This window comes from Nocardioides albus, assembly GCF_014648255.1.
Taxonomy (GTDB): domain Bacteria; phylum Actinomycetota; class Actinomycetes; order Propionibacteriales; family Nocardioidaceae; genus Nocardioides; species Nocardioides albus.
Genome location: NZ_BMQT01000007.1, coordinates 27,706 through 85,376, shown reverse-complemented (window position 1 = coordinate 85,376; position 57,671 = coordinate 27,706). Strand labels below are relative to the sequence as shown.

At 70.1% G+C, this 57,671-nt stretch carries 52 protein-coding genes and 1 pseudogene (1 of these 53 running past the window's edge); 17 read left to right on the top strand and 36 right to left on the bottom strand.

The window, feature by feature from the left end; all coding sequences use genetic code 11:
- Positions 1-366 carry the 5' portion of a DUF4396 domain-containing protein gene (locus IEY84_RS15700; protein WP_229788731.1) on the bottom strand. The gene continues 345 nt to the left of window position 1, outside the view, so the window shows 366 of its 711 coding nt (coding positions 1-366); it begins with the start codon at positions 364-366; its stop codon lies beyond the left edge, outside the window.
- A 129-nt stretch (positions 367-495) separates the two neighbouring features.
- Between IEY84_RS15700 and IEY84_RS15695 the strand changes: the two genes are divergently transcribed.
- Both IEY84_RS15695 and IEY84_RS15690 read left to right on the top strand, forming a co-directional pair.
- Positions 496-963, top strand: coding sequence for a DUF6153 family protein (locus IEY84_RS15695; RefSeq protein ID WP_183545584.1), 468 nt, complete (start codon positions 496-498; stop codon positions 961-963).
- Between the two features lie 94 nt (positions 964-1,057).
- Positions 1,058-1,699, top strand: coding sequence for a DUF305 domain-containing protein (locus IEY84_RS15690; protein WP_183545586.1), 642 nt, complete (start codon positions 1,058-1,060; stop codon positions 1,697-1,699).
- A 47-nt stretch (positions 1,700-1,746) separates the two neighbouring features.
- Here IEY84_RS15690 and IEY84_RS15685 read toward each other — a convergent pair whose 3' ends face one another.
- The 7 genes from IEY84_RS15685 to IEY84_RS15655 form a co-directional block, all read right to left on the bottom strand.
- Entirely contained in the window at positions 1,747-3,000 is a 1,254-nt protein-coding gene (locus IEY84_RS15685) for an MFS transporter (protein WP_183545588.1), read from the bottom strand.
- A complete protein-coding gene (locus tag IEY84_RS15680; protein WP_160022500.1) occupies positions 2,997-3,191 on the bottom strand; it encodes a DUF3046 domain-containing protein in 195 nt (64 codons plus the stop codon). The genes IEY84_RS15685 and IEY84_RS15680 overlap by 4 nt, the downstream gene beginning before the upstream one ends.
- Positions 3,192-3,206: 15 nt before the next feature.
- Positions 3,207-4,349 (bottom strand): DinB family protein, encoded by a 1,143-nt coding sequence (locus IEY84_RS15675; RefSeq protein ID WP_183545590.1) that lies wholly within the window; start codon positions 4,347-4,349, stop codon positions 3,207-3,209.
- A gap of 72 nt (positions 4,350-4,421) precedes the next feature.
- A complete protein-coding gene (locus IEY84_RS15670) occupies positions 4,422-5,234 on the bottom strand; it encodes an ABC transporter permease (RefSeq protein ID WP_183545592.1) in 813 nt (270 codons plus the stop codon).
- Between the two features lies 1 nt (position 5,235).
- Complete coding sequence (locus IEY84_RS15665; RefSeq protein ID WP_183545594.1) at positions 5,236-6,066, bottom strand: ABC transporter permease; 831 nt, start codon at positions 6,064-6,066, stop codon at positions 5,236-5,238.
- Entirely contained in the window at positions 6,066-6,995 is a 930-nt protein-coding gene (locus IEY84_RS15660; protein ID WP_229788730.1) for an ABC transporter ATP-binding protein, read from the bottom strand. The genes IEY84_RS15665 and IEY84_RS15660 overlap by 1 nt, the downstream gene beginning before the upstream one ends.
- Before the next feature lie 56 nt (positions 6,996-7,051).
- Entirely contained in the window at positions 7,052-7,426 is a 375-nt protein-coding gene (locus tag IEY84_RS15655; RefSeq protein WP_229788728.1) for a hypothetical protein, read from the bottom strand.
- Positions 7,427-7,562: 136 nt separating this feature from the next.
- Between IEY84_RS15655 and IEY84_RS15650 the strand changes: the two genes are divergently transcribed.
- Positions 7,563-9,650, top strand: a complete 2,088-nt coding sequence (locus tag IEY84_RS15650) for a HelD family protein (RefSeq protein WP_183545595.1) — start codon at positions 7,563-7,565, stop codon at positions 9,648-9,650.
- Complete coding sequence (locus tag IEY84_RS15645) at positions 9,647-10,237, top strand: GNAT family N-acetyltransferase (RefSeq protein WP_183545597.1); 591 nt, start codon at positions 9,647-9,649, stop codon at positions 10,235-10,237. The genes IEY84_RS15650 and IEY84_RS15645 overlap by 4 nt, the downstream gene beginning before the upstream one ends.
- 2 nt (positions 10,238-10,239) lie before the next feature.
- Here the strand turns inward: IEY84_RS15645 and IEY84_RS15640 are convergent, their stop codons facing one another.
- The 3 genes from IEY84_RS15640 to IEY84_RS15630 form a co-directional block, all read right to left on the bottom strand.
- Complete coding sequence (locus IEY84_RS15640; RefSeq protein WP_183545599.1) at positions 10,240-10,947, bottom strand: aspartate/glutamate racemase family protein; 708 nt, start codon at positions 10,945-10,947, stop codon at positions 10,240-10,242.
- A 61-nt stretch (positions 10,948-11,008) separates the two neighbouring features.
- Entirely contained in the window at positions 11,009-11,764 is a 756-nt protein-coding gene (locus tag IEY84_RS15635) for a class I SAM-dependent methyltransferase (protein WP_183545601.1), read from the bottom strand.
- A gap of 133 nt (positions 11,765-11,897) precedes the next feature.
- Positions 11,898-13,160 carry an HNH endonuclease signature motif containing protein gene (locus tag IEY84_RS15630; RefSeq protein ID WP_183545603.1) on the bottom strand — a complete coding sequence of 421 codons (1,263 nt, stop codon included), beginning with the start codon at positions 13,158-13,160 and terminating at the stop codon, positions 11,898-11,900.
- A gap of 631 nt (positions 13,161-13,791) precedes the next feature.
- Between IEY84_RS15630 and IEY84_RS15625 the strand changes: the two genes are divergently transcribed.
- Positions 13,792-14,211 (top strand): pyridoxamine 5'-phosphate oxidase family protein, encoded by a 420-nt coding sequence (locus IEY84_RS15625; protein WP_183545605.1) that lies wholly within the window; start codon positions 13,792-13,794, stop codon positions 14,209-14,211.
- Here the strand turns inward: IEY84_RS15625 and IEY84_RS15620 are convergent.
- Entirely contained in the window at positions 14,142-15,290 is a 1,149-nt protein-coding gene (locus IEY84_RS15620; protein WP_183545607.1) for an NAD(P)-binding domain-containing protein, read from the bottom strand. The genes IEY84_RS15625 and IEY84_RS15620 overlap by 70 nt on opposite strands.
- A gap of 118 nt (positions 15,291-15,408) precedes the next feature.
- Between IEY84_RS15620 and IEY84_RS15615 the strand changes: the two genes are divergently transcribed.
- The 5 genes from IEY84_RS15615 (at position 15,409) to IEY84_RS15595 (ending at position 22,156) form a co-directional block, all read left to right on the top strand.
- Positions 15,409-16,755 (top strand): cytochrome P450, encoded by a 1,347-nt coding sequence (locus IEY84_RS15615; RefSeq protein WP_183545609.1) that lies wholly within the window; start codon positions 15,409-15,411, stop codon positions 16,753-16,755.
- Positions 16,752-18,341 (top strand): succinic semialdehyde dehydrogenase, encoded by a 1,590-nt coding sequence (locus tag IEY84_RS15610; RefSeq protein WP_183545611.1) that lies wholly within the window; start codon positions 16,752-16,754, stop codon positions 18,339-18,341. The genes IEY84_RS15615 and IEY84_RS15610 overlap by 4 nt, the downstream gene beginning before the upstream one ends.
- Positions 18,338-19,930 (top strand): class I adenylate-forming enzyme family protein, encoded by a 1,593-nt coding sequence (locus IEY84_RS15605; protein ID WP_183545613.1) that lies wholly within the window; start codon positions 18,338-18,340, stop codon positions 19,928-19,930. Before IEY84_RS15610 ends, IEY84_RS15605 begins: the two co-directional genes overlap by 4 nt.
- Positions 19,927-20,757 carry an SDR family oxidoreductase gene (locus IEY84_RS15600; RefSeq protein ID WP_183545615.1) on the top strand — a complete coding sequence of 277 codons (831 nt, stop codon included), beginning with the start codon at positions 19,927-19,929 and terminating at the stop codon, positions 20,755-20,757. Before IEY84_RS15605 ends, IEY84_RS15600 begins: the two co-directional genes overlap by 4 nt.
- Positions 20,758-20,845: 88 nt before the next feature.
- Positions 20,846-22,156, top strand: a complete 1,311-nt coding sequence (locus IEY84_RS15595; protein ID WP_183545617.1) for an APC family permease — start codon at positions 20,846-20,848, stop codon at positions 22,154-22,156.
- Here IEY84_RS15595 and pdxR read toward each other — a convergent pair.
- Both pdxR and IEY84_RS15585 read right to left on the bottom strand, forming a co-directional pair.
- Positions 22,079-23,470 carry a MocR-like pyridoxine biosynthesis transcription factor PdxR gene (pdxR, locus tag IEY84_RS15590; protein ID WP_229788726.1) on the bottom strand — a complete coding sequence of 464 codons (1,392 nt, stop codon included), beginning with the start codon at positions 23,468-23,470 and terminating at the stop codon, positions 22,079-22,081. The two genes, IEY84_RS15595 and pdxR, sit on opposite strands and share 78 nt — an antisense overlap.
- A 40-nt stretch (positions 23,471-23,510) precedes the next feature.
- The gene (locus tag IEY84_RS15585; protein ID WP_183545621.1) at positions 23,511-24,083 is read right to left on the bottom strand and encodes a hypothetical protein; all 573 of its coding nucleotides are present in this window, start codon (positions 24,081-24,083) and stop codon (positions 23,511-23,513) included.
- Positions 24,084-24,132: 49 nt separating this feature from the next.
- On the opposite strand from IEY84_RS15585, the gene IEY84_RS15580 reads away from it, so the two are divergent.
- Together IEY84_RS15580 and IEY84_RS15575 are read left to right on the top strand one after the other, a co-directional pair.
- Positions 24,133-29,091: an Lhr family helicase gene (locus IEY84_RS15580; protein ID WP_183545623.1), complete on the top strand. Its 4,959-nt coding sequence runs from the start codon at positions 24,133-24,135 to the stop codon at positions 29,089-29,091.
- A gap of 4 nt (positions 29,092-29,095) precedes the next feature.
- The gene (locus tag IEY84_RS15575; protein WP_183545625.1) at positions 29,096-29,848 is read left to right on the top strand and encodes a DNA-formamidopyrimidine glycosylase family protein; all 753 of its coding nucleotides are present in this window, start codon (positions 29,096-29,098) and stop codon (positions 29,846-29,848) included.
- Positions 29,849-29,856: 8 nt separating this feature from the next.
- Here the strand turns inward: IEY84_RS15575 and IEY84_RS15570 are convergent, their stop codons facing one another.
- From IEY84_RS15570 to IEY84_RS15525, 10 genes are all read right to left on the bottom strand, one after another.
- Positions 29,857-30,078, bottom strand: a complete 222-nt coding sequence (locus IEY84_RS15570) for a hypothetical protein (protein ID WP_183545627.1) — start codon at positions 30,076-30,078, stop codon at positions 29,857-29,859.
- A 117-nt stretch (positions 30,079-30,195) separates the two neighbouring features.
- Positions 30,196-30,483 carry a helix-turn-helix domain-containing protein gene (locus IEY84_RS15565; protein WP_179658425.1) on the bottom strand — a complete coding sequence of 96 codons (288 nt, stop codon included), beginning with the start codon at positions 30,481-30,483 and terminating at the stop codon, positions 30,196-30,198.
- 60 nt (positions 30,484-30,543) lie between these two features.
- Positions 30,544-31,029, bottom strand: coding sequence for a CinA family protein (locus tag IEY84_RS15560; protein WP_183545629.1), 486 nt, complete (start codon positions 31,027-31,029; stop codon positions 30,544-30,546).
- Between the two features lie 125 nt (positions 31,030-31,154).
- Positions 31,155-33,125 (bottom strand): ExeM/NucH family extracellular endonuclease, encoded by a 1,971-nt coding sequence (locus IEY84_RS15555; RefSeq protein WP_183545631.1) that lies wholly within the window; start codon positions 33,123-33,125, stop codon positions 31,155-31,157.
- Positions 33,126-33,299: 174 nt separating this feature from the next.
- Positions 33,300-33,923 (bottom strand): CDP-diacylglycerol--glycerol-3-phosphate 3-phosphatidyltransferase, encoded by a 624-nt coding sequence (gene pgsA / locus IEY84_RS15550; protein ID WP_183545633.1) that lies wholly within the window; start codon positions 33,921-33,923, stop codon positions 33,300-33,302.
- Between the two features lie 10 nt (positions 33,924-33,933).
- Complete coding sequence (rimO, locus tag IEY84_RS15545) at positions 33,934-35,337, bottom strand: 30S ribosomal protein S12 methylthiotransferase RimO (RefSeq protein ID WP_229788761.1); 1,404 nt, start codon at positions 35,335-35,337, stop codon at positions 33,934-33,936.
- A 128-nt stretch (positions 35,338-35,465) separates the two neighbouring features.
- Entirely contained in the window at positions 35,466-35,888 is a 423-nt protein-coding gene (locus IEY84_RS15540; RefSeq protein WP_221208838.1) for a universal stress protein, read from the bottom strand.
- Positions 35,885-37,420 carry a tripartite tricarboxylate transporter permease gene (locus tag IEY84_RS15535; protein WP_183545644.1) on the bottom strand — a complete coding sequence of 512 codons (1,536 nt, stop codon included), beginning with the start codon at positions 37,418-37,420 and terminating at the stop codon, positions 35,885-35,887. Before IEY84_RS15535 ends, IEY84_RS15540 begins: the two co-directional genes overlap by 4 nt.
- Before the next feature lie 10 nt (positions 37,421-37,430).
- A complete protein-coding gene (locus IEY84_RS15530) occupies positions 37,431-37,958 on the bottom strand; it encodes a tripartite tricarboxylate transporter TctB family protein (RefSeq protein ID WP_183545646.1) in 528 nt (175 codons plus the stop codon).
- Positions 37,955-39,022, bottom strand: coding sequence for a Bug family tripartite tricarboxylate transporter substrate binding protein (locus IEY84_RS15525; protein ID WP_229788725.1), 1,068 nt, complete (start codon positions 39,020-39,022; stop codon positions 37,955-37,957). The genes IEY84_RS15530 and IEY84_RS15525 overlap by 4 nt, the downstream gene beginning before the upstream one ends.
- 101 nt (positions 39,023-39,123) lie before the next feature.
- Between IEY84_RS15525 and IEY84_RS15520 the strand changes: the two genes are divergently transcribed.
- Together IEY84_RS15520 and IEY84_RS15515 are read left to right on the top strand one after the other, a co-directional pair.
- The gene (locus IEY84_RS15520) at positions 39,124-40,791 is read left to right on the top strand and encodes a sensor histidine kinase (protein ID WP_183545648.1); all 1,668 of its coding nucleotides are present in this window, start codon (positions 39,124-39,126) and stop codon (positions 40,789-40,791) included.
- The gene (locus tag IEY84_RS15515) at positions 40,788-41,513 is read left to right on the top strand and encodes a response regulator (protein ID WP_183545650.1); all 726 of its coding nucleotides are present in this window, start codon (positions 40,788-40,790) and stop codon (positions 41,511-41,513) included. The genes IEY84_RS15520 and IEY84_RS15515 overlap by 4 nt, the downstream gene beginning before the upstream one ends.
- 115 nt (positions 41,514-41,628) lie before the next feature.
- Here the strand turns inward: IEY84_RS15515 and IEY84_RS15510 are convergent, their stop codons facing one another.
- Together IEY84_RS15510 and IEY84_RS15505 are read right to left on the bottom strand one after the other, a co-directional pair.
- Positions 41,629-43,572, bottom strand: coding sequence for a helix-turn-helix domain-containing protein (locus tag IEY84_RS15510; RefSeq protein WP_183545652.1), 1,944 nt, complete (start codon positions 43,570-43,572; stop codon positions 41,629-41,631).
- A 79-nt stretch (positions 43,573-43,651) separates the two neighbouring features.
- Complete coding sequence (locus IEY84_RS15505) at positions 43,652-46,339, bottom strand: DNA translocase FtsK (RefSeq protein WP_183545658.1); 2,688 nt, start codon at positions 46,337-46,339, stop codon at positions 43,652-43,654.
- 76 nt (positions 46,340-46,415) lie between these two features.
- Between IEY84_RS15505 and IEY84_RS15500 the strand changes: the two genes are divergently transcribed.
- Complete coding sequence (locus IEY84_RS15500) at positions 46,416-47,069, top strand: lysoplasmalogenase (protein ID WP_183545660.1); 654 nt, start codon at positions 46,416-46,418, stop codon at positions 47,067-47,069.
- Here IEY84_RS15500 and IEY84_RS15495 read toward each other — a convergent pair.
- The 10 genes and pseudogenes from IEY84_RS15495 to gcvT all read right to left on the bottom strand — a co-directional run bounded on the left by IEY84_RS15495 (position 47,066) and on the right by gcvT (position 55,392).
- Positions 47,066-48,751 carry a ribonuclease J gene (locus IEY84_RS15495; protein WP_260173677.1) on the bottom strand — a complete coding sequence of 562 codons (1,686 nt, stop codon included), beginning with the start codon at positions 48,749-48,751 and terminating at the stop codon, positions 47,066-47,068. The two genes, IEY84_RS15500 and IEY84_RS15495, sit on opposite strands and share 4 nt — an antisense overlap.
- A gap of 11 nt (positions 48,752-48,762) precedes the next feature.
- A complete protein-coding gene (gene dapA / locus IEY84_RS15490) occupies positions 48,763-49,650 on the bottom strand; it encodes a 4-hydroxy-tetrahydrodipicolinate synthase (protein WP_183545664.1) in 888 nt (295 codons plus the stop codon).
- A gap of 16 nt (positions 49,651-49,666) precedes the next feature.
- On the bottom strand, positions 49,667-50,605 hold the full coding sequence (locus IEY84_RS15485) for an LLM class F420-dependent oxidoreductase (RefSeq protein WP_183545667.1): 939 nt from the start codon (positions 50,603-50,605) through the stop codon (positions 49,667-49,669).
- Positions 50,606-50,610: 5 nt separating this feature from the next.
- Entirely contained in the window at positions 50,611-51,252 is a 642-nt protein-coding gene (locus IEY84_RS15480) for a hypothetical protein (RefSeq protein WP_229788723.1), read from the bottom strand.
- A 47-nt stretch (positions 51,253-51,299) separates the two neighbouring features.
- Positions 51,300-51,617 (bottom strand): annotated as a pseudogene (locus IEY84_RS27075) (HAD family hydrolase); the annotation flags it as partial.
- 185 nt (positions 51,618-51,802) lie between these two features.
- Positions 51,803-52,282: a dihydrofolate reductase gene (locus IEY84_RS15470; RefSeq protein ID WP_229788721.1), complete on the bottom strand. Its 480-nt coding sequence runs from the start codon at positions 52,280-52,282 to the stop codon at positions 51,803-51,805.
- A complete protein-coding gene (locus IEY84_RS15465; protein WP_183545673.1) occupies positions 52,272-53,066 on the bottom strand; it encodes a thymidylate synthase in 795 nt (264 codons plus the stop codon). The genes IEY84_RS15470 and IEY84_RS15465 overlap by 11 nt, the downstream gene beginning before the upstream one ends.
- Before the next feature lie 14 nt (positions 53,067-53,080).
- Positions 53,081-53,965, bottom strand: coding sequence for a PhzF family phenazine biosynthesis protein (locus IEY84_RS15460; RefSeq protein WP_189129310.1), 885 nt, complete (start codon positions 53,963-53,965; stop codon positions 53,081-53,083).
- Between the two features lie 27 nt (positions 53,966-53,992).
- Positions 53,993-54,250, bottom strand: a complete 258-nt coding sequence (locus IEY84_RS15455; RefSeq protein ID WP_179658445.1) for a hypothetical protein — start codon at positions 54,248-54,250, stop codon at positions 53,993-53,995.
- Complete coding sequence (gene gcvT / locus IEY84_RS15450) at positions 54,250-55,392, bottom strand: glycine cleavage system aminomethyltransferase GcvT (RefSeq protein WP_229788720.1); 1,143 nt, start codon at positions 55,390-55,392, stop codon at positions 54,250-54,252. Before gcvT ends, IEY84_RS15455 begins: the two co-directional genes overlap by 1 nt.
- A 77-nt stretch (positions 55,393-55,469) precedes the next feature.
- Here gcvT and IEY84_RS15445 point away from each other — a divergent pair, with 77 nt between their 5' ends.
- Both IEY84_RS15445 and IEY84_RS26765 read left to right on the top strand, forming a co-directional pair.
- Positions 55,470-57,011 (top strand): leucyl aminopeptidase, encoded by a 1,542-nt coding sequence (locus IEY84_RS15445; protein ID WP_183545677.1) that lies wholly within the window; start codon positions 55,470-55,472, stop codon positions 57,009-57,011.
- Between the two features lie 215 nt (positions 57,012-57,226).
- Positions 57,227-57,671, top strand: a 445-nt coding sequence (locus IEY84_RS26765) for a biotin/lipoyl-containing protein (RefSeq protein ID WP_308424456.1), incomplete at its 3' end; no start/stop codon positions are given.

Sequence of the window (57,671 nt, the reverse complement as noted above, 5' to 3'; positions counted from 1 at the left end):
CAGCTCCATCGTCGCGATCGAGAGGGTGTCGGCAGCGAGCACCACGCTGAACGCCGCACCGACGGCCAGGCCCGACTTGAGCAGCGGCAGGGTCGAGAGGGCGTACCCGAAGGCGAAGGCCAGCGAGACGGCCAGCACGATCGTCCAGCCCGTGCTGAGCCCGATCGCGGTGCCGATCATCAGCCCGGCGATCTCGCCGATCGCACAGCCGGTGAGGCAGTGCAGCGTGGCGCTCGCCGCCATCGCGTTCACCCCGCCGCCGTGTCCGGCATGTCCCGCGTGCCCTGCGTGGTCGCCATGTCCTTCCTGCATCGAGTGCTGATGCCCGGCGTGGTCGTGCCTGGCGTGCTCGTCATGCGACGTCATGTCGCTCCCTTGCTCGATCGTCGTGTTCCTACACCTCCATTCATACCCCATGGGGGTATGGATCGCAAGGACCGTCCCGCCCATGAGCCCGCTTTGCCCGAGAACGATCGACTCCCTAGGGTGTGCCGTGTGTGGAGGACAGCACGACGGCAGCGGACGACCGGGACGGTCGTACGCGTCGGGCTGCTGGCCGCGGCTGTGGTCACCATTGCCGGCCTGCTGGCCATGCATGCGTTGAGCCTCCACGGCACCCGCGCCGACGGCGAGCACGCGTCGCTGAGCCTGCCGGCCGTCCATGCGGAGCACACCCACGCCCTCGACCACGCCGACCGGGCCGACCGAGCCGGCCACGCCGGCCCCGGGACGCCCAGCCACCTCGGAGGCCCGGGAGGCGAGGGACACTCTGCGATGATGCTGTGCGCTGCGTTCCTGCTCGCCGCGGGCGTGCTGCTCCTGAGCGGGTTGTGGCGGCGTACCCCGGTCTGGTGGTTCGCCCGAGGCCGCAGCTGGTCCCGGACAGCCGGATCCACGCCGCTCGTCGCCTACTCCGCGACCGGCCCGCCCTCCGTGTGGGCCTACTCCGTCATCAGGTGCTGAGCAGGGCCTGACGCAGCCGCGACCCGGGCCACACCCGGTTCGCCGCTGGGTCAGCGATGCCCGGAGAACAGCACCTGACAAGGAGAATCACACGATGCGTACGCAACGCTCACTCGCCCGCACGACCTGGGCCGCGGCCGGCCTGGCCGTGCTGCTGACGCTGTCCGCCTGCGGCGGCAGCGACGAGGCCACCCAGCCGCAGAAGCTCTCGGAGACCGAGCACAACAAGGCGGACGTCGCCTTCGCGACCGACATGATCCAGCACCACGCCCAGGCGATGTCGATGGTCGATCTGACCATGGACCGCAACCTCGAGCCCGAGGTCCAGGAGCTCGCGGACGCGATCCGGGCGGCCCAGAGTCCCGAGATCGAGACCATGTCGGGCTGGCTCCAGGAGTGGGGCGAGGAGGTGCCCTCGACCATGCGCGACCACGTCAACGGCGGCCACGAGGGCCACAGCGACGAGGACAGCAGCGTCTCCGACTCGATGGAGGACATGGACCACGACATGCCCGGCATGATGTCTGCAGAGGACATGGACGCCCTCGAGAACGCCTCCGATGCCGAGTTCCGGGACATGTGGCTGGAGATGATGATCGAGCACCACGAGGGTGCGATCGAGATGTCCGAGACCGAGCAGGACAAGGGCGAGTTCAAGCCGGCCGTCGACCTGGCCGGGACGATCATCGAGTCCCAGTCGAAGGAGATCGACACGATGGAGACGCTCCTCGGCTGAGATCGCCGACGGGGCAGGGTCGCGGCCCCGCCCCGTCGCAGGCCTTGTCAGGCCGACCGACGGCCCACGTACGCAGCTCCGAACAGCACCACGACGAGCACGATCGCGCAGAGCGCGAGCGCCGGATACCCGGCCACGTCGACGACGACCCCCGACAGCGCTCCCGCGGCGGCAGCGGCCACACCCATGATCAGGTCGGCGGTGCCCTGGACGTCGGCGCGCACCTCGATCGGAGTGTGGTCCGCGACCGAGGTGGCCGCCGCGATCGTCGCCAGCGACCAGCCGAGGCCGAGCAGGAAGAGCCCGACGAAGATCCGCCCCGAGCTGCCCTGCGGTGCCGCGGCGCACAGGACCAGGGCCATCAGCAGCACCCCACCGCCGAGTGCCATCACGTCCGCTCGGCCGACGCGGTCGGCGAGCCAGCCGGCGATCGGTGCGAAGGCGAACATGCCCAGGACGTGGCCGCTGATCACCAGTCCGATGACCTCGAGCCCGGCGCCGCCGTGCTCCATGTGGAGCGGGGTCATCACCATCACCGCGACCATCGTGGCGTGCGCCGCGGCCTGTCCGACCACTGCCGCGGCGAGTGCGGGACGCGCCCGGATCACCGTGATCGCCCGGCGCCAGCTCGTGGTCTCGACAGGCTCGACCGCCGAGGGGCTCGCGGGCGGAGCACCCTCGCGTGCGACCAGCAGCGGGTCCGGCCGCAGGAAGACCCCGACCACCAGCGCTGCCGCCAGCATCGCGACCGCGCCGAGGGCGAACGGTCCGGTGAGCACCGGGATCCCGACGGCATCGGTGAAGAGCTCCGCGACCCCGGTCAGGTTGGGCCCGATGACCGCTCCGAACGTGGTCGCCCAGACCACGACCGACAGCGCTCGCGCGCGACTCGACGCCGGAGCCAGGTCGGTGGCCGCATAGCGGGCGCCGTTGTTCGCCGCGGTGGTCGCGCCCAGCAGCACCGCACCGACCAGCAGCAGCGTCATCGAGCCGACCACGCCCGCGACCACGGCCAGCAGGCCGCCGGCCGCGCCGAGCAGGTAGCCCGCCAGCAGCCCGTACCGCCGTCCGCGGGCGTCCATGACCCGCCCCAGGACGTACGCAGCCACGGCGGCACCCAGCACCTGGGTCGTCTGCGAGAGCCCCGCCATCGACTCCGAGCCGGACAGGTCACGCGCGAGCAGCGAGGCCGTCGCGATGCCGATCGTGATCCCCATCGCCCCGACCGCCTGGGTGGCGACCAGGGTGAGGATGGTGCGCTTCTGGACCGCGGCCACCGAGCCCGGTGCGACCAGCGTCACCGCTCACGCGCCGGCAGCTCCAGGGCCTTCCAGACCGCGGCCCAGACCTCCTTGGGAGGGACGCCGTCGTCGAGCGCCTCCTGGGCGGTGCGCCCGCCCAGGTCGCCCATGACGAACTGGCGTGCCCACGCTCGCGCGTAGCCCGCGCCGAGCGCCTCGTCCATCCGGGACCAGAACTCCGTGTGTCTCATCGCCCCGAATGCTACTCAGGGGCGCCGACGGGCGAGGACGTCGAGCCAGACGTCACCGAGGCGCCCGTCGGCGTGCCCGACCTCGAGCACCTCCCACCCGGCCTCGTCGAGCGCCGCCCGCAGCTCGGGCTCGCGCCAGTAGACGAAGAGCCGGGGCGCCTCGACGTGGCCGCGGTTGGTCCACTCCTCGCCGTCGCCCTCCTTCATCGACACATGGAGTGCGCCGCCGGGACGGGTCACCTCGGCGAGCCGGCCGAGCACCGTCCCGAAATCGTCGCGGGCCACGTGCAGCAGCGTCGCCGAGGCCCAGACCGCGGCATAGGGGACGTCGGGGTGGACCGGGTCGCGCAGGTCGTCGGTGAGCGGGTCGAGGCAGGCCGCGGCGTACCCCTGCTGTCGCAGGTGCGCCACGAACCCCTCGCTGATGTCCGTACGCCGCACCCGCACTCCCCCGGCTTCGAGGGCCTTCGCATCGTGCCCCGGCCCGGTGCCGATCTCGAGGACGTGGTCCCCGGGCTCGAGGCCGGCCAGGAACCGGTCCAGCACCGAGCGGGTCTCCTCGGCGAACGAGGTGCCCTGGACGTACGTCGCGACGCTCGCGTCATAGGCCGCGATCGTCGCCCGCTTGGCGGCGGAGCGTACGTCCCACAGGTGGTGGACGACATCGTGGAGGTGGTAGCGGCCCAGCGACTCGACGCTGAACACGTCGCCGTTGGACCGGGTCCCACGACGGCCCCACGCGTCCGGCGGGACCTTCTCGTAGATCGTGGCGATCTCGTCGGCGGCGTCCATCAGCTCCTCGGCGACGACCGCCGGGTCCTGGGCCGCGTAGTCGCCCTCGCGGGCGGCCACGTCCTGGTCCCAGTTGGCGAAGCGCGGCTCGTCCTCGGTCAGCATCTGCTGCAGACGCTCGCCGAAGATACGGTGGACGTCGCGTACGTGCGCGCCGTACTCCAGCGCGGACCACACCCCCGGGTGGGGGCGGTCACGGGCGCTGTCGGCCGCGAGGTAGATCTCCCAGTAGGTCGCGTTGTCCCGAACGATCTCGGGGAGCTGGTCCGCGGTCACGGCCCCGGCGACGAAGCCGCACTCCGGGCAGGGCCGGTCGAGCACCCACGTCCAGTCCTTGGTGTCAGGCTTGATCGCGTCATAGGTCATGTCGTCAATCTTGACGGCACGCCAAGGCGCACACGAGAGAGATCCTGCCTTTGAGACGCCGGTTGCTGCCGCTCAGGTGAGCAGTAGGGAGTCCAGCCGGCGCCGCACGACCACGAGTCCGACCGCCCCGAAGGCAAGCAGATAGACCACCGAGATCAGCGAGCCCCACGACGGGACCCCGAGCGTCAGCTCACGACACAGCACCACCCCGCGGTAGAGGGGCGTGACCTCCACGACCCAGCGCAACCACTCCGGATAGGCAGTGATCGGGAAGAACGTCGCGCTGAACAGGAACATCGGCATCATCGCGAGGGTGACCTTCTCGAAGTCCTGCCAGGAGCTCATGTAGGTCGTCAGGGCCATGCCCACGGCGCCGAAGGCCGACCCGATCAGCAGCGCCGCCGGCACCACCAGGATCGCCCACCAGGAGTGGACCAGGTCCATCGCCACCATGATCAGCAGGAAGGCGGTCACGTAGATCCCGCTGCGCAGCTGGTTCCAGAGGATCTCACCGACCGCGATGTCGGCGGTGCGCAGCGGCGTGGCCAGCATCTGGTCGTAGAGCTTGTTGTATTTCAGCTTGAAGAAGAAGTTGAAGGTCGCGTCCAGCAACGACCCGTTCATCGCAGAGGCCGCGATCATCCCAGGAGCGACGAACTCGCGGTAGTCGACCGGCTTGCCGGCGTACTCGAAGCCGACCACCATCGCGCCCACGCCGATGCCGATCGAGAACAGGTAGAAGACCGGCTCCAGGAAGCCGGTGATGAACACCAACCAGGCACGGCGGTAGACCAGGATGTTGCGCCACAGCAGCATCCGGGCCGCCTCGCCGCCTCGCAGCGGACGGGCGACGGTTGCCCCCAGAGCAGCGTTGAAGAGCGCCATCTCAGGACACCAGCCTCTCGCCCAGCCGGCGCACCGCGAGCCACCAGCACACGCCCGCGAGCACGCCGAGGTAGCCGACGTGGATCGCGGCCAGGCCCCAGTCGATCTCACCGAGCGCGAGCATCCGGGTCAGGTTGACCCCCTGCCACAGCGGCGAGGCCATCGCGACCTTCTCCAGCACCGGACCGAGGTTGGCGACGGGGAAGAACGTGCCGGAGAACAGGGTCAGCGGGATCATCCCGAGCCGGAAGATCAGCGCGAAGGACTCCTCGCCCTTGATCGAGAGCGAGAACAGCAGCACAGGCGTCGCAAAGGCCAGGACGACAAGTCCCTGCACCAGCCACGCCAGCAGTAGGCCCCACCACGTCTCGAAGACCCCGAACGGGGCCAGGACCAGCAGGAAGACGCCGCAGGCGAACAGCGTACGCAGCATCAGGAAGCCCAGCTGGGCCAACACGATGTGGGAGGCGGTCAGCGGCGAGGCGATCATCGAGAAGTAGATCCGCTGCCACTTGACCATCCCGTAGACGGGATAGGTCATCTCGGAGAAGGCGATCGTCATCGCATGGGCCGCGACCATGCCCGGCGCGACGAACGCCAGGTAGGAGTCGGCGCCTTCCAGCGTGGTCGGGTCGGCCTCCACGAAGCCGCCCAGCAGCACACCCAGCGCCAGCACGTAGAAGAACGGCGTCACGAAGGTCGTGATCACCCCGCCCTTCCAGGTGCGCGCCAGAACGGTGAGCCAGTAGTCGCCCATCCGCAGCGCGCCGGAGACCAGCCCCGAGGGCGCCGTCGGCGGAGTGGCCGGTCCCGAACCGGCGTAATCGACCATCAGTCCACCAGCGTCCGGCCGGTGAGGTGCAGGAAGACGTCCTCCAGCGACGCGCGCCGCACCAAGGTGGCCACCGGAGCCAGGCCGCGGCTGTGGACGGCCTCGATGACCGCCTCGCCGTCGTCGCTGTAGAGCAGCAGCCGGTCGGGCAGCACCTCGATCCGCTCGGCGAGGTCATCGACCTTGGCGGCCAGCGCCTCGTGCTCGCCCACCCCGAAGCGCAGCTCGGCGACCTCGCGGGTCGAGTGCTCCTGGATCAGCCCCAACGGCGTCCCGTGGGCCACGATCCGGCCCTGGTCCATGACCACGAGCTCGTCGCACAGCTGCTCGGCCTCATCCATGTAGTGCGTGGTCAGCAGCAGGGTCACACCCGCCTGCTTGAGCCGGAACAGGCGGTCCCAGATGACGTGGCGGGCCTGTGGGTCCAGCCCCGTGGTCGGCTCGTCGAGGACCAGGATCTCGGGCCGGTTGATCAGGCTCCGGGCGATGGTCAGACGCCGCTTCATCCCGCCGGAGAGATCGTCGACCTTCGCCTTGGCCTTGTCGGTGAGCTGGACGAAGTCGAGCAGCTCCTCGATGCGGCCCTTCACCTCGGCTCTCGGCAGCCCGAAGTAGCGACCGTAGACGAACAGGTTGTCGTAGACGTTGAGCTCGACGTCGAGGGTGTCTTCCTGCGGACAGACCCCGAGGCGCGCCTTGATCTTCGGCCCGTCCTTGGCCGGATCCATCCCGAAGACCCGCAGCTCGCCCTCGCTCGGTGGCGAGACGCAGCAGATCATCCGCATCGTCGAGGACTTGCCGGCGCCGTTCGGCCCCAGGAAGCCGAAGGCCACACCGGGCCGTACGGTCACGTCGATGCCGCGCACCGCCTCGAAGTCGCCGAAGGACTTGCGCAGCCCGTGCGCCGAGATCATCAGGTCTTCACCCACGTCGGCAAAGACTAGATGGGGTCGCCGCCAGTTTCGACCGAGTTCGGGCTCGGTGCCTACTGGCCCTGCTGCTTCTGGCCCTGCTGCTTCTGGCGCCGGTTGTAGTCGCGCATCCGCTGCGGTACGCCGACGACCGCCGCGTCGTAGGACGGGACCTGGTGCTGGTTGGCGAACTTGTGCGCCCACTGCGCCGACGGCACGCGCCGCCGGGTCCACTCGCCATCGTGCGCGACCAGCAGGAGGGTCACCTCACTGACGACGGTGCGCGGCTCGACGAACCCCTCGACACCGCGTCGGGTCGTCACGAACTGCTCGAGGTGCTTCTGGTCGGTGGAGTCCGCGGCGCGCACCCGGGTTGAGCCGGTGTAGCTCTCACCTGTCGGACGGCTCATGCGGGTCTTGCGGCGTCGGAAGCGATCGAACAGGCTCACGCTCCAATTGTTGCATCCCTGTGGCCGCCGGGGCCGGATAAACCTGTTGGGCAGGGGCTGCGCGGTCGCCTATGTTGGAGCCTTTGACCCGCGCCCCATCGAACCCTGCCGCTGACGGAGAAGCGATGAGCCAGCCATGCCCATAGACACCTACGTCCATGACGAGCTCGACGCGGAGCGGGCCCACCTGGCCGCCTCCCGCCAGGACCTGGCGAGGATGCGCCAGAAGGTGGAGTCGCTGGACTCCTCAGACGCCGGCAACTGGGTCAGTGCCGAGATCCTGGACGCCACTCTCGCGCAGCGGTTGGAGCAGCTGGCCGACGATCCGGACGTTCCGCTCTTCTTCGGTCGCATCGACCGAGCTGCCGGGGAGCCCGGGGCGGAGCCCCGAATCGAACACTTCCACATCGGCCGTCGCCACGTCTCCGACAGCGCCGGAGACCCGATGGTGGTCGACTGGCGGGCACCGGTCAGCGTCCCGTTCTACCGGGCGTCGCGGACCGAGCCGATGGGGCTGGCGCGGAGACGACGCTACGGGTTCTCGCACGGCGAGCTGACCGCCTTCGAGGACGAGTCGCTGACCGACACCGGGGCCGGCGCCGCGGAGGAGCACTCGGCGATCCTCGAGGCCGAGATCGAGCGGCCGCGCGTGGGACCGATGCGCGACATCGTCGCCACCATCCAGCCCGAGCAGGACGTCCTGGTGCGCGCCGACCTCTCGCAGACGATCGTCGTGCAGGGTGCGCCGGGGACCGGGAAGACCGCGGTGGGGCTGCATCGCGCGGCGTACCTCCTCTATGCCCACCGCGACCAGCTGACCCGGCGCGGGGTCCTGATCGTCGGCCCCAACGCCTCGTTCCTGCGCTACATCCGCGACGTGCTCCCGGCGCTCGGCGAGATCGAGGCCAAGCAGGCGACGATCGCGGAGCTGGTCGCCAGCCATGGTGCTCTCCGGGCCGACGAGCCCGCGCCGGCGGCGACGCTGAAGGGCGACGTACGCATGGCCGAGGTGCTCCGTCGGGCGGTCTGGTCCCACGTCGGTGAGCCCACCGAGACCCTGGTGGTCCCGCGCGGCTCGCGGCGGTGGCGGGTGCCGGCATACGAGGCGCGCGAGGCGCTGGAGGGTCTGCGCGGCAACGATCTGCGGTACGCAGCGGGTAGGGCGCTCCTCCCGCGCACCCTGGCCCACCGGGTGCTGGTGCAGATGGAACGGTCGGGCGACTCGCCCGACGACCGGGTGCATGACGCGGTCGCGCGGGCCAAGCCGGTCAAGGACTACGCGGCGGCGCTGTGGCCGGACCTCAAGCCGGCGAAGGTGCTCGTCCGGCTCCTCAGCGACGCGGCCTGGCTGGCGGAGGTCGCCGACGGGGTGCTCACGGAGGCGGAGCAGGCGCTGCTGCTGTGGGAGAAGCCACCTCGCTCGGCCGGTGCGGCGCGCTGGTCGCTGGCCGACCTCGTGCTTCTCGACGAGATCGCCGACCTGCTCGACCGGACCCCGTCGGTCGCTCACATCGTGGCCGACGAAGCCCAGGATCTCTCCGCGATGATGCTGCGCGCTCTCGGACGCCGCTCGACCACCGGGTCGCTGACGATCCTCGGTGACCTCGCCCAGGCGACCACGCCGTGGGCCTCGTCGTCGTGGGCAGACGCGCTGGCACATCTGGGCAAGCCGGACGGGCATGTCGAGCAGCTGACCCGCGGCTTCCGGGTGCCGGCCGACGTGATCGCGTACGCGGCCCGGCTCCTCCCGCACATCGCTCCCGATCTGGAGCCGCCGGTCGCAGTGCGCCGGGCGCGGGGCGACCTCACCTTCACCGCGTCATCCGTGGTGGAGGCGCTCGCCGACGTCTTGGAACGTCCCGGTTCGGTGGGTCTGATCGTGCCGGACGCCGCGCTGGCGGCGGTGCGTGCCGAGCTCACTGCAGCCGGGCTCGCCTACGCCGAGATCGGGATGGAGGCTGACGAAGAGACCGAGTTCGACGCTCACCTCGACCTGGTCCCGGCGTCCCTGGCGAAGGGACTCGAGTTCGACCATGTGGTCGTCTCCGACCCGACGGCGATCGTCGCCGGCGAGTCGGACCGCAGCACCGGCCTGCGCCGCCTCTACGTCTGCCTCACCCGCGCGGTCACCTCCCTGGTCGTACGCGCAGAGCTCACCGAGGGCGGCCTCCCCGAAGAACTCGGTGGCGTCCCCGAGCGGGTTGATGCCAAGGTGAGCGCATGATCGACACCCGTCCTGATCCACTGGTGAAGGCCGATTGGCCGCTGCGTACCGAACGTCTCGTGATCCGTCGGATGGGGCTCGCCGACATCGAGCCGACCTGGGCCTTCCGCAGTCTCCCCGAGGTGGCCGAGTGGGTGACGACCGCGTTCTCGGACCTCGACGCCTACCGCAAGATCTTCGAGCGCCCCGACATCCTCGAGTCCTCCCTGGTGATCGAGCACAATGGCTTCATCGTCGGCGACCTCATGCTGCGGATCACCGACCCGTGGTCACAGACCGAGGTGCGCGACCAGGCCAACGGCACCCAGGCCGAGCTCGGCTGGACCATCGCGCCCGCTCACCAGGGCAACGGCTACGCCACCGAGGCCGTACGCGCCGTGCTGGACGCCTGTTTCGGCCCCCTGGGTCTGCGTCGCGTCGTCGCGGAGTGCTTCGCCGAGAACGAGGCCTCCTGGCGGCTGATGGAGCGCCTCGGGATGCGCCGCGAGTCGCACACCGTCAAGGACTCCCTGCACCGCACCCGCGGCTGGCTCGACGGCCTCTCCTACGCGATCCTCGCCGAGGAGTGGGCCGCCGCGACGCGCTGATCCTAGGGACTGATCCCGGGGCTGAGCGAGGACTCGATCGCGGCCTCGCAGTGCAGCCGGGTCGTCGGGAACAGCGGCACCCCCGCGTACGTCTCCACCGGTAGCAGCAGCTCGATCTCGGTGCACCCGAGGATCACGCCCTCGCAGCCGTCGGCGACGAGCCGGTCGATGACGTCGAGGTACGCCTGCCGGGAGCTGTCCAGGAACGTCCCCAGGCACAGCTCCTCGTAGATGATCCGATGCACCGTCGCCTGGTCCTGCTCGACGGGGACGACGACCTCGAGCCCGTGGCCACGGAGCCGGTCGGCGTAGAACGGCTGCGCCATCGTGAACCCCGTCCCGAGCAGCCCAACCCGCCCGACCCCTGCCGCGGTCACAGCCGCCGCCGTCGTGTCGCCGAGGTGCAGGAACCGATCCCCGTACGTCGCCTCCAGCGCCCCCGCCACCTTGTGCATCGTGTTGGTCGCCAGCACGATCACCTCCGCACCGGCGTCGCTGAGGGTGGCCGCCTCGTCGGCGAGCCGCTCCCCCGCCCGCTCCCACTCGCCGGCCGCCTGCATGGCCTCGACCTCCGCGAAGTCCACCGACCGCACGAGCAGGTCCGCCGAGTGCAGCCCACCGAGCCGCTTCGCGGCGATCTCGTTGAGCAGGCGGTAGTACTCCGCCGTCGACTCCCAGCTCATTCCGCCCAGCACGCCGATCCGTCGCATGTCACTCAGTCTCCCTGTGCCACCAACTCTTGTAAGTGACGCTTTCCCCAGCGCCCATTGCCTATATCTTGCTCGCCACCACCATGTAGTTCTCGGCATCAGGGTTGAACGTGTTCGTTTCCGTCCGGAGCCCGACCCGGTGCAACTCGGCTTCGAGCTCGTCGTATCGGTAAGGCCAGCACGACAGCACTTCCGAGCGGGCAAGGACCGGCCCAGCCGCATCCACTTGCGCGATCGCGATCTCGATGTGGTGCTCGTCCTCCCAGTTCGGCGCGATCTCCCAGCGGTAGACCACGACGGCATCGCGGCCGTTCCGGCGGACGAGTCGGTCGCTGATGTCCAGCCGGGAGCCTCTTGCCCTCACGAGCTCCCATGTCCGGGAAGTGAGGACCAAGCGTCCGCCAGGGCGCAGAAGGCGTGACATCGCTTCCAGAGCAGCAAGCCTGCCTCGCGCCCCCTCGGCATGGTGCAGCGAGTTGCCGACGCAGAACACCATGTCGAAGCTGTCGTCAGCGAAATGGTCGGGCAGCTCTTCCCAGTCCGCCCGCACCGTCCGGACAGATGCCCTGAACTCCTCCGACAGCTCCGCAGTCCGACGAACCATCGCTTCGCTGGCGTCAGTCGCGGCCACCTGCAGGCCACGACCGGCGAGGCCAACCGCCAACTGTCCGGTTCCACACGAACAATCGAGCACCTGAGCGTTCGGCGGCAGGAGACTGAGGACGTCATCGAACGTGGCAGCGAATTCGGCCGGCGCCAGCTTTGCATCCGAAATGAGCCACTCGTACACCTCGGCAAGCGCGTTGTAACCCGGCACAGCTACTACCTCCGTCGCGCGGCAGACTCACGGTCGCACATCAGTACATCAGCGGCGCAAGTCGGTTCACCAATGGTTTTCAGAAGACGCCGACCACTCCCTGCAAGCGGTGGGTCGGTCTCGCTCTGCCGGTTTAGGGGCGGCGAGTGAATCGGACGGTGCCATCCGGCAACCGTTCATGAACATAGGCAGGGTTGTGCGCCAGGCGGTGATGGTGCGGGCAGAGCAAGACCCCGTCCTTCAGGTCGGTTCGTCCGCCTGCGGCCCATGGTTCTAGATGATGGGCATCGCACCACTCCGGCGGCATGTCACACCCCTCGGCCTGACAGCACTTCTGCTGCAACCGCATCGCTTTGCGCTGAATCGGCACGAAGACCCTGCTCGCCCGGCCCATGTCCAGGACCTCGCTGTCACCACCCAACACCCACGGGATGATCGTGGCGTTGCACGCCATCCGACGGGCCTCTGCTGCGGTGATGGTGGTGCCGTTGGTCTCGTCGAAACCCAAGATCGCGGTCCCGAGCTCTTTGCGGAGCTCCTCCAGGGAGATGACCACGTTCACGACCGTGGCGTCACCGCCGTGGCGGGGCAGCGCATTCGGGTCGATGGTCTCGATCATCCGCGCGAACCCCTGGCCCATCATCCGCTCCCACGGCGGCAGCGGTGATCCTTTGGCGACGAGCTGCTGCTTGCGGGGTTGGGCCCAGGCCTCGACCTGCTTCTTGAACCTCATCCCGATCGATGTCGGCAGCACACCGTCGAACCCGACGGTTCCATCGCCGTTGTCCCACACCCGAAGCGCGGTCTTCTGCAGGGCACGTTCTTCCTCAGCCAACAGGGCTTTGGCTTCGGCTTCGTCGAACCGGTCGGGGTCGATCGCAGTCAGAACCCGTTTGCCGGCGTTGCGGAGTTCTTTGGCGGTGGCCTGGGTGGCGTAGTCGATCAACAGCTTCTCAGCGAGAACCAGGTCCTCGCCGGTGGTGACCGGGTCGGCCTCGATATTGTCGAGTGACTCGGTGATCACCCGGGCCTTGTCCTGAGTGACGACACCTTCAGCGAGGCCGGCGGCGACCAACTCATACTTCGCCACAGCACGGGCGAGCTTGATCTGCGAACGAGCCGCACCCTTGTCGACCAGCAGCTCGGCGCGCATCCACGCGGAGGCGTCCTTGTCACCGGTCTCTGCGGCAATGTCACCCGAGGCAGCGAGCACCCGCAGCGTCAACGCCGCTTGTTGGGCCTGGAGCTTCTCCACCCCGACCAGGAAGTCCTTCTTCTGGCTGGTCCGCCAGTAGGTCGGGTCCATCGCGAGGAGCTGTTCGAGGGAGGTCTCGATGGCAGCAAGAGCAGACAAGACGACGTCTCCAGGGCTGGTGCCCCAGTGGTCGACGCTCATCGCTTGCCACCTCCCTTCAAAGGCGTGTCGTAGTGCCTCTGATTCTACCCTGATCGAGCCTTGTTGAACACCTATTTGTGCAGGTCAAACGATGTTTTCGCGGCGAGCGAACGGCGTTAGACCTGTGGATGGTAAGTGGCCCGGAGGGCCACCCCTGCCACCCCACGAGCTCCACCGTTTCGAAACAAGAACCCCTCCGCGCCACACCCGGGCCGCCGTCCCGATAGCCAGCCAAATATTTTCTCGACGGGCCCCGGCGTCAAGGACCGCGTAAGCGGCCGGCGAAGCCGGCGGCCGAAGGCCGTCCTTTACTCCGGGGCCCGTCGAGAAGACCGTAGAACTCGGGTCGGCGGCCCACGCCGGCCTCAGAAGAACCCTTCCGGCAGGGAGGGGTTTCGACAAGCTCGACCACCGAGGGCGGGTGGTCTCGACCAGCTCGACCACGAAAGTGACCGTGTTGGTCTCGACACGCCTCCGCCTAGCGGCTCCGGCGGCTCGACCAGCGGGGGGACGGAACAGGCTCGACCAGCGGGGGGACGGAACAAGCTCGACCAGCGGGGCAGAAGGTCTCGACCAGCGGGGCAGGAGGTCTCGACCAGCTCGACCACCGGGAGCGACGTACCGTCGAAGCATGGGAATCCCACTCGCAGACCGCCAAGAACTCCTGTCCCAGCCCCTGATCGCAGCCCTCTCGGTAAGCAGAGAAGACGGACGAGGCCCCCTGACGGTGCCGATCTGGTACGACTACACCCCCGGCGGCGAAGCGTGGTTCGTCACCGGAAAGGACTCGCTGAAGGCCAAGCTGATCAAAGCCGCAGGACGATGCACGCTGATGGTGGAGCGCCTGGACCCGACGGTCCGATACGTATCGGTCGAGGGGCCGGTACGGATAGCGGACGCCGCGGAGGGCGACATGGAGGCGATGGCACGGCGATACCTGCCGCCCGAGGCGGTCGGGCCATACCTGGCAGAGGCGGCGAACTACCCGCCCGAGGTGACGATCCGGCTGACCCCGGAGAACTGGCTCTCCGCCGACCTCGGCGCGCTCTGAGGCTCAACCGTCTGTGGATGGCCGAGCTGACGCCTGACCGCGAGCGCCGCAGCACGCCCGGCACGGCTGGCGCCGATGGTGCTCGCGGAGGGGCCGTAGCCGACGAGCTGGACCCGGGAGTCGTACGCAGCGGTGACCGCGGTCTGCACGTCGGCCGACCCGCGCAGCAGCGGGATGCCGCCGTGCGAGCTGCGCAGATGCAGCGGCGCGAGGTGGGTGATGGCGGGCCGGAACCCGGTGGCCCACAAGATCGCGTCGACCCGCTCGAAGGCCCCCGAGTCCCACCGCAGCCCGTCCGGCTCGATCCGGGTGAACATCGGCAGCCGGCGCTCGTAGACCCCGAGCCGCGCGGCCTCCTGCTCCTGGGGGCGCAGCGCGAGTCCGGTGACGCTGACGACGCTCGCCGGCGGCAGTCCGGCCTCGACCCGCTCGGCCACCAGCGCCACCGCTTCGCGGCCGCGCTCGACGTCGAAGTCGGTGCGCCACACCGGCTCCCGCCGCGTCACCCAGAGCACGTCGGTCAGCGGCGCGAGCTCGCCGAGGAACTGAACCGCGGAGGCTCCCCCACCGACGACCGCGACCCGCGCACCCCGGAAGTGTGACGCACCGGGGTAGTCATGGGTGTGCACCTGTTCGCCTAGGAACGTCTCCGCGCCCGGGTAGTGCGGGATGAACGGCCTCGTCCACGTCCCGGTCGCATTGATCAGCGTCCGGGTGAACCAGGTCCGCCCGTCGGCCGAGTGCACCGCGAGCAGGTCGCCGACCGAGGTCACCGAGGTGACCTTCACCGGGCGTTCCACGGGTAGACGATGCTGAGATTCGTAGAGGCCGAACCATCCCGGCACCGCGACGTTGGCCCGCTCCCCGGACTCCCCCGGCGCCCGCCCGTCCGGCAGGTCGGCCACGCCGTGCACGTCGTGCATGGTCAGCGAGTCCCAGCGGTGCTGCCAGGCGCCACCGGGGCGCCGCTCGGAGTCGAGCACGACGTGGCGTACGCCCAGACGGCTGAGGTGGTAGGACGCCGACAAACCGGCCTGACCAGCACCGATCACCACTGATTCGTAGCTCTCCACAGACATCACAACAACCCGACGGCCGCATCCATGCCCGTCGAACCGCTGCGAGAACACGTTCCATTTGACTACCCTCGGCAGAGTCACTCGGACCGGGAGGTCGGACACGATGGATCAGGGCACCATGCCAGCGACGCTTCGCGAGATCCCCGCGCTCGCGCCCGGCGACCACGGCCTTCCCTGGGTCGGCCGCCTGCTCGACTACTCCCGCGACCCGGTCGGCTTCTACCGGCACCAGTGGGAGACGTACGGACCGGTCTCTCCCTTCTTCCGTGCCGGCGAGACCGGTGTGGTGGCGCTCGGGCCCGACGCCTGCGAGGCGGTGCTGCGCAACAAGGACAAGGCCTTCGCCAACGGGCCGGCCTGGGGGCAGATCGTCGGTCCGTTCTTCGACCGCGGCCTGATGCTGCTCGACTTCGAGGAGCACCACGCCCATCGCCGCATCCTGCAGGAGGCCTTCACCCGCCCTCGGCTCGCTGCCTACACGACCGCGATGCACCCGGCGATCGCGCAGGGCATGCGCGGCTGGGACTCCGACGCGCGGTTCCGGGCCTACCCGCGACTCAAGCAGCTCACTCTCGACATCGCGGCCGACATCTTCATGGGCGGCGCCGACGACACCAGCCGCGCGGAGATGGACCGGGTCAACCAGGCGTTCATCGCGTGCGTCCAGGCCGCCGCCGGCGTCGTACGCGCGGATGTTCCGTTCACCCGTTGGGGCCGGGCTTTCCGGGGGCGCAAGGTGCTGGAGGGCTTCCTGCGCAACTATCTCCCCGCGAAGCGGGCCACCGCGACCGACGACATCTTCTCGGTGCTGTGCCACATCGAGACCGACGACGGCGAACGGTTCAGCGACGAGGACGTCGTCAACCACATGATCTTCCTGATGATGGCCGCGCACGACACCTCGACCATCACCACCTCGACGATGCTGCAGTACCTCGGCCAGCATCCGCAGTGGCAGCAGCGCTGTCGCGAGGAGTCCCTCGCCCTCGGCGAGGCGCCGACGATGCCAGAGCTCGAGAGCCTCACCAGCCTGGATCTGGTGATGAAGGAGGCGCTACGGCTGCGCGCCCCGGTGCCGGCGCTGATCCGGCGTACGGTCAAGGAGACCAGCCTCCTCGGCGTCCGGATCCCGGAGGACACGGGCGTGATGGTCGGGGTCCAGTTCAGCCACATGATGGAGGACTACTGGACCAACCCGAGTGTCTTCGACCCCGAGCGCTTCGCGCCGCACCGGCGTGAGGACAAGAGCCACCGGATGGCGTGGGAGCCGTTCGGCGGCGGGGTGCACAAGTGCATCGGGCTCTACTTCGCCGGCCTGGAGGTCAAGTCCATCCTGCACCGGCTCCTGCGCGACTACCGGTGGAGCGTCTCCCCCGGCTATCGCGCACCCCTGGACAACAGCTCGCTGCCGTTCCCCAAGGACGGCAGTCCCATCCATCTGACCCGGATCCGAGGAGATCGATGACCACGAAGACGACCGAGGTCCAAGACGTACGTCCCGGGTGGATCGACGACGTACGGCTCGCGTCCTGGACCCGCTGGGTGGCCTGCGCGGTCTCCGGAGGTGACGGCACGCTGACCGCGACCGCGCCGTACGACGCCCAGCCGACGCTCCCGGTGCCATCGGTGACCCCCGCCGATGTCGCCGACGCCGCCGCCACGGCGCGCGCGGCACAGCCCGACTGGGCCACGCTCGCCTTCTCGGACCGCGCCGAGGTCATGCTCCGTTTCCACGACCTGCTGGTCGAGCGCCAGGACGAGGTGCTCGACCTGATCCAGTGGGAGATGGGCAAGGCCCGCTTCCACGCCTGGCAGGAGGTCCTGCAGGTCGGGACGATCGCCCGCCACTACGCTCGCCGCGGTCCGACCTACCTGGCCGACAAGCGGGTCCGCGGCGCGATTCCCGGCGTCACCTCCGTGAAGGAGGTGCGGGTGCCGAAGCAGGTCGTCGGGATCATCTCACCGTGGAACTACCCGCTCTATCTCGGCGTCGGGGACGTCATCCCGGCCCTGCTCGCCGGTGCAACCGTGATCAGCAAGGCCGACCCGCAGACGCCGCTGACGCTGCTGTGGGCCCGGGCGCTGATGGCCGAGGCCGGCCTGCCCGAGCACGTCTGGCAGGTCGTCACCGGACCGGGTGCGGCCACTGGTGAGGCGGTCATCGACAACGTCGACTACATCGCCTTCACCGGCTCGACGCCGACCGGGCGGATCGTGGCCCAGCGGGCAGCGGGCCGGCTGATCGGCGCCTCCCTCGAGCTCGGCGGGAAGAACCCGCTCATCGTCCGTCGCGACGCCGACCTCGCCCAGGCTGCTCGCGGCACGGTGATGGCAGCCTTCGCCAACACCGGCCAGATGTGCGTCCACATCGAGCGCGTGGTCGCGCACGAGGACGTCTACGACGCCTTCCGCCAGGCGCTGGTCGCCGAGACGGAGGGCCAGGTCGTCGGACAGACCTTCGACTACTCGGCAGACGTCGGGTCGCTGGCCTCCCGGGCTCAGCTCGACAAGGTCACCGCCCACGTCGCCGACGCGGTCGCGAAGGGCGCGACCGTGCTGGCCGGTGGCGACCCGCTCCCCGAGGTGGGTCCGTACGCGTTCGCCCCGACGGTCCTGGAGGGCGTCACCGACGAGATGGACCTGTGCCTCGGTGAGACCTTCGGCCCGGTCGTCGCGCTCTACCGAGCCGACAGCGACGAGGAGGCGGTCCGGATCGCCAACCAGGGCGAGGCCGGGCTGTCGGCGAGCGTGTTCAGCAAGAACGTACGCGAGGCCGACATGATCGCTCGCCGGATCCGCGCGGGCGCGGTGAACATCAACGACGGCGCCGCGCTGGCGGCAGGAAGCATCGAGGCAGGGATGGGCGGCATGGGATCGAGCGGACTGGGCAGACGACACGGCGCGGACGGGATCCGGAGGTTCACCGACGCCCAGACCCTAGCGGCCTCCCGGATGGGTCCGATCGGGCCGTTCAAGGGCCAGACGGTCGAGAAGTTCGTGCAGCTCGGCAACGGTCAGCTCAAGGCGCTGCGGAAGCTGGGCGCGCGATGAGCGGGCAGGCGGCCCGCCCGGGCGAGCACAACCTGGCGGTCCTGGCCGAGGAGTCGTACGCCCGGCACGGCGACCACCCAGCGGTCTTCTTCGAGGGCTCCTGGCACTCCTCGACCGAGATCGCCGAGCGGTCAGCACGGGTCGCCGGTGGCCTCCGCGAGCTCGGGATCGAGCCGGGCGACCGGGTCGTGGTGCTCACCATGAACACCCCGGAGGTCTTCGTCAGCTACCGCGCCCTGTGGCGCGCCGGCGCGGTGGTGACGCCGGTGATCTTCCTGCAGACTCCGCCCGAGCTGCGCCACATCCTGGAGGACTCCGGCGCCAAGGCGGCGATCGTGACGCCCGAGCTGCTCCCGTTGGTCCAGGCTGCCGGAGAGGGCCTCGACCTCACCGTCATCGTCGCTGGCGGGGACCGTGTTGGTCTCGACACGCCTCCGCCTAGCGGCTCCGGCGGCTCGACCAGCGGGGCGAGGCTGGTGGCGTACGAGAGCTTGGAGAGCGCCGACCCGATCGACATCGTGCCTCGCGGCGACGACGACCTGGCGGCGCTGCTCTACACCGGTGGCACCACCGGGCGGGCCAAGGGCGTGATGCTCAGCCACCGCGGGCTGTGGGAGTCCGGGCACGCGCTCCACCGGGTCGGGGAGAGCCAGGGCACGACACGGTGGCTGCTGCCGCTGCCGCTCTCGCATGCGTACGGCCTGATCGTGGTCATCAGCGGCATGCACTCCTCGCGGCCGCAGAGCTCCATCCTGCAGCGGTGGTTCGACGCCAAGGGATGGCTCGAGCTCGCCCAGGAGCACCAGGTGGAGTCGAGCACGGTGGTGCCCTCGATGCTGCAGATGCTGCTCGACCAGCCCTATCAGGACTACGACCTGAGCGCGCTGCGCTCCTTCGGCAGCGGCGGCGCACCGTTGCTACCGGCGCTGCGGGAGAAGGCCGAGGAAGCCTTCGGCGTGACCATCCTGGAGGGCTACGGCTGCACCGAGTCGAGCGCCGTGATCGCCGCCTCGACCATCGAGGAGTCCCGGCCCGGCAGCGTCGGCAAGCCGCTCTCGCACGCCGAGGTGATCGTCGCCGGGCCGTCTGGTGAGCCGGTCCCGACGGGCGAGGAGGGCGAGATCTGGGTGCGTGGCCCCGGGGTGATGCAGGGCTACTGGAACGACGCCGAGCAGACCGCCGCCACCCTCGTCGACGGCTGGCTGCACACCGGCGACATCGGCCACTTCGACGCGGACGGCTACCTCTACGTCGACGACCGGATCAAGGACCTGATCATCCGCGGCGGGTTCAACGTCTTCCCGCGTGACGTCGAGGACGCCCTCCTCGCTCACGAGGCCGTCACCGCCGCCGCGGTCGTCGGTCGCCCCGACGAGCAGCGTGGCGAGGAGGTGGTCGCGGCGGTCGCACTCCATCCCGGCGCACGTGCCACCCCCGAGGAGCTGATCGCGTTCGCCAAGACCCGCCTCGCGCCGCACAAGTACCCCCGCGAGGTGCTCATCCTCGACGCCGTCCCCGTCACCAGCGTCGGCAAGACCGACAGAAAAGCCGTACGCAGCCTGGTCCGCACCATCGAAGGAGAGTCATGACACGCCAGATCGAGGGAACCGCAGTCATCGTCACCGGAGGCGCCCGCGGCATCGGTCGCGCCACGGTCGAGCGGCTGGCCCGGGCCGGCGCTTCGGTGGCCGTGGGCGACCTGGACCCGGACCTGGCCGCCGAGTTCACGGCCGGGCTCGGGCCGCGGGTGATGGCCGCACATCTCGACGTCACCGACCCTGCGTCCTGGCGGGCTTTCCTCGAGTCGGTAGCGGAACTGGGACCGTGGGACGTCCTGGTCAACAACGCCGGGATCATGCCGCTCGGTTCGGTGCTGAAGGAGGACGACGCGCTCACCCGGGCGATCTTCGAGGTCAACGTGCACGGCCCGATCAACGGGATCAAGGCGGTCGCGCCGGCCATGGTCGACCGCGGTCAGGGACACATCGTCAACGTCGCCTCGGCCGTCGGCCGGGTGCCGGTCCCGGACGCGGCCACCTACTCGGCGTCAAAGTTCGCTGTAGTCGGCTTCTCCGAGGCGCTGCGGATGGAGCTGGCACCGTCCGGGGTCGACGTGTCCCTCATCCTGCCGGCGGTGGTGCAGACCGAGCTCTCCGACGGTGTGCCGGCTGCGAAGGGGATGAAGCCGGTCACCGCCGAGGATGTCGCGGAGGCGATCGAATCGGTCATCCGCGAGCCGCGCCCCGAGGTCTGGGTGCCCAACTGGGCCCAGGCCCTGACCAAGATCACCCAGGCGATGCCACGCAGCGTCCAGGACTTCGTCGACCGAGCCACCAACGCCTCCCAGCTGCTCGCAGGCGTCGACCCGGCGGCCCGGGCGGCCTATGAGGAGCGGGTGCGGCGCAACGTACGTTAGGCGCGTGGCCCGCTGACGGGATTGGCCCAGGAGACGAGGGCCTGATTGGCCGGGCGCGGAGGGCTCTGCGCTCACTAGCGTCACGCTCGTGAACAACGACGGACTCTCCGTGCCCCAGGGCGCGGCCCTCACTCTCGGTGCGGTGCTCGGCACCGGTGTCATCTCCCTGCCCGCCCTCGCGGCGAGCGAGGCCGGACCGGCCTCGCTCGTGGCCTGGCTCGCGCTGATCGTGCTCTCCGTGCCGCTGGCAGCGACCTTCGCCGCGCTGGGGGCGCGGCATCCCGACGGCGGTGGGGTGGCGACGTACGCGCGGCTCGCGTTCAACAAGCACATCGCGACGATGGTCGGCTGGGCGTTCTACCTGACGATCGGCGTGGGGGCGCCGGTCGCGGCGGGATTCGGTGGAGCGTACGTCGCCGACGCCTTCGGCGGGGGCCGGGGCATGTCGCTGGCAGCGACCGCGGGGATCATCGTGCTGGTCACCGTGATGAACTGGTTCGGGATCAAGGTCTCCGGGGGTGTGCAGCTGGGGATCGCCGGAGCGATCGCGGTGCTGCTCGCGGTGGCGGTCGTGGTGGCGCTGCCGCACGTCGAGCTGGCGCGGCTGACGCCGTTCGCGCCGCACGGGTGGGGTTCGGTCGGCACCGCGGCGGCGATGCTGGTGTGGGCGTTCGCTGGGTGGGAGATCCTCTCCTCGATCTCGGCCGACTATCGCGACCCGGCGCGCGACATCCGTCGGGCGACGTTCCTGGCGCTCGGAGTCGTGACGGTGCTCTACCTCGGGATCGCGTTCGCCACCGTCGCCTCGCTCGGATCCACCTCCGGTGCCGCGCCGCTCGCGGACCTGCTGGTGCTCGGTTTCGGCGGGCCCGCGCGGCCGGCCACGGCCGTGGTCGCCGTGCTGCTGACCGTCGGCGCGATCAACGCCTACTTCGCCGGCGGCTCGCGGCTCGGGGCATCGCTGGCCCGTGAGGGCGGGCTTCCGCGCGTCCTCGCCGCGCCGGCGTCCGAGATCCCCCGTCGCTCCCTGCTCGCGATCTGTGCCGTCGCGCTCGGCACTCTCGCGGTGACCTGGGTCGCGGGTTCCTCGACGGACGCGGCGCTGCTGATGGCGTCGGGGACGTTCTCGCTGCTCTACGTGGTGGGCGCGGCGGCCGCGCTGCGGCTGCTGCCGCGGAGTACGCGGTCGTGGTGGGCCGCGGTCTGCTCGCTGGTCGCGGCGCTGCTCCTGCTGGGTCTCACCGGTGCGCACCTGCTCGGCCCGCTGATCTGTGGCGGCGCCGGCCTGGCCTGGTCGCTGGCCACGTCACGTCGAGTCCGGTCACGCCCAGCCCGCGAGGTCGGCCAGGAGGTCGAGCCCGCGCGGGAGGCTCTCTGTGCGGACGGCTCCGTAGCCTAGGAAGAGTCCGTCGCGGCCAGGGAGCAGCCGATGCGCGGCGATCGTATCCAGCGCCAGCCCCTCGGCCGCGGCACGCTCGGGCAGGTCTGCGGGGAGCTCCGCGTAGGCGGACAGATGCAGTCCGGCAGCAGACGGGAGCACCTCGACCGGCCACGTGGAGAGGGTCTCGAGGAGGAGCGAGCGGCGCTCGGCGTACGTCTTGGAGGCTTTGCGCACGTGACGGGCGTGGAGGCCCTCCTCCAGGAAGCGGGCCAGGGCGGCCTGGGGCTGGACGGGGCCGAAGCCGTCGGTGAGCTGCTTGGCTGCCAGGACGCTGTCGACGAGGGATCCCGGGGCGACGAGATAGCCGGTACGCAGGCTCGGCAGCAGCGACTTGGAGAAGGTGCCGACATAGATCACTCGACCCTGGTCGTCGAGGGCGTGCAGCGGTTCGAGGGGGCGTTCGGTGAAGCGGAACTCGCTGTCGTAGTCGTCCTCCACGATCCCCGCGTCGTGCGTGTTCGCGAAGGCGAGCAGGGCTCGGCGGCGTGGGAGGGAGAGGCGTACGCCGAGCGGGAACTGGTGGCTCGGGGTCGTGTAGACGAGCCGGGCCTGCTCCGGGATCTCCTCGACGACCAGCCCTTCCTCGTCGACCGGGACCGGCACGACCCGGGCGCCGTGGGAGGCGAAGAGGTCGAGCGCGGACGGGTAGCCGGGGTCCTCGACGGCGACGACGTCACCCGGCTCCAGCAGCACCCGGGCGACGAGGTCGAGCGCCTGCTGGGTGCCGCTGGTGACCACGATCTGCCCCGGGTCGGCTCGCACCCCACGGTGGTAGGCGACCGTGTGCGCCAGCGCCTCGCGCAGCCTGGGCAGACCGGCCGGCGAGGCGTACGTGCCGGGGTTGTGGCCGCGCAGCCTCGACTCGGCCGCAAGGATCCGTCGCCAGGTCTCGAACGGGAAGAGCTCGGCGTCGGGGATCCCCACCCGCAGGTCGTACGCCGGCACCGCCGCCTCCGCGCTCGTCGGCCGCGGCGCCCAGCGCCAGCCCGGACGCGGGGTCAGCGACCCGGGGGCGCTGTCTCTTCGGTGGCGCGTGGTCTCGGCGACGTACGTCCCCGCGCCGACGCGCGACTCCAGGAACCCCTCTGCGACCAGCCGCTCGTAGACCGTGGCGACCGTGTTCCGGGAGATGCCGAGGTCCTTGGCCAGCGCCCGGCTCGGGGGCAACCGATCACCCGCCTTCAGCCTGCCGTCGCCGAGCGCGTCACGCAGGGCCTGGTGGAGCGATGCTGATCTGACCGATCGGTCCGTCAGGTCGAGCGCGAGGTCCACAGCGGGATTGGACCACATCCCGGTCGACGGTGGGGGACATTCAGCCCGGCAGCCCCAGGCGCGCGATGATCTTCTCGGCCACCTCGGCAGCGGACAGCTCGGTGTTGTCGATGACGACGTGCGGGAAGTCGAGCGGGAACGGCACCTCGGGGCCTGTCGAGAGCTCCCAGCGCTCGTTCGAGCTGATGACGTCCCTGCGTGCCCATTCGGCGTCGCGCTTTGACGGCTTCGCGGCCAGCCGTTCGGGCGTGCCCTCGCGGGCGAGCCGGATCGCCACGTCGGCGTACAGCTCGACGAAGTCGATCCGCACGCCCGCCTCGACGGCGGGCGCGATCATCCACTCGACCTCCGCCGTATCTGCGGGAATGTCCAGCGCCCAGGCGTAGGTCAGGATCAGCCCCGGAAGGTCGTACGCCACCGCCTCCTCGATCACTCGCCTGCGGAACTCCCTCTTCAGCGTTGCGAACGGCGTGGTGCCCCAGTCGAAGACCTCCAGCAGCGGCTCGATCGTGGCGTGGTTGTGCAGGAGCCGGTACGTCGTCCGGGATGCGATCTCCCGGCCGACGCTCATCTTGCCGACCGCCTGCGGGCCGAAGAGGACGACGAGGTGCATGAGGCCAGTGTGCCGCTGAGTGTCGGTGGTCGCGACTAGGTTTGTCCCCATGAGGGACACGTCCCAGGCGCTGGCGCGGTTCAGCGACCCGACACGTACGTGGTTCGCGGCTGCCTTCGCGGCGCCGACCGCGGCTCAGGCCGGTGCCTGGGAGGCGATCGGGGCGGGGCGCAACGCGCTGGTGGTCGCACCCACCGGGTCGGGCAAGACGCTGAGCGCGTTCCTGTGGTCGATCGACAAGCTGCTGAGCGAGCCCGTGCCGGAGAAGAAGCAGCGGTGCCGGGTGCTCTACATCTCCCCGCTCAAGGCGCTCGGCGTGGACGTGGAGCGCAACCTGCGCAGCCCGCTGGTCGGGATCCGGCAGACCGCCGAGCGACTCGGCGTGGACGCGCCCGAGGTGCGGGTCGGGGTGCGGTCCGGCGACACGACCGCGGCCGACCGGCGCAAGCTGACCACCGCTCCCCCGGACATCCTGATCACCACGCCCGAGTCGCTGTTCCTGATGCTCACCAGCCAGGCCCGGGAGACGCTGCGCAGCGTCGAGACCGTGATCGTCGACGAGGTCCACGCCGTGGCGGCGACCAAGCGTGGCGCCCACCTGGCGCTGACCCTGGAGCGTCTCGACGCGCTCCTGGAGAAGCCTGCCCAGCGGATCGGGCTCTCCGCGACCGTGCGGCCTTTGGAGGAAGTCGCTCGTTATCTCGGCGGCGCCCAGCCCGTGGAGATCGTCGCGCCACCGGCGGAGAAACGATGGGATCTGAGCGTCGTGGTTCCTGTCGAGGACATGACCGCGCCGAGCGCCTACGGCGAGGAGGAGGACGAGGACCCCCAGCGGGCCTCCTCGATCTGGCCTCACGTCGAGGAGCACGTCGCCGACCTGGTCACCGCCCATCGCTCCACCATCGTCTTCGCCAACTCCCGCCGGATCGCGGAGCGGCTGACCGCGCGACTCAACGAGATCGCAACGGACCGCCTCTGGCAGACACCCGCTCCATCCGCTGGTCGAGCCGTGAGCGCCAGCGAGCGTGTCGAGACCAACACGGAAGGCGACCGTGTTGGTCTCGACACGCCTCCGCCTAGCGGCTCCGGCGGCTCGACCAGCGGCGGGCCACCCGCCCAGGTGATGGCGCAGTCGGGGCAGTCGCACGGCGCGGCTCAGGTGATCGCCAAGGCTCACCACGGCAGCGTGTCCAAGGAGCAGCGCGCCCTGATCGAGGACGACCTCAAGTCCGGCCGGCTGCCGGCGGTGGTCGCAACTTCAAGCCTCGAGCTCGGCATCGACATGGGTGCGGTCGACCTCGTCGTCCAGATCGAGTCACCGCCCAGCGTCGCCTCCGCTCTCCAGCGCGTCGGGCGTGCCGGCCACCAGGTCGGCGAGGTGTCCCGCGGGGTGCTGTTCCCGAAGCATCGCGGAGACCTGGCCCAGACTGCGGTCAGCGTGCAGCGGATGCGGCAGGGCCTGATCGAGTCGATGAGTCTCCCGGCCAACCCGCTCGACGTGCTCGCCCAACAGGTCGTCGCCGCGACCGCGCTGGACACCTGGGACGTCGACGAGCTGTTCACGCTGGCCAGGAGGACGGCGTCGTACGCGACCCTCCCCCGCTCCGCCTACGACGCCACCCTCGACCTGCTGGCCGGGCGCTATCCGAGCGAGGAGTTCGCCGAGCTGCGCCCGCGCATCGTGTGGGACCGGGTTGCCGGGACCGTGACCGGGCGGCCGGGAGCGCAGCGGCTGGCCGTCACCAGCGGCGGCACCATCCCCGACCGCGGTCTCTTCGGGGTCTACCTCGTCGGCGAAGGCGTCGGCAGACGGGTCGGCGAGCTCGACGAGGAGATGGTCTACGAGTCCCGGGTCGGCGATGTCTTCGCGCTCGGCGCGACGAGCTGGCGGATCGAGGACATCACCCACGACCGGGTGCTGGTGACCCCGGCTCCCGGGATTCCCGGGCGACTGCCGTTCTGGAAGGGCGACTCGCTCGGCCGGCCGGCCGAGCTGGGTGAGGCCGTGGGTGCATACACCCGCGAGCTCGGCGCGCTGCCGGCGAAGAAGGCGGAGGCGCGAGCCCAGGAGGACGGCCTGGACGCCTACGCGGCCGCCAACCTGGTCACCTACCTGCACGAACAGGCCGAGGCCACCAACATCCTCCCCTCCGACACCAACATCGTCGTCGAGCGCTTCCGCGACGAGCTGGGCGACTGGCGACTGGTGGTCCACTCCCCCTACGGCCGCCCCGTCCACGCCCCGTGGGCGCTGGCGATCAACGCCCGGATCCGGGAGCGCTACGGCGTCGACGGGCAGGCGATCGACAGCGACGACGGCATCGTGATCCGGCTCCCCGACACCGACGCGGAGGCTCCGACCGGCGAGCTCATCGTCTTCGAGCCCGACGAGATCGAGGACCTGGTCACCACCGAGGTCGGCGGATCGGCGCTGTTCGCCAGCCGGTTCCGGGAGTGCGCCGCGCGAGCCCTGCTCCTCCCTCGCCGCGACCCCGGCCGCCGCTCGCCGCTGTGGCAGCAGCGCCAGCGCTCGGCCGCGCTGCTCGAGGTCGCCTCCCAGTACCCGAGCTTCCCGATCATCCTCGAGGCCGTACGCGAGTGCCTCCGCGACGTCTACGACCTCCCCTCCCTGGCCGGTCTCCTCCGGCGCATCGAGCGCCGCGAGATCTCGATCGTCGACGTCGCCACCCCGAGCCCCTCTCCCTACGCCCAGTCACTCCTCTTCGGCTACGTCGCCCAGTTCCTCTACGAGGGCGACTCACCGCTGGCCGAACGCCGCGCCGCCGCCCTCACCCTCGACCAGGGCCTCCTCGCCGAGCTGCTCGGCCGCGCCGAGCTCCGCGAGCTCCTCGACCCCGAGATCCTCGCCGAGGTCGAGTCCGAGCTCCAGCGCCTCGCCCCCGGCCGTCGCGCCCGCGGCGCTGAAGGCATCACCGACCTCATCCGCACCATCGGCCCCCTGGCCCTCGAGGAGATCACCGCCCGCACCACCCCTGCCGAAGCGTCACCTACGTCGGCCGAGACGTCACGCGCGTCGGCCGAAGCGTCACGCGCGTCGGCCGAGACGTCACGCGCGTCGGCCGAAGCGTCACGTACGTCGGCCGAAGCGTCACGTACGTCGGCCGAAGCGTCACGTACGTCGGCCGAAGCGTCACCGAATGACCTCTCCGCCAGCGCCAGTGACGCTTCGACCGACCGCAGCGACGTCTCGATCGACCGGAGTGACGTCTCGGCCGACCGCAGCGACGTCTCGCCCGACCGCAGTGACGTCTCGGCCGACGTACGTGACGTCTCGGCGATGTTGGAGGGTCTGGCCACCGCTCGGCGGGTCGTCGAGGTGCGGTTTGTCGGGGAGGCTCGGTGGGCGGTGGTCGAGGATGTGGCTCGGCTGAGGGACGGGCTGGGGGTGGCGGTTCCTCCGGGCGTACCGTCGGCGTTCACCGAGCCGGTCGAGGATCCGGTCGGCGACCTGGTCTCGCGGTACGCACGATCGCACGGGCCGTTCACGGCCGCCGACGTGGCGGCGCGGCTGGGGCTGGGTGAGGCGGTCGTCCGGCACGCCCTGGCACGGCTCTCGGCCCGCGGGCGGGTGCTCGACGGGGAGTTCCGGCCCGGCGGGAGCGGGCTGGAGTGGTGTGACGCCGATGTGCTCCGGATGCTGCGCCGACGCTCGCTCGCGCGGCTGCGTAAGGAGGTCGAGCCCGTCGAGCCGGCGGCGCTGGGCAGGTTCCTCCCGGCGTGGCAGAAGGCGTCCGTACGCAAGGGCGCGCTGCGCGGGGTCGACGGAGTGCTGAGCGTGGTCGACCAGCTGGCCGGCTGCCCGGTCCCGGCCAGTGCGCTGGAGAGCCTGATCCTGCCGGCCCGGGTGATCGACTACGAGCCGGCCCTCCTCGACGAGCTGACCTCCGGCGGCGAGGTGCTCTGGGCCGGCCACGGCACCCTGCCCGGCACCGACGGCTGGGTCTCGCTGCACCCGGCCGACACCGCCGAGCTGACCCTGCCGCCGCCCACTGAGATGTCGCCGGGACCGCTCGCCGAGCGACTCCTCGAGGCCCTGGAGCCAGGCGGCGCCTGGTTCTTCCACCAGCTCGCCCGGACCCTGGCGGCCGACAGCGAGGAGACCACGAGCGACGCCGACCTGAGCGCTGCTCTCTGGGAGCTGGTCTGGGCAGGGCGGGTCAGCAACGACACCCTACTGCCGTTGCGGGCGCTGACCCGTTCGGGCACGCCGTCGCACCGCTCCCGGCGGCCACCGCCGCGCGCTCGCGGCGGTCGCTACACCGGCAACGCCCGGATGCCTGCGCGGGCCGGACTCCCGGAGACGGCGGGGCGCTGGACGATCCTGCCCGAGCCCGACCCCGACCCGACCAAGCGCGCCCACGCCGCGGCCGAACGACTGCTGGACCGCCACGGTGTAGTCACCCGCGGCGCGGTGCAGTCCGAGCGCACGCCGGGAGGTTTTGCTGCCGTCTACAAGGTGCTCAGCGCCTTCGAGGAGTCAGGAAGAGCCAGGCGCGGCTACTTCGTCGAGGGCCTGGGCGCGGCCCAGTTCGGCACCGCGGGATCGGTCGACCGGCTGCGTACGTTCTCCCGGGTGGAGTCCAGCGACAAGCCGGTCGCCCTTGCACTCGCCGCGACCGACCCGGCGAACCCCTATGGCGCGGCGCTCCCGTGGCCGGTCTCGACAGGTTCCACCGACACCGCAGGCCACCGGCCCGGCCGCAAGGCCGGTGCGATCGTGGTGCTGGTCGACGGCGAGCTGGCGATGTACGTCGAACGCGGCGGCCGCACCCTGCTGACGTGGTCCGATGACCCCAACCTCCTCGAGCCCGGTGCCGAGGCGCTCGCCGGCGCCGTGCGGCGAGGGGCGCTGGGACGGCTCACGGTCGAGAAGGCCGACGGCGCCCCGCTGCTCGGCTCCGGCGACACCCCGCTGCGGCAGGCACTTCAGTACGCCGGCTTCATCGCCACCCCGCGCGGCCTCCGCCTGACCTCACCGAGCAGGTGAGACCGTGCCCGAAGGTGACGCGGTGCTCCGGACCGCCCGACGGCTCGACAAGGGGCTGACCGGGCAGGTGCTCACGCGTACGGACTTCCGGGTCCCGCAGCTGGCCACGGTCGACCTGGCCGGCGGAACCGTCCGCGGGACGGTGTCGCGTGGCAAGCACCTGCTCACCCGGATCGGCCATCCCACCGGGGAGTGGACGCTGCACACCCACCTGAAGATGGAGGGATCCTGGCGGATCCTCGAGGCCGGCCGACGCTGGCCGAAGCCCGCCTTCCAGGCGCGGGTGGCGCTCCGCACCGAGAAGACCGAGGCGGTCGGCTTCCTGCTCGGCATCGTCGAGCTCGTCCCGCGCGACCAGGAGGAGCGACTGGTCGCCCACCTCGGACCGGACATCCTCGCCGACGACTGGGACCCCGACACAGCTATCGAACGCCTCGCCCGGCAGCCCGAGCGGCCCCTCTTCGACGCGCTGCGCGACCAGACCAACCTGGCCGGGATCGGCACGATCTACGCCGCCGAGACCTGCTTCATCGCCGGGATCAACCCGCTGCGTACGGTCGCGGAGACCGGCGACCGACTCCCCCGCATCCTCCAGCGCACCCGCGACCTGATGCAGGCCGAGTGGTCTCGCTCCCGGCAGATGTGGGTCTACGGTCGCCGGGCGTGCCGGCGCTGCGGTGGCGCCGTGACCGTCGCCAAGGTCGGCCCGCCCGGCAAGGAGCGACCGGCTTACCACTGCACGAGGTGCCAGTCCTAGCGTACGGCCTAGTAGCCGTGCAGCAGCTGCATCCGGATCCGTGCGATCCGCACCCGCGTGTCTCGCATGTGACGAACGACGTGCACACGCTCGCTGGGAGCGACCGAGGTGAACTCGTCGCGGAGGATGTTCAGGGTCTCCTCCAGCCCGAAGAGCTCGGCCTCGAGCAGCGCGGGGTCTTTCCGCGGCACCGGAACCGCCATGTCTGGAAGCTCGTTCTCGACAGCCATGTGCATGACACCATCTCCCCATGAACCTGCGGCCCGTCGTGGGCTCACATCAGGCAAGGAGACGGAAACGTCCGTCTTGAGACAGGTGAGAAACAATCTCCCCCAGATTGGGGAGGATCAGGCTGCGGCAGCGTCGGCTGCGGCGCGGACCGGCATCCGCAGGATGGTGGCCTCTTCGATCGCGACCGCGTCGGAGACGTCGCGCAGCACATCGGAGAGAGCCACGTCCAGGGCGCTGCAGAGCGAGGCGAGGAGCTCGGAGGAGGCTTCCTTCTGGCCACGCTCGACCTCGGAGATGTAGCCGAGGCTCACTCGGGCCTCCGCGGAGACCTCACGCAGGGTCATCCCGCGCTCGAGCCGCTGGGCACGAAGCACCTCGCCGAGCAGTCGACGGAAGAGCACCATTGCGGTCAGCCTCCTACAGTTCACAAGTCACCGACATCTGGGTGACGTCCTTGTCCAACGCTACCTGACCCCTCGATGTTCCCGCCGAAGTAGTCGGAGTAGTTCATCAACAGCGAACAAACACGTATCACGCTGGATCTCCATGCGCGAGCCCGACAGCCCAAGTAGCTTCGTTGTTTCACCGTGCGGACCGGAAACGCCGAGATAGACCGTCCCGACGGGCTTCCCCTCCTGCTCCTCAGGCCCGGCCACACCCGTGGTCGCGAGACCGTACGTCGCCCCCGCCTGCTCGCGCGCCCCGACGGCCATCGCCGCGGCGCACTCGGCCGAGACCACCCCGACTGTCTCGACCACCGAGACGGGGACACCCAGCAGGGTCTGCTTGAGCTCGGTCGCGTACGTCACGAACCCGCCGCGATACGTCTTGGACGCTCCCGGTGGGTCGGTGAGCATCGCGGCCAGGCGGCCGGCGGTCAACGACTCAGCGGTCGCCAGCGTCGCGGAAGCATCCCGCAGAGCGGCATGGAGATCATCGACATTTGCCATAGAAGGAACGTAGCCGACCAGCCTGGCCAAGTCGGCTCGTCCTGACCCCAAATCCGTCGAGTCGGCTCGTCATGACGAGCCGACTCGACGGACTTCTTGGTCAGTTTGCGCCGACTCGGCGGGGGTCAGCGTCCCCCGTTGCGCTTCAGCCCGACGACAACCGGGTCGTGGTCGGAGGAGCGGAACGGCGAGTCGGTGTGCAGGTCTACGCCGGTGTAGTTGTAGCGGCTGTACTCGAACAGCAAGGACTCACCCGAGTTGATCTTCCAGATGTCGGAGCCGGTGAAGCGGCGCTGGGCGTGCCGGTTGAGCAGCACGTGGTCGAGCGAGCCGGCCAGGCCGGAGAAGGAGTAGCTGTACTCCTCGTTGCCGCTGAGCGTCTCGGAGTCGGCGTAGCCGGCCTCGTAGAGGACCTGCATCGGGTCCTCCTGGGTGTAGGCGTTGAAGTCGCCGGCGAGCGCGACGTCGGCGACGCCGGTCTGGGAGCGGATCGAGGAGACCCAGGAGACCAGCGCGGTCGCCTGGCGGATCCGCGACTCGTTGGAGGCGCCCTGGCCGTCACCGGTGTCACCGTCGCCGGGCCACGGGCCGGGCGACCCCTTGGACTTGAAGTGGTTGACCACGAAGAAGAAGGGAGCCCCGCCGACGACAGGCTTGAAGACCTGACCGATCGGCTCGCGAGCGTTGCCGAAGGCCTGGTCGTCGCCGCTCTGGTCACCGAGCGCGCGAGCATCACCGATGCGGCGTACGGCTGAGCGCTTGTAGATGATCGCGTTGGTGATCACATCCGAGCCGGACGCGTCGGGCAGCTCGGCCGAGGACGGGTTGGCCGTCCAGACCTCGCGGCCGGCTGCGGCGTTGAGCGCTGCGACCAGCGAGCCGGTCGCCTCGTCGGGAGCCTCGCCCAGGCGAGCGGAGTTCTCGATCTCCATCAGGCCGACGACGTCGGCGTCGAGCGCGTTGATCGCGGAGACGATCTTCGACTGCTGGCGGTCGAAGTCGGCCGGGTCCCAGGCGCCCCGCTGATCACAGCCGCCGCTGACGTTGTTGCCGTCGCTGGAACGGTCCTTGTAGGCGGTGCAGCCACCGTCGCCGACGTTGTCGTCGTCGGCGTCACCCAGGGTGGTGAAGTAGTTGAGGACGTTGAACGAGGCGATCTTCACGTCGGCGCGGCCGATCTTGTCCTCGTCCGGAGCCTCGCTGCGTACGTCGCCGAAGTCGGCCGGCCACGACGCCGGGTCGGCGGTGGCCACCTGGGTGGGCTGGAACCGATAGGTCGGCGCCGAGGGCGAACCGCCCTCGGCGAGGATCACCGGCCCGCGGAAGTCGACGGAGGCGCCGACCACGACGGGTGCAGTGTTGGAGACGTACGGGATCGTACGGCTCGTCGGCGGCCGCAGCGTGGTCGAGGAGCCGTCGTCGAGCACGATCCCGCGAGCGGCGTTGTCGGCCTCGACGGCCGCGGCCTCGGCCGACCCGGGACGGGCGACCTCGGTCGGCTGGAGCAGCGGGCGGTCGCCCTGGGCGAGGCCCAGCTCACCGAAGTTCTCCACACCGTAGGTGTTGCTCACGGTGATCTCGCCCTGCGGGGCGAAGAGCATCCCCTCCAGCGACTCCCGCTGCGCGTCGGTCGCCGGCCACTGCGAGACGACCGGCTCGATCGAGCCGGTCCCGTCGGTGACGATTCCGGCGGCGGTGGGCACCGACACCTGAGTCATGCCGGCGTACTCGGTCACCTGACCGGTCACCGTGACCGCATCACCCGGAGCGACGGTGACGGGACCCGCCGAGCGGGGCTGGTAGACGAAGACCGCGTCGGAGGCGCCGTGGGAGCCGAGGTCGAGCGCTCCGCCGGTGCCGGGCGTCTGGAGGTAGAAGCCGAAGAACCCGCCCGAGGGGTAGGCGGCGGTGACGATGCCCTTGGTGGTGACGGTCTTGCCGGCGAGCGGGCTGGTGGTGCCGCTGCCCTGGATGTCGGCGATGGCGACGGCCTCGGCGGTGGCGGCTCGGGCGGTCGGGATGGCGACCGCGCCGATGCCTGCCACGGCGGCCGTCAGGCCGACCACCGAACCGAGCACCTGACGTGCTGAGAACATGGATGACTCCCCGCGTGGAAGGTAGAAGACGATGGGCGGTCTGCCCGAATCAGCACCGACCGAACCACGTGACCATAACGCGGCGTACGGGCCCTTTGCGGGGATCTTCGATGAACGTTCGGTAACGGAGTTACAGCTACCCGAAATCGGCGATCTGTGCGGCCGCGGAGGCGATCAGGAGCGGAGCGAGGCGCGCTGCTTCCACACCCCGTGGAAGAACTGGGCGCCGGACCACATGGTCAGCGCGACCGCGACCGCGAGGCAGACCTGGAAGGCGTAGAAGAGGATCTCCCAGACCAGGGCGTCGCCGAACGCGCCGCCGTGCGCCGAGCCGTGCGGGAGCGGCAGCAGCAGGCCGCCGAGGGCGACCGCCTGCACGGTGGTCTTGATCTTGCCGAGCTCGTCGGCCGGGATCACGATCTTCTTCAGGACCGAGAGCCGCAGCAGCGTGACGCTCCACTCGCGCAGCAGCACGATGATCGTCACCCACCACCACACGTCGCCGACGATCGAGAGCCCGATAAGGGCCATCCCGGTGACCGCCTTGTCGGCGATCGGGTCGGCGATCTTGCCGAAGTCGGTGATCAGGTTGTGCTTGCGCGCCAGGTCGCCGTCGATCTTGTCGGTGATCATCGCGAGCACGAAGATGACGAACGCGACCCAGCGCAGGGTCGGGTTGTCGCCGCCGTCGGCGAGCAGCGCCCACGCGAAGAACGGCACCGCGAGGATCCGCAGCGTGGTCAGCGCGTTGGGTACGTTCCAGTTGCTCGTCTTCACGGCAGTGGCGTCATCGTTCACGGGCTGCACCCTAACCGTTCACCGACGCGACGAGGTCAACGCCTTCGGAGGCGATGACGGTCGCGGACACGAGATCGCCCGGACGTACGTTCTCGACTGCGCCTTCGAGCGAGGTCATCCCGTCGACCTCGGGGCCCTGATGAAGGGCCCGGCCGAGGATCTCGCCGTCTTCGACCTCCTCGACGAGCACGACGACTTGCTCGCCGATCCGCTCCTCGGCGCGCTGGGCGGTGAGCTCCTCGACGAGCTCGTTGACGTGCTCGACGCGGGCCCGGATCTCGTCGGCGTCCAGCTTGAGCGAGTCGTCGAAGCCGGCGGCCTCGGTGCCCTCCTCGTCGGAGTAGCCGAAGACGCCGGTGACGTCCATCCGCGCAGCGACCAGGAAGTCGGTGAGGATCTCGAGGTCCTCCTCGGTCTCGCCGGGGAAGCCGACGATCACGTTGGACCGCACCCCGGCCTCGGGGGCGTAGCCGCGGATCTGCTCGAGCAGGCCCAGGAAGCTCTCCGGGTCGCCGAACCGCTTCATCCGCCGCAGGACGGCGTTGGAGGCGTGCTGGAAGCTCAGGTCGAAGTAGGGCGCCACGCCCGGCGTGGTGGCGATGACCTTCAGCAGGTCGGGACGGGTCTCGGCGGGCTGCAGGTAGGAGACGCGGACGCGCTCGATGCCATCGATGGCCCCGAGCTCGGGCAGGAGGGTCTCGAGCAGCCGGAGGTCGCCGAGGTCCTTGCCGTAGGAGGTGGAGTTCTCCGAGACCAGGAAGAGCTCCTTGACGCCCTGCTGGGCCAGCCACTGGCCCTCGTGGAGCACGTCGGAGGGGCGGCGCGACACGAACGAGCCGCGGAACTGCGGGATCGCGCAGAAGGTGCACCGACGGTCACAGCCCGACGCCAGCTTCAGCGGCGCCCACGGGGCGTCGTCGAGCCGGGTGCGTCCCGCGAAACCCGGCACCTGGTCGACCGCGGCCATGCCGGGGACCGAGATGGCCGAGGCGTCGCGCTCGACCGGGGAGATCGGGAGCAGCAGACGCCGGTCCTGAGGCGTGTGCGGGTGGTGGGTCTCGCCGCTGAGGATGGAGCGCAGCTTGGCAGCGATGTCGGGGTAGTCGTCGAACCCGAGCACCGCGTCGGCCTCGGGGAGCTCGGCAGCCAGGTCCTTGCCGTAGCGCTCGGCCATGCAGCCGACCGCGACGACGGCCTGCGCCTTGCCCGTCTCCTTGAGGTCGGCGGCCTCGAGCAGCGTGTCGACCGAGTCCTTCTTCGCCTGCTCGACGAAGCCGCAGGTGTTGACCACCACGGTGTCGGCCTCGTCGGGGTCGGCGACCAGCCGGAAGCCTCCGGCGGTCAGCCGGCCGGCGAGCTCCTCGGAGTCCACCTCGTTGCGGGTGCACCCGAGGGTCACCATCGCGACCGACACCAGCGGCAGGTCGGTCGGAGCGGTCTCGGCGGAGGGTTCGGTGGCAGTGCTCATCACCGTGAAGTATGACGCGCACACGCCCCGGACACCGAACCCTCGCGCCGGACCCTCGTCCCGGACCGTCTCGGTCAGTCGGGAACCGATCCCGGCTTGACCGCCAGGACCGGACAGGAAGCGCCGAGCAGGATCCGCTGCGCGACGCTGCCCATCAGCAGCTTGCCGACCGGCGTACGCCGCCGCAGTCCGACCACGACGAGCCTGGCGTCGACCTGCTCGGCCGCCTCGAGGACAGCACCGGCGACGTCCGGGTCGATCGACTGCCGCACCTCGTGCGGCCGGCCGGACTCGACGAGCCTGCGCTCGAGCTCGCCGAGCTGGTCGTCGAGGGCGTAGCGGTCGTCGACCAGCGCGTCGCCCCGGGAGGCGTTCACGATCACCACGCCCCGGTCACGGCGCTCGGCGTCGGCGAGCGCCCAGTCCAGCGCGACCGCACCGAAGACGTCAGGCGCCCACGCCACCACGATCCAACCACCTGCAGGTGTCTCACTCATGACTTCGACAGCTCCTTCTCGTCCTCGAACTCGTCGGGGTCGGCCGACTGCTCGGCCCGTGCCCGGAGCCGGGCGATGAACGGCCGGCCCAGGATGAACAACGCGATCAGGACGTAGATGACCACCGCGAGCGGCTCGCTCAGCAGCGTCATGTAGTCACCGCCCGAGATGGTCAGCGCCTCACGCAGCTTGGTCTCCATCAGCGGACCCAGGATGACGCCCAGGATCAGCGGCAGCACCGGCAGACCGAAGCGGCGCATCATCAGCCCGAGCAGACCGAAAGCGAGCAGCAGGCCGATGTCGAACGGATCCAGGTTGGTGGCGTACGCCCCGAGGCAGGCGAAGAACAGGATGCCCGCGTAGAGCTGCGGCCGCGGGATGCGCAGCAGCCGGGCCCACAGCGGCGCCAGCGGCAGGTTGAGCACCAGCAGCAGGGTGTTGCCGATGAGGAGGCTGGCCAGCAGGGTCCACACCAGGTCGGCGTGGTCCGTCATCAGCTGCGGACCGGGCGTGATCCCGTACCCCTGCAGCGCCGAGAGCATCACGGCGGCCGTGGCCGTCACCGGCAGGCCGAGGGCGAGCATCGGCACGAACATCCCGGCGGCCGAGGCGTTGTTGGCCGCCTCTGGTCCGGCCACACCCTCGATCGCGCCGCGACCGAAATCGCCCCGCTTGGAGAGCTTCCGCTCGGTCAGATAGGAGAGGAAGGTCGGGATCTCGGCGCCGCCGGCCGGCAGCGCACCGAACGGGAAACCGAATGCCGTGCCGCGCAGCCACGGCTTCCAGGAGCGGCCCCAGTCGTCGCGAGACAGCCACGGGCGGCCGACGGGGATCACGTGCGCGGGTTTCCGGCGCAGGTGAGCGGCGACCCACAGCGCCTCGCCGAGGGCGAAGATGCCGACGGCGACGACCACGATGTCGAGCCGGTCGACGAGCTGGGTCACCCCGAAGGTGAGCCGCGGCTGGCCGGTGTTGAGGTCGAGACCGACCAGACCGATCGTGAGGCCGAGGAACAGCGCGGCGAACCCGCGCAGGGCCGAAGTGCCGAGCACCGTCGTGGTCATGACCAGCGCCAGGACCATCAGCGCGAAGTACGACGGTGCGCCCAGCTCGACGGCCACATCAGCCAGTGCCGGCGAGAAGAAGGCCACCAGGATGGTGCCGATGGTGCCGGCGACGAACGAGCCGACCGCGGCGGTGGCCAGCGCCTGTGCGCCGCGCCCCGCTCTGGCCATCCGGTTGCCCTCCAGCGCCGTCATCACCGAGGCGGACTCCCCCGGCGTGTTCAGCAGGATCGAGGTGGTCGAACCGCCGTACATGCCGCCGTAGTAGAGGCCGGCGAACATGATGAACGCGCTGGTCGGCTCGAGCCGGTACGTCACGGGCAGCAGCAGCGCGATGGCCATCGCCGGTCCGATGCCGGGCAGCACGCCGACGAAGGTGCCCAGCAGCACGCCGATGGCGGCGTACAGCAGGTTCATCGGGGTCAGGGCGGACTCGAGGCCGCCCAGGAGCAGTTGGAAGTTCTCCATCAGTCAGTCCTCACAGGATCCCGTCGAGTACGCCAGGGGTGAGCGGGATGCCCAGACCGACGTAGAAGGCGTACCAGCTGGCGATCGCCAGGACGAGCCCGACGAGCACGTCCCGCACGAGCGTGCGGCTGCCGAGGGACCAGGCGGCACCGGCGAACAGCACCGCGCCGGAGATCGCCCAGCCGAGCAGGTTCACGGTCGCGACCGTGAACAGCAGGACGGCGACCAGCTTGAGGACCGTCAGCCAGTCGGCCGACTGGCTCAGGTCCACGTCCTCGCCATCCTCGGGCTCCGGCTGGGAGCCACGGGCGGTGGCGACCGCCAGCAGCACGCCGACGAGGACGAGGCCGGTGCCGATGACGTACGGGAAGACGCGGGGCCCCACCGGGTCGGCGAAGCCGACCTCGAGACCGGAGGCGTCGATGATCGTGTAGATCCCGATGACCACCAGGAACCCAGCCAGTCCGTACTGGCCGTAGTCGACGCGGCGCCGGGGGCTCTTCTCCTCCGCCGGCAACGCGGTTTCGTGGACGCTCACAGCAGATCCAGCTCCTTCAGGGTCGAGGCGACGCGCTGGTCCTGCTCGACCAGGAAGTCGTCGAAGTCGTCGCCGGTGACGAAGGCGTCGGTCCAGCCGTTGTCCTTCAGCGCCTGCTGCCACTGCTTCGAGTCGTGCATCCGGGTGAGCACGTCGATCAGCTCCTGGCGGCGCTCGTCGCTGATCCCCGGCGGGGCGAGCACGCCGCGCCAGTTCAGGAAGACCAGGTCGATGCCGCTCTCGGTCAGGGTGGGCGCGTCGGCGAAGACGCCGGTGCCGCGCTCGTCGCCGGAGACGGCCAGGACCCGCAGCTCACCGGCCTCCACCTGCCCCTCGAACTCGGCGAGGCCGGAGAAGCCGACGTCGATCTTGTTGCCGAGCAGCGCGCTGGTCAGCGGGCCGCCGCCGTCGTAGGTGACGTACTTGACCTTCTTCGGCTCGATGCCGGCGGCCTCGGCCAGCTGCATCGGGAAGAGGTGGTCGGGACCGCCCGGCGACGATCCGCCGCCCACGACGACCGACTCGGGGTACGCACGCCAGGCCTTGACGAGGTCGTCGATGGTCTTGAACGGCGAGTCCGCCGGGACCAGCACACCCTCCTGCTCCTCGATGAGCTGGGCGATCGGGGTGGCGTCCTGGGGGCGGGCGTCGACGCCGAAGGAGTAGGTCGAGCCGACCACACCCAGGCCGATGGTCATGAGCAGGTTGCCGTTGCCCTCCTCGCTCATCAGCCGGGACATCGCGACGGAGCCGCCGGCACCGAGGATGTTGGTCACCTGGATGTCGCCGCCGGTGAGGTTGTCGCGGTCGAGCACGCCCACGGCCGCCCGACCGGTCTGGTCGTAACCGCCGCCGGGGCTGTTCGGGATCCACATGTCGAGGTCACGCGACTCCTCGCCACGGGTGACTCCGCAGGCCGAGGCGGCGGCCAGCAGGCAGGTGACGAGGACGACGGCGAGGACTCGGGTGCGGCGTATGCTCGCTGCCCGACGCGATTGCCTCTGCTGCGTGAGCAGCGTCGGCCGGCTCGGATCAGGCGGGGACGGCGATGTCGGCGTCGACAACGGCTGGCCTCCAGACTCAGGGGGATGAAACGGTCAGTGGCGATGGTCACAGTCTTCGGTGACCGCCGTCACCATTGGGCAACCAAAGGAGGTTGTGGAACTTGTGGTCGCAGGGCGCACGCCGCCATCTGACGTTGGCGGGCCAGGTGCTGGTGCTGCAGCTGTCGGTGCTGTTGCTCGTCGTCGTGGCGACCAGCATCGTCTCGCTGCGGCAGAGCGACGCCGACTTCCGTGACTCCCGTGAGGACCGGCTGCGCGCGGCCGCCGAGAGCCTGGCCGGGATCGCCGCCGTGCAGGACGGGCTGACCGGCACGCCCGACCGGCAGGCGCTGACCTTCTACCTGCAGACGCGCGCGGCGGACGCCGGCGCGGACACCGCCTATCTCACCGACCTCGACGGCAAGGTCCTCGTCGCGACCGACCCCACCCGGCTGGGCGAGACGCTCGACCTCGGTCGGCGCGAGACGAGCCGGGCCTGGTCCGGCGACATCGACGACGCCGGGCGGCGGGCGATAGCCGCCCAGGTGCCGGTCTACGGCGGTGGGTCGACCGGCGCGGATCCCGAGGCACCTGAGCCCGTCGGGGTGGTCGTGGTGACCGAGGACTATCCGCCGCTGACCGAGCGTCTTGCCCGAACCTGGGCCGACGCCCTCACCGTGCTCCTGGTCGGCCTCGCCCTCGGCGTGCTGGGGTCATGGCTGCTCGCCCGGCTGATCAAGCGGCGTACGCGTGGGCTGGAGCCGCGCGACATCGCTGCCCTGGCCGACCACCGCGAGGGCCTGCTGCGCTCGATCCGCGAGGGGGTGCTGGCCGTCGGCGCCGACGGCCGGGTCAGCCTGATGAGCGACAGCGCCCGCGAGCTGCTCGGGCTGACCTCGGACCCGACAGGTCACCGGCTCGACGAGCTCGACCTGCCTGCCGAGACGCTCGCCCTGCTCAGCGGGCCGGAGGAGGTGCACGACGCGCCGCTGGTCGCCGGCGAGCGGGTCCTGGTGCTCAACCGCAACAGGGTCCACCACGACGGCCGCCCTGCCGGCACCGTCACCACGCTGCGCGATCGCACCGAGCTGGTGGCGCTGCAGAGCGAGCTCAACGCCCGCGAGAGCGTCACCGAGACGCTACGGGCGCAGACCCACGAGTTCTCGAACCAGCTGCACACGATCACCGGGTTGCTGGAGCTGGAGGAGTACGCCGAGGTGGGCCGGTTCGTCACCGGCCTGACCGCACGCCGGGCGGCGCTGAGCGACCACATCACCTCGCGGATCGACGACCCGGCGGTGGCCGCACTGCTCATCGCCAAGGCCAGCCTGGCAGCCGAGCGGCGGGTGAGCATCGAGCTGGAGACGTCGAGCGCCCTGCCTCGGCTCACCCCCGACGGGTCCGCCGACGTGGTGACCGTCCTCGGCAACCTGGTCGACAACGCCGTCGACGCGGCGGCGCTGGCCGGACCGCTCGACGGTCGGGTCGGCGTACGCCTGACGGCCGCGGGCGAGACCGTGACCGTCCGGGTCTCCGACACCGGCGGCGGGGTGCCGTCGGCGCGGCTGCCCGACATCTTCCGGCGCGGATTCAGCACCAAACCGCGTGACGCCAGCGGCCGCGGCGTGGGGCTCGCCCTGGTGCAGCTGGTGTGCCGCACGCGCGGCGGCGAGGTCGAGGTGGAGAATAGCGCGTCGGCGGAGCGGCCCGGAGCAGTCTTCGTCGCGACCCTGCCGGGCGCCGCCCCGATCGCACCACCCACCGCCACCGCCACCGAGGAGCCCCGATGACGTCCACCCCTGAGCTCACGGTGCTCGTGGTCGAGGACGACTTCATGGTGGCCTCGATCCACACCCGGTTTGTCGAGCGGGTCGAGGGGTTCCGGGTCGTCGGCGTGGCCGCCACCGGCTCCCAGGCGCTGGACGAGGTCGCCCGGCTTTCCCCCGACGTGCTGCTCCTCGACGTGCACCTTCCCGACTTCAGCGGCATCGAGCTGCTGCGCCGGCTGCGCGCCCGCGGCGACGACGCCGACGTCATCGTCATCACCGCCGCCCGCGAGGCCGACACGGTGCGCGCGGCGGCCGCCGGCGGGGCTGCCCACTACGTGGTCAAGCCGTTCCCGTTCGAGGACCTGGCCGCCCGGCTCGACGACGTACGCCGCTCCCGCGAGGCGCTCGCCCGGATCGGGCAGCGGGCCGAGGGAGCCCGGGGTGCCGAGCACCGCGACGAGGTCCAGGCCGGGATCGACGAGGTCTTCAGCCACCAGGGCGCACGCGAGACGCGTGAGCGGCTGCCGAAAGGCCTCAGCGCCGAGACCGCCCGGGCGGTCCTGGCCGCGCTGCAGACCGCCGGCGAGCTCAGCGCCACCGAGTGCGCCGACGCCATCGGAGTCTCTCGGGTGAGCGCCCGCCGCTACCTCGAGCACTTCGCGAGCACGGGCCGGATCGGCGTACGTCTCAACTACGGCACGGCCGGGCGCCCCGAGCGCCGCTACCGCGCGGCCCCCTCGTAGCCAAGAATCGCCGAGTCGGCTGGTTCTGACCGGATTCGGTGCCGAGTCGGCGCGTCATGACGAGCCGACTCGGCGGTGGACTTGGTCAGGATGAGCCGAGTCGGCGGGCTTGACGCTAGCCGGCGGTGTAGGTCCGCTGGGCGGCCTCGCCGGTCTTGCCGAGCGCGTTGGCCTTCCCGTCCCCGACGGCGACCTTGAGGGAGCCGTCGGAGGTCTGGACCCGCAGCGGCGGGGTGACTCGGAGCTGCTTGGACTCCCCGAAGGCGAGGTCGCCGCTGAAGACCACCTTGCCGCGCGAGTCGCGCACGACCACGTGAGCACCGCCGCCGGCGGCGGAGATGGTCACCGGAACGGGCGAGGTCTTGCCATAGGGGTTGTCGGTGCCGGCCGAGCCGTCGAGCTGGATCGCTCCGGCCTCCGGCTCCCCCTGGGTGCCGTCGACGACCAGGCGGGCGACGGACCAGACCAGGATGACCGCCATCACGGCAGCGACGAGCACCGACCAGGACGGGCCGCCCCGCATCCGCCGGGCCGGGCGGATCGCGGCGCTGTGGGCGAGCTCAGCCTCGAAGACGGCGCGTGGGCTCACCGGGCCGGAGGCGTACTTCTCGTCGTAGGTCCGCAGCAGCGGCGCGACCTCGATCCCGAGGACACGCGCGAGCGTGCGCAGGTGGCCACGGGCGTAGAAGTCGCCACCGCAGGGGCCGAAGTCGTCGACCTCGATTGCCTCGATGACGTGCGGCCGGATCCGGGTCCACTCGGCCAGGCCGTCGATGTCCAGCGCGAGCCGGCGACGGGCGGACGCGATCTCCGCCCCGATCTGCGGAACCTGGTTCGACATCTGCTCGGTCGGCTGGTCGTCGGCGGCCTGCTCCTCGGGCTCGGTGAGCGGACGTACGCTCTCGAGCTCGAGGTCCTCGACGTCGGGCTCGATCGCGAAGGACTGACTTCCCTCGTCCTCCCACGCGTCCTCGGCATCCGCATCGACATCGGCGTGGGGCCGGAGCTGCTCCGGGTCCAGCTGGAGCGCGTTCGCGCCGCGAACGGCGACCGCCTCCTGCGGCTCCGGGGGCACGTAGCGTACGTCGACCCGGACCGCGGTCGAAGGCTCACGCAGCGGCGCGACCGCCTCGGACTTCACCTCGGGCTCGGGGTCGGGGTCGGTCTTCGGTGTCGTCTCGTCCTGCTCTGTGTCCCGGTCCACCTGGTCCTGCCCCGCCTCGTCCACCACGTCCGCGGCATTGATATCAGGCTCGTCCAAGACCCGGAGCATCCGGGGGTTGGTGTCGCCTGCCTGCGCCGGCAGGGGCGGGCGGACCGCGGTGTCACCGTCGTCCACGGTGACGCCACCGACGATGCCGTCTCCATGCTCACCATGCTCGCCATCGGGCTCGTCGGTTTCCGTCTCCGGCTCCGTCGCATCGAGCGCAGGGTCGATCTCGACGACCTCGACGCCATCGGCGGCAACGACCGCGATGGCCTCGGTGACGTCGTCTCCGGCGCCCAGGACACGGGTGGAGAGGCCGAGCGGGAGCGAGAACGGCAGGCCGTAGAGACGCTGGGTCAGCATCGCCTGGCGGCGTGCGGTCGGGGAGAGCTCCTCGAGCACCTCGTCCTCGTTGTGCAGCAGCACGCCGATGCGCCCGTCCTTCCAGAACCGCTCGATCCCGTCAGGACGCGGGGTGTGCTCGACGGACTCGATCTTCGACCACGGGATGCCCTGCCAGGTCTGACCGAAGCGGAGGCGTACGCCCTGCTCGTCCACGAGCAGCAGCGGCATCCGGGAGTCCCACACCGTCCAGCCCTGCACCGCAGCGACCGCGAGCAGGATCAGGCCGACCAGATAGCCCTCGATGCCGCCGCGCAGCACGAAGGCGAGGCCGACCATGAGCGACGCGAGCGCCACCACCAGCGCGAGCCGGCCGTTGCGGCGCACCTCGACGACGTCGACGTCAGGAGTCTCGCCGGACGCCGCGGTCTCGGCCGCTACGGGTGCGTCGGCTGGTTCGTCTGTTTCAGCAGGATCGACGGTCTCGACCGCCGGTGAATTCTCGCTCACATCGCCACCCCCGTAGCGCAAGCGCCAATATACGAGGGCGGCGCTGTGTTGAATCGATGGTTCACTCGCTGACGCTCGCTCACTTCTCCCCCTGGATCGTTGCGACCACGCTGTCGATCTCGTCCGGCTTGACGAGTACGTCGCGTGCTTTGGAGCCCTCGGAGGGACCGACCACACCGCGCGACTCGAGGATGTCCATGAGGCGGCCGGCCTTGGCGAACCCGACGCGGAGCTTGCGCTGCAGCATCGAGGTCGACCCGAACTGGGTCGAGACGATCAGCTCGATCGCCTGGATGACCAGGTCCATGTCGTCGCCGATGTCGTCGTCCAGCACCCGCTTGGACTCCGCCGGGGCGGTCACGTCCTCGCGGTAGGACGGCTCCAGCTGACCCTTGACGCTCTTGACGACCGCGTTGACCTCTGCCTCGGAGACCCAGGAGCCCTGCACACGGATCGGCTTGGAGGAGCCCATCGGCAGGAACAGCCCGTCACCCTGGCCGACCAGCTTCTCCGCACCAGGCTGGTCGAGGATGACGCGCGAGTCGGCGAGCGACGAGGTCGCGAAGGCGAGCCGCGAGGGCACGTTGGCCTTGATCAGACCGGTCACGACGTCCACCGAGGGCCGCTGCGTGGCCAGCACCAGGTGGATGCCGGCGGCACGGGCGAGCTGGGTGATGCGTACGACCGCGTCCTCGACGTCGCGTGGAGCGACCATCATCAGGTCGGCGAGCTCGTCGACGATGACCAGCAGGTAGGGGTAGGGCGACAGGACCCGCTCGGAGTCGGGCGGGAGCTGCACCTTCCCGGCGCGGACGGCCTTGTTGAAGTCGTCGACGTGACGGAAGCCGAAGTTGGCCAGGTCGTCGTAGCGCATGTCCATCTCGCGTACGACCCAGGCCAGCGCCTCGGCGGCCTTCTTCGGGTTGGTGATGATCGGCGTGATCAGGTGCGGCACGCCCTCGTAGGAGTTGAGCTCGACCCGCTTGGGGTCGACCATGATCATCCGGACCTCGTCGGGCGTGGCCCGCATCAGCACCGAGGTGATCATCGAGTTGATGAAGGACGACTTACCCGAACCGGTCGCGCCCGCGACCAGCAGGTGGGGCATCTTGGCGAGGTTGGCGACCACGAAGCCGCCCTCGACGTCCTTGCCGACACCGGTGATCATCGGGTGGTGGTCGCCGCGCGCGGCGTTGGAGCGGAGCACGTCGCCGAGGGTGACGATCTCCTTGTCGATGTTCGGGATCTCCACACCGACGGCCGACTTGCCGGGAATCGGCGAGAGGATGCGTACGTCCGCAGAGGCCACCGCGTAGGCGATGTTCTTCTGGATCCCGGTGATCTTCTCGACCTTCACACCGGCACCGAGCTCCACGATGTAGCGGGTGACCGTCGGGCCACGGGTGTAGCCGGTGACCGCGGCGTCGATGTTGAACTCCTCCAGCACCGCCTGGAGCCGGCTGACGATGTCGTCGGAGGCCTTGGAGCGGGCCTTGTGCGGCGAGCCGGGCTTGAGCAGATCGCTGGCCGGGAGCGTGTAGGTCACGTCACCGGCGAGCATCAGCTGCTCGACCCGCTGCGGCAGCTCGGTGTGGGGCGGCGGCTCCAGCTCTCGCTTCTTGCCGGCCCTCGGGGCGGTGTCTGCGACCGCCGGCAGCAGACCCGCGGCGTCGCTCGGTGCCGCCTCGTTCGGCTCGGTGTCGTCGTCGGAGTCCTCGTCGAGGGCGAGCGCGATGTCGAGCCCGTCCTTCTTGCGCTTCTTCTTCGGCTTCTCCTCCTCGAGGAGCGGCGTCTCGTACGGCTCGAAGCCCTCGGGATCGAAGGTGTCGTCGTCGGCGAAGAGCTTCCCGCCCTTGCGCACCCGTCGGATGTTGGTGCCGCTCTCGCTCATCTCGTCGACCGGCGTCAGGCCGAGCGCACGGTTGCGCAGGTCCACCAGCCGACTCGGCACCTGGTAGAGCGGCGTCCCGGTGATGACCAGGATGCCGAAGACGACGAGCAGGGAGAGGAGTACGACGACCACAGCCGTCGAGCGCAGGACGTCGAGAAGCAGGCTGGCCACGACGTAGCCGATCGCACCCCCGGCCCACTGCAGCTCGCTGCTGTCGCCCGAGGTCGGCTGCGGGTTGCCGTTGGCGATCTGGATGATGCCGAGCGTGGCCATCAGGAACGCGGACCAGCCGATCACGATCCGGCCCACCGGGGCGGCGTCGACCGGGTCGCGCATCAGCCGTACGCCGGCGACGACGAGCCCGACCGGCACAAGCCAGCCGACCTTGCCGACGACGCCGGCAACCGCGATACGGACGACGTCGAAGAACTGCCCGCCGAGCTGGAACCAGACGCCGGCGGCGACGAGGACGGAGAGGCCGATCAGGAACAGGCCGGCGCCGTCACGCCGGTGCTCCGGCTCGAGGTCGCTGGCGGCTTGGCCACCGACTCGGAAGACGGCCGCGACTCCCCCGGCGATCGCCAGCCACAGGCTCGCGATGGTCGAGAAGATGGCGTCGAAGAGCACCGCGATCGGGCTCGGTCCGTTGCGGACGGCACGCGGTGGCGTACGGTTCGACGTCTTCCGGTTGGCTGGCCTCTTGTTGGCTGTCTTTGCGGCGGGACGGCGCTTGTTCTGTCCTTGGTGAGGCGCTGCCTTTGAGCGGGCCCGGCTCGTGGCCGTTGCTCGCTTTGTCGTGGTCGTACTCCGGGCACGGGTGCTCTTGGGTGTGGTCGAGCTCCGCGAACCCGGCGGGGAAGACGTACGGGTCGCCATACAAGCAGGGTATTTGACCAGGTGGCCTGCCTACGGGACCCCGCGGGGGTGTGTTGCAGCGGTGTAGTTTGCCGCCATGCAGAGCATCGCCGTCCTGGTCGCCCTCCTGACCGCCGCGGATGCCGTGACGGACTGGACCTGCGTGTGGACCGGACGGCGCCGGATCCATTACGTCACCAAACCTCTGGTGATGGTGGGGCTGATGTTGTTGGTGGGGCTGGTCAGCGAGGGTGAGCCGGCAGCGTGGTGGCTGGTCGTCGCGCTCTTCTTCGGGATGCTCGGCGACATCTCGATGATCGGATCCTCGGCCAGGCGATTCCTCGGCGGCGTGGGGCTCTTCTTCGTCGGCCACCTGGCGTACGCCGCGGCCTTCCTCGCCCTCGGGCTGGACACACCCGCGTGGTCATGGCTCGGCTTCGCCGTCGCGGTCGTGCTGGCGATCCCGATGGGACGGGTGCTCCGCGGTGCGCGGGAGATGGGCGGTGTGCCGATGGCGGCGGCCCTTGCTGCGTACTCGTTGGTGATCGCCACCATGCTCGTGCTCGGCTGGCTGACCGGGAGCGTGTGGATCGCGGTGGGTGCGCTGATCTTCGTCGTCAGCGACACCCTGATCGGGCTCAACCTGGCCGAGCACGGCAACGAGCCGCCGCGCCTGGCCAACCTGCAGATCATGGTGACCTATCACGTCGGCCAGGCGCTGATCACGGCTGGCGTCCTGCTGGCGCTCTAGGCCTCAATCACGACCGGGACGATCATCGGGCGCCGCCGGTGGGTGCTGGAGACCCAGCGCCCGAACGTACGCCGGATGGCCTGCTGCAGCTGGTAGGTGTCGGTCGCGCCCTCCGCGATGGCGCGGTTGACCGCCTTGATGATCGGCTGCTTGACCGGGTCGAAGGCGTTGTCGGGCCACACATGGCCGCGGGCGTGGATCTCGGGCCCGCTGGCGACGACGCCCTTGACCGAGTCGACCACGACGACGATCGAGACGAAGCCCTCCTCGCTGAGGATCCGGCGGTCCTTGAGCTCGGACTCGGTGACGTCACCGACGGTGGTGCCGTCGACGAAGACGTAGCCGCACTCGACCTTGCCGGCGATCTCGGCCTTGCCGTCGATCAGGTCGACGACGACGCCGTCCTCGGCGTAGACGACGCTCTCGACGCCGGTCTGGCGGGCCAGGTCACCGTTGGCGAGCAGGTGGCGCACCTCGCCGTGGACGGGCATCACGTTGCGGGGGCGGACGATGTTGTAGCAGTAGAGCAGCTCCCCGGCGCTCGCGTGCCCGGAGACGTGCACCAGGGCGTTGCCCTTGTGGACCACGTTGGCGCCCAGACGGGCGAGCCCGTTGATCACCCGGTAGATCGAGTTCTCGTTGCCCGGGATCAGGCTGCTGGCCAGCAGGACGGTGTCGCCCGGCTCGATGTGCACGAAGTTGTGGGTGCCGTTGGCGATCCGCGACAGCGCCGACATCGGCTCGCCCTGCGAGCCGGTCGAGACCATCACGACCTTCTCCGGCGGCAGGTCGGCGAGCTCCTTGGCGTCCACGATGACGTTCTCGGGCACGTGCAGGTAACCCAGATCGGAGGCGATCTGCATGTTGCGGACCATCGAACGACCGACGTACGCCACCTTGCGGCCGTGTGCGACGGCACTGTCGAGAACCTGCTGGACGCGGTGCACGTGGGAGGCGAAGCAGGCCACGATGATGCGCTGGTCCGACTCCCGGAAGACCTGCTCGATCGCGGGCGCGATCTTCTTCTCGGCGGTGGTGAAGCCGGGGACCTCTGCGTTGGTGGAGTCGGTGAGGAACAGGTCCACACCCTCCTCGCCGAGTCGGGCGAAGGCACGCAGGTCGGTGATCCGGCCGTCCAGCGGCAGCTGGTCCATCTTGAAGTCGCCGGTGTGCAGCACCAGTCCGGCCCCGGTGCGGATCGCGACCGCGAGGGCGTCCGGGATGGAGTGGTTCACGGCGACGAACTCGAGCTCGAACGGCCCGAAGGTGATCGTCTCGCCCTCGCGTACCTTGTGCTGGACGGTCTCGCGCAGGCGGTGCTCGCGCAGCTTGGAGCCGAGCAGGGCCAGGGTCAGCTCGGAGCCGACCAGCGGGATGTTCTGCCGCTCGCGGAGCAGGTAGGGCGTCGCGCCGATGTGGTCCTCGTGACCGTGGGTCAGGACCAGCGCCTCGATGTCGTCGAGGCGGTCACGGATCGGGCCGAAGTCGGGCAGGATCAGGTCGACCCCGGGCTGCTGCTCCTCGGGGAAGAGCACGCCGCAGTCGACGATGAGCAGCCGGCCGTCGTACTCGAAGACGGTCATGTTGCGGCCGACCTCGCCGAGGCCGCCGAGAGGGGTGACTCGGAGGCCGCCCTTGGGGAGCTTGCCGGGTTCGGTCAGCTCCGGGTGTGGGTGAGACAAAGGCATTCCTTCTAGAGAAGGCCAGAGGCCTCCAGCCCGGCTCGCAGCGCGTCGACCTCGTCGTCGTCGAGCGCCACCAGAGGCCCTCGCACATGACGGTTGTCGATCACGCCGGTCAGCTCGAGAGCGGCCTTGGCAGTGGTGGCTCCGTAGTTCGGGACGCCCATGATGGCGTCGATCGCGGGGAGCATCCGCGCATAAGTCTTGCGGGCGGTCTCGATGTCGCTCGCCGCGAAGGCGTCGACCATCGTCCGGGTCTGGTCGCCGAGCACGTGGGCGGCGACGCTGATCACGCCGACGGCGCCGTGCGCCAGCCAGGCGAGGGTGAGCGCGTCATCACCGGAGTAGATCGCGTAGCCGAGGTCGAGCAGGCGGGTGCCGCGCGGGAAGTCCCCGGCGGCCTCCTTGACCGCGACGACCGTGTCCCAGGTGATCGCCTCACGGTAGGTGTCGAGGGTGATCGGGGAGCCGGTGCGGCCGGGGACGTCGTAGAGGATGACGGGGGTGTCGGTGGCGGAGACGACGGTGCGGAAGTGCTCGCGGATGCCGCGCTCGCCGGGCTTGTTGTAGTAGGGCGTCACCAGCAGCAGCCCGTCGGCGCCGATCTTCGCTGCCTGCTTGGCGAGTTCGAGGGTGGTCCGGGTGTCGTTCGTGCCGATGCCCGCCACGACCTTGGCGCGGTCGCCGACGGCGTCCTTGACCGCGGCCAGGACCTCGCCGTCCTCGGCCGGGGTGGTGGTCGGTGACTCACCGGTGGTGCCGGAGACCACGATGCCGTCGTGGCCGTGGTCGACCAGGTGCTTGGCGACTTTCTGGGTCTGCTCCAGGTCGACCGAGCCATCGTCGTTGAACATCGTGACGAGTGCGGAGAGCACGGTGCCGAAGGGAGCATCAGTCATGACATACAGACTATCGTCAGACGCGCTGCATGACCTCGTCGGCTACGAGTCCGAGATGGTCGAGATCGCTCAGGTCGAGCACCTGGAGGTAGATCCGGCTCGCGCCCGCGTCCTCGAAGCGCTTGATCTTGGCGACCACCTCGTCCGGAGTCCCGGCGAGACCGTTCTCCCGCAGTTCGGCGGGCTCGCGGCCGATCGCCTGCGCGCGACGGGCGATCTCGTCCTCGTCACGGCCGACGCAGAGCACCTGGGCAGCCGAGTAGATGATCGAGTCGTCACGGCCGGCCGCCTCGACGAAGCGTCCGACGTTCTCGAAGAGCGCCTGGGAGTCCTCGACGGAGACGAAGGCGGCGTTGAACTCGTCGGCGAAGGCTGCAGCCAGCGTAGGCGTACGCTTCTTGCCGCCGCCGCCCACGATCACCGGGATCGAGCCGGCGTGGCCACGGGTCTGGACCGGCTTCGGCAGACCCGGGCTGTTCTTGATGGTGTAGTGCTTGCCCTCGAAGTCGAAGGTCGCCCCCGGCTCGGTCGCCCACAGCCCCGTGATGATCTCGAGCTGCTCCTCGAGCCTGTCGAACCTCTCCCCCAGAGCCGGGAACGGGATCCCGTACGCCTCGTGCTCCTCCTCGAACCAGCCCGCTCCCAGGCCGAGCTCGACCCGGCCGTCGGACATGTCGTCCACGTTGGCGGCCTGGATGGCGAGGACGCCCGGGAGGCGGAAGGTCGCGGAGGTGACCAGCGTGCCGAGCCGGATCGAGCTGGTGTCGCGGGCCAGGCCGGCGAGCGTCGTCCACGCATCGCTCGGTCCGGGCAGCCCGTCGACCGAGCCCATCTTCAGGTAGTGGTCGGAGCGGAAGAACGCCCCGAACCCGAGCTCCTCGGCCTTCTGGGCGACGGCGAGGATGTCGGCGTAGGACGCCCCCTGCTGGGGTTCGGTGAAGATGCGCAGCTCCATGGTCCTCACTCTAGGGGTGAGGTAAAGAGAGTGCGCGCGAGGGTTCTGTGACGTGCGGTGGAGTAGAGCTCACGGCGCTCTCGCTCCGCCTCGACCTGCTCCGGGTAGTAGGCGCTCAACGGGTCCGCTCTCGGCGGCGTCGTCACCGGGGATCCCCAGATCGTCCACGTCGGCCCGTTCTCGATCGGGAGCCAGGTGTGTTCGAAGTCGGCGGACCAATCGCCGGGTGGCTCGAGCCGCAGGTCTGTTCCGTCCAGGCCGACGAGGTCGGCGGTGTAGACGGCCCAGGCGCCGAGCGTGGCCACCAACGGCAGCGGTTTGCGGGCGTCGATCTGGAACGCGGTCAGCAGTGGCAGATGCCAACCGGATGCTACGACGGAGGTCTGCACCTCCCACTTGGCGCTCAGGTCGATCGGCCGCTGCCTGCCGATACGCACGATGAACGGCTGCCAGCGGTCGAGCGACTCATCCCGGCATCGCGGCCGGGCCAGGAGTTCGTCGAGCCTCTCGGCCTCGTAGAAGGAGGCCGACCCGACCCTGTGGCGCGGTCCGGCCAACCCGGCGCGCAGCACCCGCTTCGCCTGGTTCTCTCCCAGGAGATGAACCTCGGCGAGCCTCGCCACAGCGTCTGAGGTTGAGATCCACATAGGACGAACTTATGCGCGAGTACCGACATTGTGGGATCTGACCCGTCATCGATCCACGCGGTGCTCAGCCCGACTGCGGCGCCGCCGGCGACATCGACCTCGAGGCTGTCGCCGATCATCCAGCCGTCGAGTGCGCAACCGAGCCTGGTGGCGAGTGCCTCGAAGATCTCGGGGCGCGGCTTTCGGACCCCGACCGCATCGGAGACAACCCAACCGTCCACGAGTGCATCGAGACCGGTACGGCGGATCTTGCCCTCCTGATTGTCCGCCATGCCGTTGGTGACGATGCCGATGGTCCAGCCGGCCGCCCGAAGCGCGACCAGAGCGCGACGATCATCGTCGGTGACAGTCACGAGCGAGGGCATCTTCGCGCAGCGGAAGTTTGGTCAACAAGGGTTCCATCGAGATCCAGAGCGATAAGCGGCACAGCACGAAACTGTAGATCGGACCGTTCCGCCACGACTGCCTCAGATCCTTGCGGGACCATCAGCACGGCGACAACTAAGCCCGCCCTCTGTCATAGCGAAGGGCAGGGCGTCCCACTGCGGGACTACTCGCGGCGGCTGAGGAAGACTCGGTCGTACGCCTCGTGCGGCTCGCGCTTCGTCTCGACCCACTCGGTCTCGTCGAAGGGCGGGTAGACGACGTCGCCGACCGGTTCGAGGTGGACGCGGGTGATGACCTGCTCGGTGGCGAACGGGAGAGCTGCCTCGTAGACCTGGGCTCCGCCGGCGATCACCGTGTCGCCCTGCTCCCCCGCCGCGAGGGCGAGTGCGGAGTCGATGTCGTGGGCGACGAGCACACCGTCGTACGACCAGGTCTTGTCCTTCGTCAGGACGACAGTCGTGCGACCGGGGAGGGGGCGACCGATGGACTCGAAGGTGGTGCGGCCCATCACCAGCGTGTGACCCATCGTGATCGCCTTGAACTCGGCCTGCTCGCCGGGGATCTTCCAGGGGATGTCGGGGCCGTTCCCGATCACACCGTTCTCGGCGACGGCGGCGACCATCACGACGCGCTCAGACGGCAATGGGAGCCTTGATGACGGGGTGCGGGTCGTAGCCCTCCACCGTGATGTCCTCGAGCTCGAAGGCGTCGATGTCCTTGACCTCGGGGTTCAGCCGCAGCGTCGGCAGCGGCCTCGGCTCGCGGGTGAGCTGCAGGCGGGCCTGCTCGAGGTGGTTGCTGTAGAGGTGGGCGTCGCCGAGCGTGTGCACGAACTCACCCGGCTCGAGGCCGGTCACGTGGGCGACCATGTGGGTGAGCAGGGCGTAGGAGGCGATGTTGAACGGCACCCCGAGGAAGACGTCCGCGGAGCGCTGGTAGAGCTGCAGGCTGAGCTTGCCGTCGGCGACGTAGAACTGGCACAGCGTGTGGCACGGCGGCAGCGCCATGTCGTCGATGTCGGCCGGGTTCCAGGCGCTGATGACGTGGCGGCGGCTGTCGGGGTCCTGCTTGATCTGGTCGATGATCCGGGCGATCTGGTCGACGTGACGGCCGTCCGGGGTGGGCCAGGAGCGCCACTGGTATCCGTAGACCGGACCCAGGTCGCCGTTCTCGTCGGCCCACTCGTCCCAGATGGTGATGCCGCGCTCCTGGAGCCAGCGCACGTTGGTGTCGCCGCGCAGGAACCAGAGCAGCTCACCGAAGACCGACCGCGTGTGGACCTTCTTCGTGGTCAGCAACGGAAAGCCGTCACTGAGGTCGTAGCGGGTCTGGTGACCGAAGACGCTGAGCGTGCCCGTCCCGGTGCGGTCGGACTTCGCCACACCCTCGTCGAGGATGCGGGTCAACAGATCGAGGTAGGACTGCACGGCCCCAGCCTAGGTCAGAGCGCGAGAGTCCCGTGGATGGTGGTCAGTGTGTCTCCGCCCACCCACACCGCCTCGGAGGTCGAGCTGTCTCCGGTGGTCGAGCTGTCTCCGGTGGTCGAGCTTGTCGAGACCACCCGCTCGACGTGCACGCGTCCCCTCCGCTTCAGGTTGGTCCCCTGCGAGGCGACGTACGCCTCGGGCAGCTCCGAACCCGCGAGCCACTGCCCGAGCGCGGCGTTGAGCGAGCCGGTGACCGGGTCCTCGAAGGCGACGCCATCGGCCGGGAAGAAGGCCCGGACCTCGACCGCGCACTCGCTGCCCTCGGGATAGCGTCCGACGAGTCCGACCTTGTGGTCCCCCAGAGCGGCATGGTCGGGCGTCACCGCCAGCACGGCGTCCGCGTCGGCCAGCATCACCCCGACCCAGCCCGGCCCGTTGTCGCACCACCGTGCATCCAGGATCTCTTCCCGCTCGATCCGCAGACCCTTCGCGATGTCGCGCAAGAGCTCCTCGTCGACCTCGCCACCCCGGATCAGGTCAGGCGCCGCGAAGGCGATCCGCTCGCCACGCCGAAGCTCGACCAGCCCGACGCCGCACTCCTGCACCAGGTTCGCCCCCTTGGGCTTCCCACCCGCCTCCAGCCAGGCGTGCGCCGACCCGAGCGTCGGGTGACCCGCGAACGGCAGCTCACCGCTGACCGTGAAGATCCGCAGCCGGTAGTCGGCGGCCGGGTCCGTCGGCGTCAGCAGGAAGGTCGTCTCGGAGAGGTTGGTCCACCGCGCGAAGGCGGCCATCTGCTCGTCGGTGAGGCCATCGGCCCCGTGCACGACGGCTACCGGGTTGCCCAGCAGCGGCTCGTTGGTGAAGACGTCGACCTGGCGGAACTCGTAGGCACTCACGCGCCCGAGCCTAGCCGTGGGCGACCTTCAGGCGGAGAGCTTCATCGGGCCGTAGACCTGGCGGTCGTGCTCGAACAGCACCACCGCGGCCACACCCGCGTCGAGGAGCTCCTGCCAGACCTCGCCCACCCACGACTCGGCGTCGCTCTGGTTCGCGAAGCGCTGGCCGGCGAGCTCACCCTCGATCGACACCTCGGCGCCCGAGGCGTCGACGAGCTGCCACCACCAGGGCCGCTCGGCGGCCGTGGGCTGCTTGAAGACCGACGGGACATCAGGAATGCTCATCAGCCCTCCCGCACGTGCGAGGGGACGAAGGGCGGCTTGGTGAGCTGGAAGATCTCGCGGCGGCCGCGTACGTCGATGCCGATCTCGGCCTCCGGGTTGACGGTGGTCGAGACGAGCACCAGGCCGACGCCCTTCTTCAGGGTGGGCGAGAAGGTGCCCGAGGTGACCTCGCCGACCGGGACGTCGGCGGTCAGTGACGCCGACATGTGTGGGCGCGGGATGCCGCGGCCGACGGCCACGATGCCGCGCAGGGCGCGCTTCGGGCCGGCCTCCTTCTCGGCGACGAGCTTGTCGCGGCCCCAGAAGGCGTCCTTCTTCCAGCCGACCGCCCAGCCGAGCCCGGCCTCGTTGGGGGTCACGTCCAGGGAGATGTCCTGGCCGTGGAGCGGGTAGCCCATCTCCGTACGCAGGGTGTCGCGGGCGCCGAGGCCGCACGGCACCACGCCGAGCTCCTCACCGCGGGACAGCAGTGCGTCCCAGAGTGCACCGGCGGCGTCGTTGGCGACGATCAGCTCGTAGCCACGCTCACCGGAGTATCCCGACCGGCACACGACGACGCCGATCTCGTCACCGAGCACGTCGGGGGCTGCGGCCTCCACGAAGGACATGTACTCATGGCCGGCCGGCAGCCCGACCGCCTCCAGCAGCTCGTCGGACTTGGGCCCCTGGACGGCGAGCACCGCGTAGTCGCGGTGGTGGTCGACGAGGTTGATCCCCTCGGGCGCGGCGGCCTGGAGCCGGCGCACCACCTCCGGGGTGTTGGCCGCGTTGGGAACGATCAGGACGTGCTCGTCGTCGCGGTAGTAGGCGATCAGGTCGTCGACGATGCCGCCGGTCTCGTCGTCGCAGCAGAGCGTGTACTGCGCCTTGCCGGGCTTGATCCGGTTGAGGTCGTTGGTGAACGACTCGTTGACGAACTCGGCCGCGCCCGGCCCGCTGATCATGACCTTCCCCAGGTGGCTGACGTCGAAGACTCCGACCGCCTCACGAACCGCGGTGTGCTCCTTGACGACACCGGCGTACTCCAGCGGCATCGACCAGCCGCCGAACTCACCGAACTTCGCGCCGAGCCCGACGTGGTTTTCGTGCAGAGGGGACTGGAGCAGCTCCGACCCGCCCCCCATGGAGGTCTCTTCAGCCATACTGCGAACTTATCGCACGTGACCGACACAGCCCGGTCCGCGCCCCCTCCCGGCGTGCCACACCTACACTGCAGTGCGTGACCCTGCCTGACATCACCTACACGCTGCGTACCGCCTCTCCTGCCAAGACCCGGGCCGAGGCGGTGGTCGTCGGCATCGGCCAGGGGGCGAAGGGTGTCGAGGTGTTCCCAGGCGCCCAGGAGGTCCAAGCCGCCTACGGTCGCCGGTGGCGCGGGATGCTCGCCACCCTCGGCGTCAGCGGCAAGGCCGGCGAGGTCACCCGCCTGCCCGCGGGCGACGAGATCGGCGCCCAGCTCCTGGTCCTCGTCGGGCTCGGCAGGCTTGGTCCGGACGGGACCTACTCGACCGATGCCGTACGCCGCGCCGCCGGCGCCGCCGCCCGCGCGGTGCCCAACGCGACCTCCGTCGCCGTGGCCCTTCCGGCCGACACCCCCGAGCTGGTCCGGGCCGTCACCGAGGGGTACGTCCTCGGCGGCTACACCTTCACCTCCTACAAGTCGGGCGGGGGCAGGTCTGAGAAGACCAAGGCGAAGCAGGAGGGCAACGGACCGAGCGATGTCGCGTTGCTGAGCGCGATCGCGAGGCGTACGGACGCGGTCACCGCCTTCGAAGAGGCGAAGATCCTCGCTCAGGCGGTCGCAGGCACCCGCGAGTGGGTCAACGTCCCGCCCGCCGACCTGACTCCCCCGGCGTTCGCCGAGGCCATCGAGCACGTGGCCGGACTGGTCGATGGCGTCGAGGCCACCGTCTACGACGAGAAGCAGCTGGCCGACCTCGGCTGCGGCGGCATCCTCGCCGTCGGGATGGGATCGGCGGCGATGCCGCGCCTGGTCGAGCTGACCTACTCCCCCGACGACGCGCGCGGCCACATCGCGCTGGTCGGCAAGGGCATCACCTTCGACTCGGGCGGCCTGACGATCAAGCCGGGGAGCTCGATGTCCACGATGAAGTCCGACATGGCTGGTGCCGCTGCCGTGGCGCAGGCGACCTTCGCGATCGCTCGCCTCGGGCTGCCGGTGAAGATCTCCGCGTTCATCCCGATGGCGGAGAACATGGTCTCCGGCTCGTCCTACCGGCCCGGCGACGTGGTCACCCACTACGGCGGCAAGACCGTCGAGGTCTCCAACATGGACGCCGAGGGACGGATGATCCTCGCCGACGCCCTGGTGCGGGCGAGCGAGGTCTCGCCGGACACGATCATCGACGTGGCCACTCTCACCGGTCACATGGTGATGGCGCTGGGAGACCGGGTCAGCGGAGTGCTCGGATCGAAGGAGATCGTGGACCGCGTCCTCGCTGCCTCCGAGGTCGCCGGCGAGCAGATGTGGCCGATGCCCATCCCGGAATGGATGGACGAGCGGATTCGTTCCTCGAAGGTGGCCGACCTCAACCAGCACGACTGGATCCGCTGGGGTGGCGGGCTGTACGCAGCCGCATTCCTTCGCGAGTTCACCGACGGCCTGCCGTGGGCCCATCTCGACATCGCCGGTCCGTCCTTCAACAGCGGCGGCGCGTCGGGCCATCTCACTCCCGGCGGCACGGGTGTGGCGGTGGCGACACTGGTGGACTACGTACGCGAGATGGCTACCGATCAGTAGTGGTCCGGTTGACACAACGCTGCAGGGGTAGTGACAAGATGGGGCCGTGATCGACGCCCTCGGCCGCCCTTCTGGCGGCATCATGCGTGCGTCGGGCAGGTGTCGGCCCAGACCGATGCGACCTTCTCCGCACCGAGCCATCGAGCTCGGTCCTGGCGGCGCGCGTGTCCGGACATACAAGTAGAGCAACGAACAGACGTAGAACGAAGGAACCCATGGCCACCGAAGTAACTCTCCCGGCACTCGGCGAGTCCGTCACCGAGGGCACCGTCACCCGCTGGCTCAAGCAGGTCGGCGACACCGTGGCGGTCGACGAGGCCCTGCTGGAGGTCTCCACCGACAAGGTCGACACCGAGATCCCCTCGCCGGTCGCCGGCACCCTGCTCGAGATCAAGGCTGCCGAGGACGACACCGTCGAGGTCGGCGGTCTGCTCGCCGTCGTCGGCGCGGCCGACGAGGCCGGCGCTGCTGAGGCTCCGGCCGAGCCCGCCGCGCCTGCGGAGGAGCCCGCCGAGGCGGCGGCTCCCGCTCCTGCCGCCGAGCCCGAGGCACCGGCCGAGCCGGAGGCTCCCGCCGAGCCCAAGGCCGAGGCAAAGCCCGCCGCTGGCGGCAATGCGACCGAGGTCACCCTCCCCGCCCTGGGCGAGTCGGTCACCGAGG

Coding starts and splice junctions, on each gene's coding strand:
- IEY84_RS15670 (WP_183545592.1), bottom strand. CDS start 5,234: ATGGCGCTCTTCAACGCTGCTCTGGGGGCAACCGTCGCCCGTCCGCTG.
- IEY84_RS15650 (WP_183545595.1), top strand. CDS start 7,563: ATGCCCATAGACACCTACGTCCATGACGAGCTCGACGCGGAGCGGGCC.
- gcvT (WP_229788720.1), bottom strand. CDS start 55,392: ATGGCTGAAGAGACCTCCATGGGGGGCGGGTCGGAGCTGCTCCAGTCC.
- dapA (WP_183545664.1), bottom strand. CDS start 49,650: ATGACTGATGCTCCCTTCGGCACCGTGCTCTCCGCACTCGTCACGATG.
- IEY84_RS15535 (WP_183545644.1), bottom strand. CDS start 37,420: ATGGAGAACTTCCAACTGCTCCTGGGCGGCCTCGAGTCCGCCCTGACC.
- IEY84_RS15515 (WP_183545650.1), top strand. CDS start 40,788: ATGACGTCCACCCCTGAGCTCACGGTGCTCGTGGTCGAGGACGACTTC.
- IEY84_RS15500 (WP_183545660.1), top strand. CDS start 46,416: ATGCAGAGCATCGCCGTCCTGGTCGCCCTCCTGACCGCCGCGGATGCC.
- IEY84_RS15570 (WP_183545627.1), bottom strand. CDS start 30,078: ATGGCTGTCGAGAACGAGCTTCCAGACATGGCGGTTCCGGTGCCGCGG.
- IEY84_RS15480 (WP_229788723.1), bottom strand. CDS start 51,252: ATGTGGATCTCAACCTCAGACGCTGTGGCGAGGCTCGCCGAGGTTCAT.
- IEY84_RS15580 (WP_183545623.1), top strand. CDS start 24,133: ATGAGGGACACGTCCCAGGCGCTGGCGCGGTTCAGCGACCCGACACGT.
- IEY84_RS15565 (WP_179658425.1), bottom strand. CDS start 30,483: ATGGTGCTCTTCCGTCGACTGCTCGGCGAGGTGCTTCGTGCCCAGCGG.
- IEY84_RS15555 (WP_183545631.1), bottom strand. CDS start 33,125: ATGTTCTCAGCACGTCAGGTGCTCGGTTCGGTGGTCGGCCTGACGGCC.
- IEY84_RS15675 (WP_183545590.1), bottom strand. CDS start 4,349: ATGACCTATGACGCGATCAAGCCTGACACCAAGGACTGGACGTGGGTG.
- IEY84_RS15690 (WP_183545586.1), top strand. CDS start 1,058: ATGCGTACGCAACGCTCACTCGCCCGCACGACCTGGGCCGCGGCCGGC.
- IEY84_RS15620 (WP_183545607.1), bottom strand. CDS start 15,290: ATGTCTGTGGAGAGCTACGAATCAGTGGTGATCGGTGCTGGTCAGGCC.
- IEY84_RS15560 (WP_183545629.1), bottom strand. CDS start 31,029: ATGGCAAATGTCGATGATCTCCATGCCGCTCTGCGGGATGCTTCCGCG.
- IEY84_RS15615 (WP_183545609.1), top strand. CDS start 15,409: ATGCCAGCGACGCTTCGCGAGATCCCCGCGCTCGCGCCCGGCGACCAC.
- IEY84_RS15600 (WP_183545615.1), top strand. CDS start 19,927: ATGACACGCCAGATCGAGGGAACCGCAGTCATCGTCACCGGAGGCGCC.
- IEY84_RS15605 (WP_183545613.1), top strand. CDS start 18,338: ATGAGCGGGCAGGCGGCCCGCCCGGGCGAGCACAACCTGGCGGTCCTG.
- IEY84_RS15665 (WP_183545594.1), bottom strand. CDS start 6,066: ATGGTCGATTACGCCGGTTCGGGACCGGCCACTCCGCCGACGGCGCCC.
- IEY84_RS15505 (WP_183545658.1), bottom strand. CDS start 46,339: ATGGCGACCCGTACGTCTTCCCCGCCGGGTTCGCGGAGCTCGACCACA.
- IEY84_RS15485 (WP_183545667.1), bottom strand. CDS start 50,605: ATGGAGCTGCGCATCTTCACCGAACCCCAGCAGGGGGCGTCCTACGCC.
- IEY84_RS15610 (WP_183545611.1), top strand. CDS start 16,752: ATGACCACGAAGACGACCGAGGTCCAAGACGTACGTCCCGGGTGGATC.
- IEY84_RS15640 (WP_183545599.1), bottom strand. CDS start 10,947: ATGCGACGGATCGGCGTGCTGGGCGGAATGAGCTGGGAGTCGACGGCG.
- IEY84_RS15630 (WP_183545603.1), bottom strand. CDS start 13,160: ATGAGCGTCGACCACTGGGGCACCAGCCCTGGAGACGTCGTCTTGTCT.
- IEY84_RS15645 (WP_183545597.1), top strand. CDS start 9,647: ATGATCGACACCCGTCCTGATCCACTGGTGAAGGCCGATTGGCCGCTG.
- IEY84_RS15585 (WP_183545621.1), bottom strand. CDS start 24,083: ATGCACCTCGTCGTCCTCTTCGGCCCGCAGGCGGTCGGCAAGATGAGC.
- IEY84_RS15455 (WP_179658445.1), bottom strand. CDS start 54,250: ATGAGCATTCCTGATGTCCCGTCGGTCTTCAAGCAGCCCACGGCCGCC.
- IEY84_RS15540 (WP_221208838.1), bottom strand. CDS start 35,888: ATGAGTGAGACACCTGCAGGTGGTTGGATCGTGGTGGCGTGGGCGCCT.
- IEY84_RS15625 (WP_183545605.1), top strand. CDS start 13,792: ATGGGAATCCCACTCGCAGACCGCCAAGAACTCCTGTCCCAGCCCCTG.
- IEY84_RS15680 (WP_160022500.1), bottom strand. CDS start 3,191: ATGAGACACACGGAGTTCTGGTCCCGGATGGACGAGGCGCTCGGCGCG.